38 protein-coding genes, 1 tRNA gene and 1 pseudogene (2 of these 40 running past the window's edge) are annotated in these 57,671 nt (G+C 46.1%); 27 read left to right on the forward strand and 13 right to left on the reverse strand.

Features of this window, described 5'->3' with window-relative positions:
• Window positions 1-1,074: the 3' portion of a SusE domain-containing protein gene (locus BHV73_RS02925; RefSeq protein WP_286736340.1), read on the forward strand. 567 nt of this gene lie to the left of the window's left edge; only the last 1,074 of its 1,641 coding nucleotides appear in the window; its start codon lies off the left edge, out of view; the stop codon is at window positions 1,072-1,074.
• A gap of 92 nt (window positions 1,075-1,166) precedes the next feature.
• On the opposite strand, the gene BHV73_RS02930 is transcribed toward BHV73_RS02925, so the two are convergent.
• Window positions 1,167-2,150 carry a GNAT family N-acetyltransferase gene (locus BHV73_RS02930; RefSeq protein WP_022219186.1) on the reverse strand — a complete coding sequence of 328 codons (984 nt, stop codon included), beginning with the start codon at window positions 2,148-2,150 and terminating at the stop codon, window positions 1,167-1,169.
• A 79-nt stretch (window positions 2,151-2,229) separates the two neighbouring features.
• Here BHV73_RS02930 and BHV73_RS02935 point away from each other — a divergent pair, with 79 nt between their 5' ends.
• From BHV73_RS02935 to BHV73_RS03000, 14 genes are all read left to right on the forward strand, one after another.
• On the forward strand, window positions 2,230-2,766 hold the full coding sequence (locus tag BHV73_RS02935; protein WP_009122413.1) for a nitroreductase family protein: 537 nt from the start codon (window positions 2,230-2,232) through the stop codon (window positions 2,764-2,766).
• Window positions 2,767-2,768: 2 nt separating this feature from the next.
• Complete coding sequence (locus BHV73_RS02940; protein WP_022218893.1) at window positions 2,769-3,104, forward strand: hypothetical protein; 336 nt, start codon at window positions 2,769-2,771, stop codon at window positions 3,102-3,104.
• Between the two features lies 1 nt (window position 3,105).
• On the forward strand, window positions 3,106-3,897 hold the full coding sequence (locus BHV73_RS02945) for a Rossmann-like and DUF2520 domain-containing protein (protein WP_196052564.1): 792 nt from the start codon (window positions 3,106-3,108) through the stop codon (window positions 3,895-3,897).
• A 22-nt stretch (window positions 3,898-3,919) separates the two neighbouring features.
• The gene (locus BHV73_RS02950) at window positions 3,920-4,450 is read left to right on the forward strand and encodes a KdsC family phosphatase (protein WP_009122410.1); all 531 of its coding nucleotides are present in this window, start codon (window positions 3,920-3,922) and stop codon (window positions 4,448-4,450) included.
• Between the two features lie 43 nt (window positions 4,451-4,493).
• Window positions 4,494-5,075 (forward strand): Maf-like protein, encoded by a 582-nt coding sequence (locus BHV73_RS02955; protein WP_118466797.1) that lies wholly within the window; start codon window positions 4,494-4,496, stop codon window positions 5,073-5,075.
• 352 nt (window positions 5,076-5,427) lie between these two features.
• Window positions 5,428-6,288, forward strand: a complete 861-nt coding sequence (locus BHV73_RS02960) for a hypothetical protein (RefSeq protein ID WP_286736353.1) — start codon at window positions 5,428-5,430, stop codon at window positions 6,286-6,288.
• An 18-nt stretch (window positions 6,289-6,306) separates the two neighbouring features.
• Entirely contained in the window at window positions 6,307-8,118 is a 1,812-nt protein-coding gene (locus BHV73_RS02965) for a DUF5123 domain-containing protein (RefSeq protein ID WP_286736355.1), read from the forward strand.
• 30 nt (window positions 8,119-8,148) lie between these two features.
• The gene (locus BHV73_RS02970) at window positions 8,149-10,599 is read left to right on the forward strand and encodes a BACON domain-containing protein (protein WP_286736356.1); all 2,451 of its coding nucleotides are present in this window, start codon (window positions 8,149-8,151) and stop codon (window positions 10,597-10,599) included.
• Window positions 10,600-10,631: 32 nt separating this feature from the next.
• Complete coding sequence (locus BHV73_RS02975; RefSeq protein ID WP_009122405.1) at window positions 10,632-13,847, forward strand: SusC/RagA family TonB-linked outer membrane protein; 3,216 nt, start codon at window positions 10,632-10,634, stop codon at window positions 13,845-13,847.
• 23 nt (window positions 13,848-13,870) lie between these two features.
• On the forward strand, window positions 13,871-15,772 hold the full coding sequence (locus tag BHV73_RS02980; RefSeq protein ID WP_022218886.1) for a RagB/SusD family nutrient uptake outer membrane protein: 1,902 nt from the start codon (window positions 13,871-13,873) through the stop codon (window positions 15,770-15,772).
• Between the two features lie 22 nt (window positions 15,773-15,794).
• Window positions 15,795-17,438: a DUF5123 domain-containing protein gene (locus BHV73_RS02985; protein WP_087412761.1), complete on the forward strand. Its 1,644-nt coding sequence runs from the start codon at window positions 15,795-15,797 to the stop codon at window positions 17,436-17,438.
• 71 nt (window positions 17,439-17,509) lie between these two features.
• Entirely contained in the window at window positions 17,510-19,357 is a 1,848-nt protein-coding gene (locus BHV73_RS02990) for a fimbrillin family protein (RefSeq protein WP_087412760.1), read from the forward strand.
• Window positions 19,358-19,397: 40 nt separating this feature from the next.
• Window positions 19,398-21,803: a pectinesterase family protein gene (locus tag BHV73_RS02995; protein WP_286736363.1), complete on the forward strand. Its 2,406-nt coding sequence runs from the start codon at window positions 19,398-19,400 to the stop codon at window positions 21,801-21,803.
• Between the two features lie 41 nt (window positions 21,804-21,844).
• Complete coding sequence (locus BHV73_RS03000) at window positions 21,845-23,413, forward strand: glycoside hydrolase family 28 protein (RefSeq protein ID WP_087412758.1); 1,569 nt, start codon at window positions 21,845-21,847, stop codon at window positions 23,411-23,413.
• Between the two features lie 443 nt (window positions 23,414-23,856).
• Here BHV73_RS03000 and xyl3A read toward each other — a convergent pair whose 3' ends face one another.
• The 9 genes from xyl3A to pheS all read right to left on the reverse strand — a co-directional run bounded on the left by xyl3A (window position 23,857) and on the right by pheS (window position 40,607).
• Window positions 23,857-26,451 carry a xylan 1,4-beta-xylosidase gene (gene xyl3A / locus BHV73_RS03005; RefSeq protein ID WP_087412757.1) on the reverse strand — a complete coding sequence of 865 codons (2,595 nt, stop codon included), beginning with the start codon at window positions 26,449-26,451 and terminating at the stop codon, window positions 23,857-23,859.
• Window positions 26,452-26,502: 51 nt separating this feature from the next.
• Window positions 26,503-28,137 carry a glycoside hydrolase family 43 protein gene (locus tag BHV73_RS03010; protein ID WP_087412852.1) on the reverse strand — a complete coding sequence of 545 codons (1,635 nt, stop codon included), beginning with the start codon at window positions 28,135-28,137 and terminating at the stop codon, window positions 26,503-26,505.
• A gap of 134 nt (window positions 28,138-28,271) precedes the next feature.
• Window positions 28,272-32,612 (reverse strand): hybrid sensor histidine kinase/response regulator transcription factor, encoded by a 4,341-nt coding sequence (locus BHV73_RS03015; RefSeq protein ID WP_286736368.1) that lies wholly within the window; start codon window positions 32,610-32,612, stop codon window positions 28,272-28,274.
• 175 nt (window positions 32,613-32,787) lie between these two features.
• Window positions 32,788-34,983, reverse strand: coding sequence for a tetratricopeptide repeat protein (locus tag BHV73_RS03020; RefSeq protein WP_286736370.1), 2,196 nt, complete (start codon window positions 34,981-34,983; stop codon window positions 32,788-32,790).
• 77 nt (window positions 34,984-35,060) lie between these two features.
• Window positions 35,061-36,086, reverse strand: a complete 1,026-nt coding sequence (locus BHV73_RS03025; protein WP_009122393.1) for a porin — start codon at window positions 36,084-36,086, stop codon at window positions 35,061-35,063.
• A gap of 73 nt (window positions 36,087-36,159) precedes the next feature.
• A complete protein-coding gene (locus BHV73_RS03030) occupies window positions 36,160-37,419 on the reverse strand; it encodes a phosphoglycerate kinase (RefSeq protein ID WP_087412755.1) in 1,260 nt (419 codons plus the stop codon).
• Window positions 37,420-37,507: 88 nt separating this feature from the next.
• Entirely contained in the window at window positions 37,508-38,182 is a 675-nt protein-coding gene (gene nth, locus BHV73_RS03035; RefSeq protein ID WP_022218873.1) for an endonuclease III, read from the reverse strand.
• Window positions 38,179-39,375, reverse strand: coding sequence for an MFS transporter (locus BHV73_RS03040; protein WP_009122390.1), 1,197 nt, complete (start codon window positions 39,373-39,375; stop codon window positions 38,179-38,181). The genes nth and BHV73_RS03040 overlap by 4 nt, the downstream gene beginning before the upstream one ends.
• 197 nt (window positions 39,376-39,572) lie before the next feature.
• Window positions 39,573-40,607 (reverse strand): phenylalanine--tRNA ligase subunit alpha, encoded by a 1,035-nt coding sequence (gene pheS, locus BHV73_RS03045; RefSeq protein ID WP_009122388.1) that lies wholly within the window; start codon window positions 40,605-40,607, stop codon window positions 39,573-39,575.
• A gap of 160 nt (window positions 40,608-40,767) precedes the next feature.
• On the opposite strand from pheS, the gene BHV73_RS03050 reads away from it, so the two are divergent.
• A complete protein-coding gene (locus tag BHV73_RS03050) occupies window positions 40,768-41,964 on the forward strand; it encodes an MFS transporter (RefSeq protein WP_022218871.1) in 1,197 nt (398 codons plus the stop codon).
• A gap of 20 nt (window positions 41,965-41,984) precedes the next feature.
• Here the strand turns inward: BHV73_RS03050 and BHV73_RS03055 are convergent.
• Window positions 41,985-42,058 (reverse strand) — tRNA-Ala (locus BHV73_RS03055).
• Between the two features lie 103 nt (window positions 42,059-42,161).
• Here BHV73_RS03055 and BHV73_RS03060 point away from each other — a divergent pair.
• The 8 genes from BHV73_RS03060 (at window position 42,162) to BHV73_RS03095 (ending at window position 51,689) form a co-directional block, all read left to right on the forward strand.
• Window positions 42,162-42,467 carry a DUF4286 family protein gene (locus BHV73_RS03060; protein ID WP_022218870.1) on the forward strand — a complete coding sequence of 102 codons (306 nt, stop codon included), beginning with the start codon at window positions 42,162-42,164 and terminating at the stop codon, window positions 42,465-42,467.
• Entirely contained in the window at window positions 42,464-43,033 is a 570-nt protein-coding gene (gene ruvC, locus BHV73_RS03065) for a crossover junction endodeoxyribonuclease RuvC (RefSeq protein WP_087412754.1), read from the forward strand. The genes BHV73_RS03060 and ruvC overlap by 4 nt, the downstream gene beginning before the upstream one ends.
• Before the next feature lie 62 nt (window positions 43,034-43,095).
• Window positions 43,096-45,093 carry a type I pullulanase gene (pulA, locus tag BHV73_RS03070; RefSeq protein ID WP_087412753.1) on the forward strand — a complete coding sequence of 666 codons (1,998 nt, stop codon included), beginning with the start codon at window positions 43,096-43,098 and terminating at the stop codon, window positions 45,091-45,093.
• A gap of 430 nt (window positions 45,094-45,523) precedes the next feature.
• The gene (locus tag BHV73_RS03075) at window positions 45,524-46,999 is read left to right on the forward strand and encodes an ATP-binding cassette domain-containing protein (protein ID WP_087412752.1); all 1,476 of its coding nucleotides are present in this window, start codon (window positions 45,524-45,526) and stop codon (window positions 46,997-46,999) included.
• Between the two features lie 76 nt (window positions 47,000-47,075).
• Entirely contained in the window at window positions 47,076-47,732 is a 657-nt protein-coding gene (gene fsa / locus BHV73_RS03080) for a fructose-6-phosphate aldolase (protein WP_009122380.1), read from the forward strand.
• Between the two features lie 112 nt (window positions 47,733-47,844).
• Window positions 47,845-49,746, forward strand: coding sequence for an LTA synthase family protein (locus BHV73_RS03085; protein ID WP_087412751.1), 1,902 nt, complete (start codon window positions 47,845-47,847; stop codon window positions 49,744-49,746).
• Window position 49,747: 1 nt separating this feature from the next.
• Window positions 49,748-50,422 carry a phosphatase PAP2 family protein gene (locus BHV73_RS03090; protein WP_009122378.1) on the forward strand — a complete coding sequence of 225 codons (675 nt, stop codon included), beginning with the start codon at window positions 49,748-49,750 and terminating at the stop codon, window positions 50,420-50,422.
• A gap of 97 nt (window positions 50,423-50,519) precedes the next feature.
• Window positions 50,520-51,689 carry a mechanosensitive ion channel family protein gene (locus tag BHV73_RS03095; protein ID WP_009122377.1) on the forward strand — a complete coding sequence of 390 codons (1,170 nt, stop codon included), beginning with the start codon at window positions 50,520-50,522 and terminating at the stop codon, window positions 51,687-51,689.
• Here the strand turns inward: BHV73_RS03095 and BHV73_RS03100 are convergent.
• Complete coding sequence (locus tag BHV73_RS03100; RefSeq protein ID WP_373129865.1) at window positions 51,686-52,765, reverse strand: endonuclease/exonuclease/phosphatase family protein; 1,080 nt, start codon at window positions 52,763-52,765, stop codon at window positions 51,686-51,688. The genes BHV73_RS03095 and BHV73_RS03100 overlap by 4 nt on opposite strands.
• A gap of 32 nt (window positions 52,766-52,797) precedes the next feature.
• Window positions 52,798-54,258 carry an aminoacyl-histidine dipeptidase gene (locus BHV73_RS03105; protein ID WP_087412748.1) on the reverse strand — a complete coding sequence of 487 codons (1,461 nt, stop codon included), beginning with the start codon at window positions 54,256-54,258 and terminating at the stop codon, window positions 52,798-52,800.
• 278 nt (window positions 54,259-54,536) lie between these two features.
• Between BHV73_RS03105 and BHV73_RS03110 the strand changes: the two genes are divergently transcribed.
• From BHV73_RS03110 to BHV73_RS03120, 3 genes and pseudogenes are all read left to right on the forward strand, one after another.
• Window positions 54,537-54,770, forward strand: a complete 234-nt coding sequence (locus tag BHV73_RS03110; protein ID WP_022218861.1) for a hypothetical protein — start codon at window positions 54,537-54,539, stop codon at window positions 54,768-54,770.
• A gap of 29 nt (window positions 54,771-54,799) precedes the next feature.
• The gene (locus tag BHV73_RS03115; protein WP_009122373.1) at window positions 54,800-55,402 is read left to right on the forward strand and encodes an OmpH/Skp family outer membrane protein; all 603 of its coding nucleotides are present in this window, start codon (window positions 54,800-54,802) and stop codon (window positions 55,400-55,402) included.
• Window positions 55,403-55,724: 322 nt separating this feature from the next.
• Window positions 55,725-57,671: pseudogene (locus BHV73_RS03120) on the forward strand (glycosyl hydrolase family 28-related protein) (its annotated part continues 210 nt past the right edge of the window); the annotation flags it as partial.

A 57,671-nucleotide genomic window follows, 5' to 3' on the forward strand; every position in this document is an offset into this window, starting at 1 on the left:
GATGGTAAATATGAAGGTTGGGTTAATTTTGAAGAGGATAACTTGATATATAAAGTATTAGACGGAAAAACATATGAAGTTTTGGGTGAAGGTCAGACTGTTGCCAAGAAAGGATTTTATCAAATCAGTGTAGTGGAAGGCGAAGTAACTCAGTCTGCAAACCCTGTTCTGTGGGGAGTAGCCGGAGATGCCACTCCTAAAGGTTGGGGGGAAATGACCAAATTGGATTATAATTCGGAGACCCGTTTGTGGTCGAAGGTCATTAAGTTACTGGCTGGAAAGGAATTTAAATTTAGAGCAGATCCCGAACAATGGTATGGAATAGCTACTACTAACACCAATAATGATGGTGGTGTGCTTGGCGGTGAGGAAAATATAAAGGTGATAGCGGAAGAGGATCAGACTTATTTGGTTACTTTGAACTTAACGGAAGTTGGTAAATACTCGTATACTTTGGAAGCTGTTGACTTTGTTCCTTCTACAGAATTTATTTATCTGCCAGGAGATTATCAGAAAGATGGAACGGCGGATGCTTCTGCAGATGATTGCTTGAAGATTCAATCACCGGGTTTGGATTATATCTATACTGGAACATTTGTTCTTTATAAAGATAAATCATTTAATTTTTATGAAGATACAGATGTGTATTATGGTATAAATGGTGAAATCAAGTGGGAAGAAGATGGTTCCAAAGGAACATTCAACATACAGAAGAATGCCGGCGATAAAATTAAAATGGATAGAAGTGGTAATTTCCGTATGGATTTGGATACAAAGAATTTGACCGGTACTATAACTAAGGCAGGTTGGGAAGTGATTGGTGATGCTACCCCTGGTGAATGGAGTGCAGGAACAGTAATGGATTATGATCCGGAAACAAAACTGTGGTCTATCACCGTTACTTTAAAAGATGGTGGAATGAAATTCCGTAAAGATGGAGATTGGAGTAAAGGCGACTTAGGTGGTGATTTAAGTGCTTTAACTGATGGTGGTGGAAATATAACAGTTACTGCCGGAACTTACGAAATAGTACTGAACGTAGAAGCCAAAACTGCAACAATGACTAAGAAGTAAACTCTTTATTGAGTTATATAGAATAAGCGGATATGTTTTTATATCCGCTTATTTTTTATACGTGATAATTTAGAAATAAAGTCTGTTATTATTTATTCATACATCTTTATCAGCACCCTGTTCAGCCATTCCCACCGAAAACGGAACCAACGACGGGTGCTGATTTGTTTCCCGCCGAAGCGAAGTACAAACTCCCGATAGCCATGTCTGCGGAAAGGCAGTCCTACATCCATAAATTCAAGATGGCGGTAGCCGCGCTCTTTCGCATCGCGTAATGCCTGCCACACGGCAAGAATTCCGGGATATTGCAAAGCGTATGTCTTGCGCATGCCGCCGGAGAACCATAGGTATGCGCTGTCATCGGAATAGATGCAGGCGCTTCCACCGATAATCTTGTCTTTATAGGTTACAATAAAAATACGGCTTTGCCGGCTCTGTGTCATTTGTTTTTCCAACTGCTGAAAAAAGTCCATGCTGGGGAAATGTCGCCGTATCTTGGCGGAGTAGTTGTGATGCAGCATTTTGGCAAAAGCGTGGATTTCTTCCGGAGTATGCGCTTCCTTTACCTTTGCCCCGTTTTTCAGTCCTTTTTTGATTTGGCGGATACGCGAGGGGCTGAAACGGACTTCCGCTTGCTCCACGTTATGCAGTGAGTTGCGTACGCGTAGCCAATTAACGGCAAAGTATCGGTTCTTACGGAATACTTTATAACCGGATAGCGAATTATCCAGATTACGGAACTCGATAAGAAAGGCTTCCCGCAGAGCTTCGTCTGTGAGGCGTTGCAGCATATCACTAAAAACAGCTTCCCTGTCGATGGTTTCATCAAAATATTCTCCTGTGCCGTATACTTCACATCGCTTGATAATAGAGGGTGGGAACAGACGTACGCTTTTTCGTATGGCGGCAAGTAGTTTGGCTACGGGCACTCCGCCTTCCGATGCTACAATAAGCAAAGGAGTATATCCCGGAGTTGCTTCGTAGATGCGAAACAGCTCCGTGGAATGGAATGTATTGGTGCCCGGCAGTTCGGGCACCCGGCTCCCCTGGTAATATGTAGTCAGTTTCAAGGGCATTGCTGCAAATTTAAAAAAATAATCTTGTATCTTTGCATTGCTTAACAACAAAGTATTCATTTCTAAACGATATACATATATGGAAAGTTTTAGTGAATTGATAAAAAAACGCCGTAGCATGCGGAAGTTTACGGAAGAGGAATTGACACAAGAACAGGTGGTTACACTGATGAAAGCCGCGCTGATGGCGCCTACTTCCAAACGCAGTAATGCATGGCAGTTTATCGTGGTGGATGATAAGGAAACATTGAAAAAACTATCTTTCTGTAAAGAGCAAGCTTCACAATTCATTGCGGATGCGGCATTGGCGGTGGTTGTAACTGCCGATCCGCTGGCAAGTGACGTTTGGATAGAAGATGCTTCTATCGCTTCCATTTATCTGCAGCTTCAGGCGGAAGATATGGGGTTGGGAAGTTGCTGGGTACAGCTTCGCGAACGTTTTACCGCATCCGGAATGTCTTCCAATGAATATGTACATGACGTACTTGATATACCCTTGCAATTGCAAGCCCTCAGTATAATAGCGATCGGTCATAAAGGAATGGAGCGCAAACCTTTCAATGAAGACAATCTGCAATGGGAAAAGATTCACCTTAATAAATATGGAGGGAAATAAAGGTGAGCGCGGCAAAAGCAAACAATAACAAAGACACATATAAGGCTACGGCTATCACGTTGATTGTGTTCGGTGTGCTTTATCTGGCAGACAAGTTGCTGCATTTTTCTACATTGGGTTTGTCGTGGGTGATGAACAGGGATAACTTTCTGCTTTATACGGCAATAATCTTCTTATTATTCAAGCATGATAAGTCAGTGGGATTGGTGCTGATAGGTTTGTGGTTGATATTGAATTTCGGATTGATAACGGCTCTGCTTGGTACTATGTCAGCTTATTTGTTGCCGGTGGCGTTATTGGTTGTAGGCGGTATTTTATATTTGGTATCTACAAGATAAAATGAAGAGAAGCATAGAAGATACATCTATCGTATTTATCGGAGCCGGTAATCTGGCGACGAATTTGGCAAAGACGCTTTATTATAAAGGATTCCGTATCGTGCAGATATACAGCCGTACGGAAGAGTCGGCACGAACATTGGCACAGGTTGTGGAGGCCGCTTATACTACCGATTTGTCGTCTGTGGCAACAGATGCCCAACTTTATATTGTTTCTCTGAAAGATGCGGCGTTTGTACAGTTGTTGCCGGAGATAGTTGCCGGCAAGGAAGATGCCTTATGGGTACACACTGCCGGTAGTATTCCGATGGACGTTTGGGCGGGTAAGGTAAACCGATATGGTGTGTTCTATCCTATGCAGACATTCAGCAAACAACGTACTGTCGATTTCCGGCAGATACCGGTTTTTGTGGAAAGCAATTCTGCGACAGATACTCAGACCTTGAAAGATATTGCTTCCGTACTTTCCGAGAAAGTCTATGAGGCTACTTCCGAACAGCGTAAGAGTTTGCATTTGGCGGCGGTATTCACTTGTAATTTTACAAATCATATGTACGCCCTTGCTGCCGAACTGTTGAAGAAATATCAACTTCCCTTTGAAGTGATGTTACCCTTGATAGACGAGACTGCCCGCAAAGTACACGAACTCGAACCGCGTCTTGCGCAGACGGGGCCTGCCATACGGTATGACGAGAATGTCATCAACAATCACTTGCAGATGCTTTCCGATGAACCGGGAATGCAAGAACTGTATAGGCTGATTAGCGAAAGTATACATCAACAAAACAGCTGACTTCTGAGTAAAGAATAACGGTATGAGTACAATCAACTATGATTTGAATAAGATAAAAGCGCTCGCTTTTGATGTGGACGGGGTATTGAGCGCTAACGTTATCCCGATGAGTACGGAAGGTGAGCCGATGCGCACGGTAAATATAAAGGACGGTTATGCATTGCATCTGGCTGCCAAATACGGAATTCCACTGGCCATTATAACCGGTGGGCGTACGGAAGCGGTGCGCAAGCGTTTTCTTGCTTTAGGAATATTGGCAGAGAATATCTATATGGGGTCTTCCGTCAAAATACATGATTATCATGATTTTCGTGACCGTTATGGTTTGCGGGATGAAGAAATATTGTATGTAGGTGATGATATTCCTGACATTGAGGTGATGAGTACTTGTGGCTTGCCTTGTTGTCCGAAAGATGCCGCTCCCGAAGTAAAATCCGTTGCCCGCTACATTTCCCACAAAGAGGGTGGATATGGCTGCGGACGGGATATTGTAGAGCAGTTCTTAAAAGTAAAAGGTCTTTGGATGGCAGACGAGAAAGCCTTCGGTTGGTAATTTCTGTCAGTTGATAACTCGCAATTCATAATTTATTAGAGTCATGTTGGATAATCTCAAAAAATATAAAGTCATACTTGCTTCCAATTCTCCCCGCCGGAAAGAATTGTTGACAGGACTTGGCGTGGACTACGAAGTGCGTACCTTGCCGGATGTAGACGAATCGTATCCTGATACATTGCAAGGAGCGGATATACCTCTTTATATAGCGAAAGAAAAAGCGGATGCCTATCGGGATATGTTACAGCCGGGTGAATTGATGATAACGGCTGATACCATTGTCTGGTTAGATGGGAAAGTACTTGGAAAACCTAAGGATAGGGAAGATGCTTTATGTATGCTTCGCGCTATGTCAGGTCGTACTCACGAAGTATTTACCGGTGTTTGTATTACTACAACGGAATGGCAGCGAAGTTTTGCCGCCCAGACGGAGGTTCGTTTTTCCAAACTGAGCGAAGAGGAAATCGCTTATTATATAGATAAGTTCCAACCGATGGATAAAGCCGGCGCCTATGGAGTGCAAGAGTGGATTGGCTTTATCGGAGTGGAGAATATTTCGGGAAGTTATTATAATATTATGGGGTTGCCGGTACAACGACTTTATAAGGAACTTATCAGGATATAAGTATTTTTTATATTCGGGCATTTACCGGATGATTTTTAAACAGGCACGGATTATATGGAAGTTCACGGTTTTATAGACAGGATAGTCGTGAAGTTCCATATAATTCGTGCCTGTCAGCATTATAAAACGAGTACTTGCTTACTTCATAAATAATATTGACTGATATTTTGTGAAATACTTAAAATCGCTCGTAGAGATGTCTCTGAGCGGGTAATTAATTTGTGCCAGACCGGATTTTACCCTTTTTGTACTAAATCTTACTCACATAGTTTCTTCCATTTACGGATATTTGCACAGGCATTAGAACTGCTATTTGTGAACTTTGAATATTAACTATAAAACACTAATACTTATGAAGCGTTTAATGAAATTATTATTTATTCCGCTTTTAGCTTTTTTTTCCTGTACCTCGCAAGTTGACGAGATTTGGGATAATGGTAAGCTTCCTCAAGACGAAGGTAACACTTCTCGGAAAGATGAACTGCATCCCGTTGGTGTCCGTTTCAGCCAATCGAGTATTAAGACATTTGCCGCAGAGGGTATCTCCGAAATCGGAATTTATGTGTATATGTCCGATTCTCTTATTTATGGAGAAACGCAATCTTTGGTACATGGGGCTGTTGAGGTTCCTTTGCCTTTGGGAGAGAATTTGCAGACGTTTGTTGTAGCGAATGCTGATGAAGTGTCCGGTGCCGATAAGCTCTCTACTACCGTTATCCGTCAGAAAGACAATATGCAGAAACCTGTCTACATTTCCGGGATAATGGGATTTACTTCGGACAATTCTGTAAAATCACTCGATATTGAGTTGAAGCGATTGATGGGACAAGCAGTGTTCAGTCCCAAAGAAACAGCGGAGGAATTGGACGGTATTACCCATTTTGACGCATTGGATATAACATTTACCAATGTAGGCGTGGCTTACAATGTGAAGGATGAAAAAGCAGTCCTTGAAGATGTAACCGTACGTACAGACCGTACCGCCGGTTTCGAGGCTTTTGTCTATTCCTTCCCCACGGAGAATAACGGTTCGCGTACGTCGGTTGATGTTACTTACTTAAAAGAAGGAGTGGAAGTGAACCGTACGAATGGTGCGCTTGATACGGGTATTGCTTTTAAGTCGTCCAAGCGTTCGGTCGTTCACATGGAAATACTGAATGAAGATTGGGTAGAAACGGGATGGGAAGATATAACAGAAGAAACAGAACTTTAAACTCCTGCAAAATCTAATATGAGAAAAAGTATATCATCTGCTGTGGCGGGACTGATGCTCCTGCTCGGCATAGCTGCTTGTTCCGAAGACAGTAAATACAACTCTTCGGTAGTGAAGGATATTCAAATGTATTTGGATGATGAGGCTTATTCGCTGAATACAGGCTCATCCAACAAACCGCTGTTTATTTATGCTGCCGATGGCAGCTATGTGGCGAACTATTCTACTTTATACCGTTTCCAATTGCCTGACGGTACATATCGTATTGTTGCTACTACGGAAGCTGATTCGTTGCCGCATCCGGGCAATTTGAATGATATAGTGCTTAATCAAGACCCCAAAGCAGAGAAAGTCTATGCTTTGTCTGCTCCGGTGGAGTACGCTTCTCCTTTTGATGAGCCTTTGGAGATTCGTATGTATAACCGTACCGGTACGCTCCGTTTGCGGGCAACCGACCGTAAGGCGGACAAACGTTATTCTACGATACGCGCCATCGTTTCTACGCCTATATCCGGCTATAAGATTTCGGATGCCACGTTTGTGAAGTCGCCTATCGAGGTGGTACGCAATACAGCGACCTCTACGGGTGGTGTGAACTATACCGACGACTTGGTATTGTTCGAGACCGATACGGATAACGAAGCGGTAACAGTCCGTTTTGAATATTTGGACGCAAATCAGCAAGTAATACAGACCAAAGAGATAGAAGGAACTTTCCCTATTCTGCCAAAGAACCTTACAACGGTTTCTTTCGAATTGAACAATGCGGATGAACCGACTATTCAGGATTATACGGTAACTATCGCTCCGGAAGAATGGGAAGAAGAAGATATTAATCCGGATGCTCCTATTCGCGTGCCGGAGGGATATACATACGTTAGCCCGGGAGAGAATATCAATAACGTCTTCAATAGATTGAAGAACGATGAAACTGCAACAGACATCAAACTTTTCCTGAAAGCGGGGACAACTTATCAGTTTGTTGCCAAAACGTTGGATGATATGCCTAAGGGGCTTTCTATTATGGGGCAGGAACCTAAAGAGGGTGAAAACTTGGCTGTATTGGAATTGAAATCAAGCCTGAGCGTATCGAGTGCGGATGATATTGAAGCGTTCCGCTTCGAGAACTTGGTGATAAAGGTGGATGCGCAGGATTTCTTTAAATTTAAGAACCAGGAATTCCATATCGGGACTATCTCATGGAAGAACTGCGAAATTAACGATTTGCAACGTACCATGTGGTATCAGGAAACTAATGCAGACCGCCAGCAGACAGTGGATAAGGTGCTTATAGAAAACTGCCGTTTTTTCGGATTGAATTCCGGCAAAAGTGGTTTCTTCGGACTTTCTACCAAACAAGACGCTCCGATACATAGATTTGAATTTAGGAATTCGACTTTCCATGCCAATGATATGACTAAAGCATTGATCACAGGGGTGAGTAAAATGAAAGGTAATCTGGATGTAGTGGTAGAGAATTGTACATTTATCGCTATGAAAGCAGGTATGACTTTCTTTGATTTGAAGCCGTCTAATGCTGATAATTTCAATGTTACCGTAAAAAATAATCTGTTCAGCGGAGTTTCTGATGGCGCAAGTGGCACGTGGATTAATCTTGGAAATGTAACTACTCGTACAATCAACAATAACTATATCACCAACGGTTTTACATTGAATAACTGGGGTGTGGAAGAAAATGAAAAACCGATGGAAACTACTCTTCCAATGGACGGACTTTTCCAAGATGTAAATGGTAGGGATTTCACTATTACTGATAATAACTCTGAGATTTATACGAATAACATCGGCGACCCGCATTGGATTAAATAATCGAATACTAACGAAAAACAAATAAAAGCTATGAGATATTTTCTATTCATACTGTTAGCAGGCTTGTTAGGAGCATGCAGTGACGAGGGCGAATTGAATGGCGCCGTAGGAACCGATAGCTTGGAACTATCGAAAAAGGAACTGAAACTGTCCAATGTGGCTACTTCTTCCACTGTGGATATAACCGCCACCGGTGAATGGTTGGCAGCCGTAGTAGAACCGGCCACCAATGATGCGGAGCAGGCTTGGCTTACGTTGTCGAAAAGCAATGGTACGGGAAATGATGAACTTCGCCTGTTTGTAGCGGAAAATACAGACGGAGCCAAACGTACGGGTAAGGTTAAGGTTACCATGGCAGGTGCAGGCTCTACCTTGGAGCAAGAGATTGCCATAGAGCAATTAGGTTCCGACCCGGATATTCTGTTTGAATTTACTTCCGAACCTATTTCTTTCCGTGGTGCGGAAGTAGAGCTCAAAGTTGTAGCCAATATGGAATGGAAGATGGATATTGATGAACAGTGCGACTGGATTGAAGTTGTGGAAGAAACTCCGGTAACCCGTAACTTCTCCGAACAGATTCTGAAACTGAAAGTCGCGTTGAATACCGGTAATGCACGTACAACGGAACTTGTATTCAGTACGGTAGGTGAGTATAAACTACAACGTGTGTTGAAAGTGATGCAAGAAGCGGTAAACGGTGTGGCTGCTATTGAGCAGGATGAATATACTATTCCTTATAAATGCCGGACTTTGGTAATTCCTTTCACACAGGAAGGAGATGAACCGGTAGATAATTTCGATGCTATTCCTTCCGAGGCTTGGATTACTCATAACAAAAGAGAGTCTACGAGCAACGAAATAGTTTTGACGATTGCTGATAATGAAGATTTTCTGCCGCGTACCTCTACCGTGCGTATTTTGGATAAGACCATAACTATCTTTCAGTATGGTAAGCCTGATACCGGTATTGGTGATGACAAGAGTGTTGAAGCCCTTGCCTTCCCCGGTGCAGAAGGCGGTGGGCGTTTCACTACAGGCGGACGTGGCGGAGTACTTTACAAAGTGACGAATCTGGATGATTACGGTCTGGGCGAAACTCCGATAGAAGGTAGCTTACGTTATGGTATCGAGCAGATTCAAGGTCCTCGTACTATTGTTTTTGATGTAGACGGTACGATTGAACTGAAGCGGGGGATTTATCTGGTGGATTATCCCGATTTAAGCATTATCGGGCAGACTGCTCCCGGTGAAGGTATCACGTTGAAGAATTACAATTTTTCATTCAATCTTTCTAAAGATCCGGAAAAGGGTGCGGGAAACAGTATTAATGCCATTGTCCGTTTCTTACGTATTCGTCCGGGTGATGCTTGCTCCGATTATGCGGAAGATGCTATCGGTGGCCGCTATTTCAAGAACGGTATCATAGACCATGTAACAGCCGGTTGGAGTGTGGATGAAACGTTGACTTTCTATGGAGTTCAGAACTTTACGGCGCAATGGTGTATCGCCAGTGAGAGTCTGAACTTATCGAACCATGCCAAGGGTGCTCACGGTTATGGCGCTATGTTCAGCGGTGACAATACTACTTTCCACCATATTTTGCTGGCGCATCACGGTAGCCGCTGCCCACGTATCTCCGATCTCTCGGAACCGGGTACTCAAGGCTCTTATGACTACTGCGGATATTTCGATGTACGTAATAATGTTTATTACAATTGGAGTGAGAGTGGTTTTGGAAGTTATGGTGGCAAATATGCTACATTCAACCTGACGAACTGTTACTACAAACCGGGACCGGCCACAGGTACGGGCTATAAGTCGTATCGTGTCCTTTCTACCAATCCTACGGCCAGAGCCTATATTAGCGACAATTATATAGAGGGTAATTCAAAAGTTAGTTCCGATAATTGGACGGACGGTGTTTGGGCGCAATTTGATAAGAGCCTTGTAGAACAGGGTGTATCGGATGAAGAAAAGCAGGCTATGAAGATGGCGGACTACCAACCTTTCAGTAAAGTGACCAGCCATACGGCGCAGGTTGCCTATGAAAGAGTATTGGACTATGCAGGCGCTTCTTTGCGTCGAGATGAAATAGACCGGCGGATTATAGGTGAAGTCAGAGCGGGAAGCGCTCCCTACAAAGGTTCTAAAATGTCTTATTGGGATGAGAAAGGAAATTTGGTAACTCTGAAGGACTCTGATAAGAAGCCGGGTATCATCGATACTCCAAGCGATGCCGCGGGCGGTTATGTAGAGATGAAAAAGGGATATCTCTGGCCGGATAGCGATAATGATGGTATACCCGATATTTGGGAACTCGCCTATGGCTTGAATCCTGAAGATCCGAGTGATGCAAATATAATCAGTAGCAGTGTAGACCCTAACGGTCGCTACTCCAATTTGGAAGTTTACTTCCATAATCTGGTGCAACACATTGTCTATTATCAAAACCAAGGCGGGCAGCCCATGGAAAGAAAGTAAAGAATAACAGACATATATAATACTTTAGAAGAATGAATAAGTTAATCATAAGCATATTTACCCTGTTGATGGTAGCAGTCGGTGCTGTGGCGCAGACTGCCACTGTGACCGGTACGGTGACAGATGATTACGGACCTGTGATTGGCGCCACCGTAATAGTACAAGGTACAACAATTGGTTGTACTACGGATTTGGATGGAAAGTTTTCGTTGGCAAACGTTCCTAATGTAGATAAAGCTGTTCTGAAAATCAGCTTTGTGGGTATGGAAGAAGTAAAAGAACCTTTGAAAGGACGTACTTCGGGCATCAATATACACATGACAGAGTCTGCCAGTATGCTGGAAGATGTGGTGGTTATCGGTTACGGAACTCAGAAAAGAGGTAACCTTACAGGTTCTATTTCCAGTGTATCGGGAAAGATATTGGAGAAAGTACAGACTACTTCTGCGGCTGAGGCTATCGTAGGTAAACTGCCGGGCGTACAGGTAACGACAGTAGATGGTTCACCGGATGCGGAAGTTAAGATTTTGGTGCGTGGCGGTGGTTCTATTACGCAGGACAACAGTCCGTTGATTATTCTTGACGGGTTCGAAGTAAGTAGCTTGAATGATGTTCCGCCTACGGATATAGAGTCTATCGAGGTATTGAAGGATGCTGCTTCTACCGCTATTTACGGCGCTCGCGGTGCTAATGGCGTTATTTTGGTATCGACCAAGAATCCGACAGAGGGACGTGTGTCTATCAGCTTGAATACATATATACAAACTAAAACACTCTCCAATAAACTGGACGTGATGGACCCTTATGAATTTGTACTGATGCAATATGAAAATGCCCGTCAGAAAAGTTCCAATCCGACTGACTTCAACAATAAATATGGTCATGCCTACGAGCATTATATTTATCAGGGAGATCCCGGTACGGACTGGCAGGATGAAGTGTTCGGAACCCATCCCGTGGCTTCTTATCTTGATTTGAGCGTAAACGGAGGTACTGAAAAAGCAAAGTATAAACTGGCGTTTATTCATCAAGACCAACCCAGTGTAATGGTAGGTAATGGATTGAAGCAAAATAACCTGAATGCTTCCTTTAATTTCAAGCCTTTCAAGTTTCTTACGATGGAATACCGTACGCGCCTGTTGCACAAAGAAGTGGACGGTTCGGGTACGGAAGGTGTCAGTTTGCTGGATGCTCTGCGTCAGGCTCCTACCGAAGGGCTGGACGAATATATGACTTTACCCGAAGACGATACTTATTTCGATCCCGACCAATTGGAAGAAATCGTACGTTTCAATCCGAAGGAGGAATCCGAGAAGAACTATAAGAAGCGAATCAATAAATCGCTTAATACTATGGGAGCCTTGACATGGGATATTGCGAAAGGGTTGACTTTGCGTAACGAATTTGGTTTTGAAAATAATACGGAAGAACAGCGTAAGTTCTGGGGGATGGGAACCAAAAATGCCAAGAACAACAACAACCAACCCATGGCGGAATGGATGATGAAGCAAGGAACCAAATGGCAGTTGACCAACGTCTTGAACTATAATTTTACTTTAGATGATGATGCGCATGATATCCGCCTGATGTTAGGACAGGAAATCAAGAACCAGCAAACAACTACGAAAACGTATTCCACACGTTATTTCCCGGAGAATACAACCGCGGAGAAGGCGTTTGATAATTTGTCGCTCGGTACGCCTTATGAGAATTCCTCAAAGGCGGATTCTCCTTCACGTATTTCCTCTTTCTTCGGTCGTATCAACTACGGATATAAGGATAAGTATCTGGCTACATTTACACTCCGTGCCGACGGTTCGTCTAAGTTCGCAGCCAATAATCGCTGGGGATTTTTCCCCGCAGGAGCATTGGCATGGCGTCTTTCTAACGAGGACTTTATGCAGGATGTTACATGGATATCCAATTTGAAGTTACGTTTGAGTTACGGTACGTCCGGTAATGACCGCATTGATGCCGATTTATATCAAAAGCTTTACGGAGTAAGCAGCAAGACACCTGCCGGCTGGGGAGAGATGAGCCACTATTATTATCAGTTCTACAATACCAAGTACGTCTACAATCCTAATGTGAAATGGGAAACGACCGTTACCCGTAACTTGGGTTTCGATTTCGGTTTCTTCAAAGAACGTCTTAGCGGTACGGTAGATATCTATTGGAATACGGTGAAAGACCTGTTGGTTCCTTCGGACATCCCCGGCTATACGGGCTACACCAAGCTGATGACAAATGTGGGACAAACATCCAACAAAGGTATTGAGCTTCAATTGAATGCTTACATCGTCGAGACAAAAGATTTCTCGTTGAACGCGACTTTCAACATCGGTCATAATAAAAATAAGATTGATAAACTGGCGAGCGGAGAGAAAGAGTGGATACTTACTTCCGGTTGGAATAAGAGTGTGATGAACGCTGACGATTACCGCGCTTATGTAGGCGGAACCAGCGGTTTGATTTACGGATATGTCAATGACGGTTTTTATAAAGTGGAAGACTTTGAATATTTCGATTCCAAATCGCGCACATGGAAGCTGAAAGAAGGTGTGGTAGATTCAAGCCCGCTTTCAGACACTCCGCGTCCCGGTAATGCCAAGTTCAAGAAGTTGACTCCCGTAGACCCGAACAGTTCCAATCCTTATCAACTGACAGAAGCGGATCGTACGGTTATCGGTAATACTACTCCGAAGTTCTCGGGTGGTTTTGGCCTGAACGCCACATATAAAGGATTTGACCTCAGTATGTTCTTCAACTTCATGTATGACTTTGATGTATTCAATGCCAATAAAGTGATGCTTACTACATGGGCCGACAACCACGAGAACAATTTCGGTATGGAGGTAGCTTCGGACAAGCGTTGGCGTAACTTCGATGATATGGGTAATGAAATTCGTTACAGTCCGGAACTTCTTGCCGAGTTCAATAAGAATGCTACGATGTGGAATCCTACCTCTATCGGTAAGCCTATCAGCATGTCCTATGCGGTAGAAGACGGTTCGTTCTTACGTCTCAACTCTGCTACGCTTGGTTATACTTTACCTCAGGAGTGGACAAAGAAAGCCGGTCTGAATAAAGTTCGTTTCTATGTGGCAGGCAGTAATCTGTTCACTATCACCGGTTATAGCGGTTACGATCCGGAAGTGGACATCGCTACCGGACTTACGCCGAATATCGATAACAACCGTTATCCGCGTAGCCGTACATATACTTTTGGTGCGCAGTTAACCTTTTAATTGAATCTAAAAAAGAAGGAACAATGAATAAGAAAATATTATACGCATTCATCGCAGGTTCTATGCTTTCCTTGTCATCCTGCAATGATTTTCTGGATGTGACTCCTGCATCAGGCTTTACTCCGGAATATGTGTTCTCCTCTGAGGAAGAAATGAAATCGCTGATGACCCGCATTTACTCCTCCATGACGGAAGACGGGCTTTACGGCAGTAACCTTGCAAGCGGTCTTAATACGAATACCGATGTGGAGATGTCATCCTTTAAGAACAGCACAGTCAATTCTGCCGGTTCGGATATCGGTTGTTTCGATTCGCGCCCCACTTGGGGAACGCTGAACAGTACTTGGAACAATTTGTACTATGTAATCAACTATGCCAATGACTTCCTGCAATCTGTCGAGGAGTCTCCCCTTTGGTCGGAAGAGGTGTCAAAAGACGGACCTACCGAAACGCAGCAAATGTATGGTGAAGTGAAAACGCTTCGTGCCATGTTCTACCTCGATTTGATCCGTACATGGGGAGATGTGGTGTTTGTTACAGAGGCTACGCGGTCTACCGATGATTTCTTTAGCCGCGGTACAACCAATCGTGATAAGATATTGGAATTTCTTATCGATGACCTTATTGCCGCAGAGCCTATGATGAAGTACGCGGCCGATTTGGATTATGGCGTAGAGCGCGCTTCACGCGAATATTGCCAGGCACTTATAGGGCAGCTTGCTCTTTATCGCGGTGGCTGGGCGTTGCGTGCCGATAAGGATAATCCGGCTAATGTGGGTTATATGGAACGTGGAGACAATTTTGAACACTATTATCAAATCGCCATAACCTACTTAGGCAAGGTTATCAAAGAGGGGAAACACGATTTGAACCAGAGCTTTAAAGATTTGTGGGTGAATGAATGTAACTGGAAAACAGCTAATAACGATGATGTAATCTTTGCCGTACCTATGTTGAAAAGCATAAGCAGTCGTTTTGGCTATAACATTGGCGTAACGATTGCCGAAGGCAGCCATGAGTATGGAAGCGCCCGTAATTATGTAACCTTTTGTGGTACGTACGTATTTTCATTCGATAAAGACGATTTGCGCCGTGACATGACTTGCGTTCCTTACAAATACGACAAAAATCTCAATCAGGAATATGATATGGGAATTGCAGGGATGGGCGCCGCCAAATGGTCCAAACTCTATATGCAGGCTCCTTTGGGTGCTACCAGCGGTTCCAATACGGGAATTAACAATGTACGTATGCGCTTTGCAGATGTACTGCTGATGTATGCCGAAGCCGTAAACGAACTTTATGGTCCGCGTGATGATGCTCAGGAAGCTTTGAAACGTGTGCGGCGCCGTGCGTTCGACTCTTCTCTTCATGCAGAAAAGGTAGATGCTTATGTAGCCGCGCTCACCAATGAACAGGACTTTTTTCAAGCCATAATGGACGAACGCAAGTGGGAGTTTGGCGGTGAAGGAATCCGTAAGTACGACCTTGCCCGTTGGAATAAATACGGTGAGGTTATTTACAATCTTTACAACCAGATGATTGATTGGGGGTTGGTTGCCAATGGTACTGCCGTTCCGGGTGTGGATAAAGTGCCTGAACGTATCTACTATCAGAGTGTGGAAGATTCTGAACATCCCGAACGCAAGGTTCTTGATATTGTAGGTATTGATGAATACGGTCCGGAAGTAGGGCGTCCTGCCGGTTACGAGATGAAAGAGTATGCCATTGCATGGCGGGTACTTAATCAGGAGACGCAACAGTATGAGGCCGCGAGCGAAATCTATTGGAGTTTCCGAGGCTTCATCAATCAAAACAACGAGCAGACGGTAAAGCCTACCGATCCTCTGCGTTACCTCTGTCCCTATCCTTCTAAAGTCATTACCGACCACCGGGGACTGATTCAAAACTATTACGGATATTAATAACAGCAAAAAGAAGAAAGTTATGATAAAATTATTCCATAAACTGATAATGGCCGCATCGCCCGTATTGCTGTGTGGGGCGCTGCTTACCGGCTGTACGGATGATAAATACAATAAGATAGACGACCTCTTTCAGCCCCGTTTCGTGTTGGACGAGCCTGAAGTGACAGGAAACTCTATCAGCCTTGTGTGGTACGAGGTGAATGATGCGGTTTCTTATACCGTAGAGTACTACCTGGACCAGTATCACAACAATCTGTTCATGGCGCAAGAGACTACAGTGCCTCAGTTGTTTGTAGATGATATTCCTTATGGAACCACCTACTATATCCGTGTACGCAGCAATGCTGCCGATGCGGTCAACAATTCACAGTGGAGCTATGCTACGGCATCTACCGAGAAACGTCCGGAATTCACGCGTTTGCTCGAAGATGTTTCCAAGACGGAAATTACCGAAACGTCGGCTGTCATCCGCTGGAAGAAAAACTATCAACAAGACCCGGTGGACAGTATCAGTGTTATGCCGATGATGGATACAACGCTGCCGGGTGTCAGCCGTTATCTTACTATTGATGAAATGTTGCAGGGCTATGCCGAGATTGAGGGGTTGACAAAGAATACGCTTTATACCGTCAATGTGTATGATACCAACAAACCTCGTAAGTATGATAAACCTTACAACTCGGTGACGCTTCGTACCGCAGGGCCGTCGGCTTCTTCCATACCTGTGGGGCCGTCGGATGACTTGTCTGCCATGTTGCAGGAAAACGACCTCAACCCTGAAGTTCCCGAAGGAACGGAATATTATCTGCCTGCCGGTTCTTCTTATCGCGTCACTCCGTTCGAGCTTGCCAAAGGTTTCCGTTTGGTGGGCAGCAGTGATGGAGTCAAGCCGAAAGTGATTCTGGATGATTGGTGGAAGATTGCGGAGGGTTCGTATATTACATCATTGGAATTTGAGAATATTGAGTTCCAGCATGCTTCCAACAATAAATACTTTATGAATGCCGATAAATCGTTTACTCTTGAGAGCGTCAGCTTTGTCAACTGTGACTTCATCGGGTTGACCCGTGGATTCTGGCGTCATCAGCAAGCAACCGGTAAGCATATTATGAACTTTGAAGTAGAAGGTTGCCGTTTTGATAAATGCGGATGGCAGACGGGTAGTTACGGTTTGGTAGACTTACGTTCGTTCAACGACCCGACATCGTACGACCAGATAGATAAGGCGGTGTTCCGTAACTGTACTTTCAGTCGTGATAATGACGGAACGGCAGGATTCGGTTGGGGCAATCTTTTCTATGCGCCTTATGTGGATAAGCCTATACAGTTGGAATTCAAGAATATTACAATCTATAACTATAGTCTCAACAAGCGATTGATTAACATCAGCTCTGCAGTTGGTTCCGAACTTACCATTGAAGGTATGGTGCTTGCGTCACCTTCGGGAGATTTATATGTGGCGGGTGCTAATACTACCACTCATTTCTCCAATAACTATACGACAAAGGACTATGCATTGGGTGGTGCCAAGATGAATGCAACGGATTTGGATATCACGGCAGCGGAACTTTTTGTTGATCCGGACAATGGAGACCTTACCATCAAGGACAGTTCTTCACCTATTGTAATTAACCGTGCAGGCGATACGCGCTGGTTACCTTGATAAAAAATGAGATAAGTAATAGAAATTAATGGAAGAAACAATAGAAATTACAAACTTAATAATTTAATAGTATGAAACTTAGATACTTATTCTTTGCAGCGGCCGCTTCCACATTGGCGGCTGCATGCAGCGAGGTGGACGAATTGGCTTCCAATGCTTTGGGTGAAAAAAAGTTGGAAACCATACAATCCGGTACCGATCGTTTTGCTACACGTGTCAGTTTGGATAGTAAGTGGGAGCAAGGGGATGCCATCGGAGTGTATATGTTGGATGCGGAAACTGATAATATTCGAAACTCTGCCATGAATATACAATATAACGCAGATTTACAAGAAACATCAGCTACCACAAATTTTGTGGCTGCTGACGGTGGTATCGGTATTTACGATCAACCTTGTTACTTTATGGCGTATTATCCGTACTCTTCTGCTGATGCGGGTAAAGTTGATGCGGGTGCAGGCATTTATAATGTAGATATTGCAGACCAGTCGGCAGGTATTTCCGCACATGATTTGATGTGGGCGTCAACCGGTGACATGAGTACGGGTGATTTGTTGAGTAAAGGACTGTCATTGACCTTTCATCACCAGTTGGCTTTGTTGTATGTCAATATAAACAATGATGATGTTAAAGTAGAGAGTGTCAAAGTCAACGGATTGAATTCTACTGCGAGATTCGACCTTCTTAAAGGTGAGTTAGCCATAGAGGATATGCCGCAAGCGATAACATTACATAAATTGTCGGATAAGTCTTTCGTAGGTGTAATGCTGCCTGCCGGAAGTTTGGCGCAAGTAATGTCGGTTACTATTGATGCTAATGGTGAAAGATTCCAGTATATGGTGCCGTCAACCAGTAAAGTGACAAAGTTTGATCCGGGTTATGAGTATACATTTAATATTAATCTGAAAGATATGTCTGGTAACTTGGTTTCGGGGGGTAATGGAAGTACGGAAGGTTGGAAACCGGGCGAGGGAGAAGATGGTGATGCTACCGAAACCAATCCGGCAATACCAAGCGGATATGCGACGGTTCCGGTGAATGAGGCTACGGATTTGACTGCTGTATTGAATAATGCTTCGGGTAAGATTGCTTTGCTGTTTGCGGCTGACGCGTCTTATAGTTTTAGCGAGAACCTTGTCGTACCGGCCGAAGTAACGGAACTGATGTTGTTGGGCGACGGAGAAGAACAGGTGAAAGTTGCGATGAAAAGTATTATAAATACAGGTCTTCAAAGATTGGCTCTGAATAATCTGAAAATAACGGGTGATAAGAATACTTCTCTATTGAGCAATGCCGCAGATGGTAATCTTGCCAACCAGTTTGCGGCAGATGCAGTCATTGAAGTTAAGAAATGCGAGCTTAGCGGAATGAAGCATCTCTGTAATTGGAATGGCAATAAGGAACATGATACTGACAGAAACGCTTTGGCCTCTTTTATCGTAGACGATTGCTATATGCACGATATGATGGCTGTCTTTGAAGAATATCGCTCGAAAGAATTAGTATTGACCAATTCGACTTTCTATAAAATGTCAGGACAGGCTATTCATCCGCATACTAATGGAACAGCTCCCAATCCGACCATTATTGTACAGCACTGTACTTTGGTAAGTTTGGATAAGACACCTATTCAGGGAACGAATAATGGCTGTGTTATAACCTACGAAAACAATGTGTCTGCTTTGATAGACCCTTCACACGATAATCTTTCTTATAATACCACCGCATCCACAGGGGAAGGCAACTATGCAGCAAAGAATGATGGTACGGATGTAGTTGCTACGGGAGGATTTAAAAATGTTAAATTCAATACGGATTATCAGATGTCCGAACTGATGCAGGATGCAGCCAACGGAGATTTTACGCTTTTGATTGATGCCAAAGTCGGCGACCCGCGTTGGTACAAGTCAGTAGAATAACATTTGCTTCTATCGTAATATTATTTAGAATATAAAAACTATGAGACTATTTCATACCTTATTATATCCCCTTTTAGGCCTACTATGCCTCTCCTGCTCGGATGACGAGCAGGAGACGGGTAGCAATCCTGCCCTTAATTCCGGAGCGATTACGTTCGGTGTAGATTTGACAGGATTTACAACTCGCATTACACAGGACGGAACGTCCTGGACAAACGGGGATAAGATTGGAACCTACGTATTGAATGCGGAAACTTCCGAACTTGTATCGGAAGCCGTCAATACGCCTTATGTCTGCACAGAGGCCGGACAATCGGTGGCTTTTACTTCGGAAACGCCGCTTACGGTGCAGGATGACGGTACTCCGGTGAAGTTCGTAGCCTATTATCCGTACAATGCGGATATACAGGACTTCAATTATCCCGTGGCAATAGCAGACCAAAGCAATGGAAGTACAGCCTGCGATTTGCTTTACGGTACTACGGCCGAACCGTATGTTTATGATAAAGAGAGTGATACCGATATCGCATTGAAGTTTACTCACCGCCTTTCCAAAGTGGTACTGAAGTTCATGGATATGGAGAAAAGGCCTTTGACAGTAAGTGATGTAAAGATACAGGGAATGCCTGTTTCGGCTTCATTCAACGTGCAGACAGGAGTATTGACTACGGACGAGGCTGCCGTTGCGGATATCGCTCCCTATGTGAATACTGCCACGGACTATCGGGAAGCTATTATTCTGCCTACTGCATTAAGTAATGCCTATAAAGTATCTTTTGTGCTGGATGGTAGAACACGTGAATGGGTATTTGCCGACCTCGACATCAGTTTGCCCAAGTTCAATCCGGGTTCTCAATATACATTTGGGATATACATTGATCCTACTGCCGATATTATTGTAGGACGGTTGGAAGATGTAGATGCCGGTAATAGCTCCGCTCCTTGGGATGATGGAAGCAAAGAAGAAGGTACGGCTGACGGACATAAGCCTGCCGGATATAATCTTTTCCCTGCCAATGAAGCGACCGATGCATTTGCCGATACCGAATTGAAGATTTCTTTCGAAGGTGTGGCACCTGAATTGGGAGAGAGCGGGTATATCCGTATTTACCGTAAGAGCGACCATAAGATGGTGGATGAGATTAATATGGGAGAACGGAGAGATCCGTTTCCCACAGATAAGGAAGATCAGCGTCCGCGCTATTTGAATACTTGGATGGATGCCGTTGGGGTAACTCCGACAGGCTCTTCCGCTAATTGTAGAGTGGTAAACTATTATGCGGCACGTGTAGAAGGAAAGGATTTTATTATCAAGCCTCACCAGCAACGTTTGGACTTTGATACAGAATATTATGTGGTTATTGATCGGGATGCTGTCATTCAAGAAGATTTTGCAGGTATCTATGGCCGTGCATGGAGTTTCAAGACAAAGGCTGCTCCTACATTTGCCGGAGGAGAATATAATGTGAAGATCAGTCATACTGATGTGAATGCTGACTTTTATACATTGCAGGGAGCTATTGACTTTTGTGCTACTCATGTTGATTTAGATGCACGGAAAGTGTTTCAAATGGATAACGGTATCTATCAGGAAATAATTTACTTGCGCGACCAAAGTAATATTACCATTAAAGGTAACTCGGGAGATAATATGGCGGTGAGTATTCAGTATGATAATGATAATAGCTATAACGGTGGCACTGGTAAGGGGACAAGTTTTGACCAGTTTGCACCGATCGGTACCCCGGTTACTTCCGGCGGACGTTCGGTAATGACTATTTGTGGTAAATCAGAGCATATCCGTTTTGAGAACGTTACGATAGAGAATACAAATTGTAGATACCGGGGGTTTGGTGAAGCGCTTTATATTGATAATGAGTCTGCTGCTTTTGTCAATTGCCGGTTGATTGGTTATCAGGATACCTTACTTCCAGGCGGTGGATACAATTGGTTCTACCAATGTTATATTGAAGGCGCTACGGACTTCATTTGGGGATCGGGTAAAGTCGTATTATTTGAAGATTGTGAACTGCATGCACCTACCGGTACCCGTGCTGTGATGCAGGCTCGTGTTACGAAAGATTATCTGGGTTATGTATTCGACCGTTGCAGATTTACAGTAGGGGCAGGTTATCAATCTACACTAATCTATCAGTATGAACCTGATAATCTTACCTTCTTGAATTGTACGTTTGCCGATACGTACGGACAGAATTTTGTTGAAAAAAATAAACCGCTGGTTCCCAATCAACCTACTGTTACCGAAGGTTGTAAGATGTATGGTTGTACGAATGAATCGGGTGCCGAATTCTATAATCTTATTCCTGAGGCGGTGAGAGCCACTGTACGTAATCTCAATGAATCGGAGTTTAATGCAAATTTCGGTAGCCGGGAAAAAATAATGAGTTGGGACAGTAATGCAGACGCTTCATGGTTTCAAGAATAAAGTAACCATACGGCATACTAATTAAAAGCTTTATAACAAATATGAACAACTTACTGAAAATGACGGGCTTCGTGCCCGTCATCTTAGGGATGCTTTGCGTTTGCCAAAGTACCTCGACAGAACAACACAACGATACATATATTGAAGACCTCTACGAAGCTCTTCCCTTTGATATGCCCGTTGTACAACGTCCGTCCTTTCCCGACTATCAAGTGGATATTCGTGATTTCGGTGCAAAAGCGGACGGTGAGACACTGAACACCGAAGCCATCAACAATGCCATTAAGGCGGTAAGCGAGAAAGGCGGGGGAAAGGTGGTTATTCCCGAAGGCCTGTGGCTCACAGGCCCTGTCGTACTGCAGAACAATGTCAACCTGCATGTCGAAAAGAACGCCCTTGTGCTTTTCAGCGGTGATGCCGATTTATATCCGTTGGTGCGTACCTCGTTCGAGGGTTTGGATATGCTTCGTTGCCAGTCGCCTATTTCGGCGATGAATGCGGAGAACATAGCCATTACAGGCTATGGAGTACTCGACGGTTCGGGCGATAGCTGGCGACCGGTGAAACGTAATAAAATGACCGACGGTCAGTGGAAATCCTTGCTCAAGTCGGGTGGAGTGGTAGATGAGTCCGGTAAGGTATGGTATCCTAATGAAGGGGCTCTGAAAGCTTCTATACTGACCGGAAGCAAAGAAAAAAGAGAAATATCGAATAGTGAGTGGGAAGGTATGAAGCGTTGGTTGCGCCCTGTACTGCTTAGTATTGTCAGAAGCAAACGAGTGTTGCTGGAAGGCGTTACGTTCCGCAATTCACCGAGCTGGTGCTTGCATCCGCTCTCTTGCGAAGACCTGACTTTGAACGGTGTCAAAGTATTCAATCCCTGGTACTCGCAGAATGGTGATGCGCTCGATGTGGAGTCATGTAAGAATGTAGTGGTGACAAACAGCCTGTTCGACGCAGGTGACGATGCTATCTGTATAAAGTCGGGTAAGGATGCCGACGGCCGTCGCCGCGGAGAACCTTGCGAGAATGTGCTGGTAAAGAACAACACAGTGCTGCATGGACACGGCGGGTTCGTAGTAGGCAGTGAAATGTCCGGCGGTGTCAGGAATGTATATGTGGCAGACTGTACATTCATCGGTACGGACGTGGGATTGCGCTTTAAGAGTACGCGCGGCCGTGGCGGAGTAGTGGAAAACGTCTATGTGGATAATATCAATATGATAAACATTCCGGGCGATGCCCTGATAGCCGACCTGTACTATGCCGTGAAAGATGCTCCCGGCGCTCCTGTGCCCGCAGTAACCGAGGAAACTCCTTCTTTCAAGAATATCCATATCTCCAATATTTCCTGCAAAGGCGCAGGACGTGCCATGTTCCTGAACGGACTGCCGGAAATGCCTATCGAGAACTTTTCCGTCAGAAACATGCGGATAACCGACGCGCAGAAAGGAGCTTTCATCAATAAGGTGGCCGGCGTCACTTTGGAAAATATCGAGATAGAAACCGCCGACAATACTTATCTGCAAGTGGAAAACACCACGAATATTACCATCGACGGTAAAGAGTATGATAAGATATCGGAAAAGAGATTGTTGACACAGAATTAAACTTGTCCGTATTTCTTTGATTGATTAATATTTCTACGCAGTAAGGGGATAAACCGAACTTCAGCGTTCCGCGGTTGGTTTATCCCCTATTTATTTAGGCTTTCCTGTACATTCCCTGATACATTCCGTCCTTGCATACGGTACTGATAAGTTTTCTCCCTGATATTACCGGAAATACCAACGGTTGAAACTTCAAGTACCAACCGTTGGTATTCGAAGTACCTGCCTTTGGTAGCAGGTGTACCAACCGTTGGTATCTGAAGTTTCAACCGTTGGTACCAAGTGTACCATGTGCCGGTACTTTCTGTACCACGTGCCGGCACTTTCGTTGCTACATGGAGAAGCCGGGAGTCTCTTTGGATAAGACTTCCGGCTTCTTATATGGGAACCACCGATGGCAGGCGGTATGGCTGTATTGATTTATAAGCCTTACGGCCGTCCTTTTATAGCAGTTTCAGCGTTTTCTTCTGTAAATCGCAGTCTTTGGAACTTCCACCTACCATCACATCGAATGTATTGGGCATGGTACGCATCGTATTGGTGGCGCTGTCCCACCATTCCAATTGTTTGGGCGTTAACTCCAATTCGACTTTCACGGTCTTTCCTGCGGGGATATACACGCGTTTAAAGGCGCGTAAAGTCTTGACAGGCCCGTCTGCTTCGCCTTGCTTTTTGAGGTACACCTGCACTACTTCTTCGCCGTTGCGGCTGCCTGTGTTGGTCACCGGTACGGTGATTTTTACGGTTTCACCTGTTTGGGCGGATGATTTCAGTTGTATTTTGCCGTATTTGAACGTCGTATAACTCAAACCGTAGCCGAAGGGGAAGAGCGGTTCGCCGTTAAAGAAACGATAGGTGTGTCCTGCCATATTATAATCCTCGAAGTCCGGTAACTGGGCAAGATTGCGGTAGAATGTTGCCGGCAGCCGTCCTGCGGGGTTGTAATCGCCGAACAGCACTTCAGCAACGGCTTTACCGCCCGATTGTCCCGGATACCATGCTTGCAGTATGGCCTGGCAGTATTCCGTTTCCGGCTCCATGGCAATGGGCGAGCCCGAACAGTTGACGAAAATCACTTTCTTTCCCGCGTCATGAAGCGCCTTAATCATTTCCCGCTGAACGGCAGGCAGCTCGATGTCCGTACGGTCGCCACCTCTGAAGCCGGGCAGCTTCACACCCATTTCCTCGCCTTCCAGTTGAGGGGAGATGCCGCCTGCAAAGATTACGACGTCGGCGTCTTTCACCTTTGCTACCGAACGCTGTATGTCCGCTTCTTCTTTAAAGCCCAAATCGAAGTTGAGCTGGGCATCGCTGGAGAAGTATTGGAATTTGATTTCGATATCATACGATTTTCCGGCATCCACGTGCATTCCGTAGGCGCGCGGACGGCTGCCGTGTTTGTTTGTGAAGCTGCCTATCTCTTTGCCGTCCACCAGCAGTTTGACGGAACCGTAGCAATAGAAGTCGAAGACTACTTCTCCCGTCTCCTGAGGGGTGAATACGCTTTGATACGTGGCGGAGAAGTCGGTCAGGTTTACGCCCGGAGCGAAAACAGTGGCTCCGGAAGTACAGAGACGGAACGGGGTAGTCAGTCGGGAAGTGGCTGCGGGTGCGCCTTTAAACTCTGTGTTGTTCCAGTAGCGGGCGCTGAAACCGGCGCCTTCCTTGGATTTACATTGGTTGAATACGCTGCGTATCAGTGTGCGTTCCACCCATGAACATCCTTGTTCGTAGATGAGTTTGTCATCCTTGCCCATGGCCGAGCGGATACCGTCCAAAATGGTTATGGTACGTTTGGGGAGACCGTTGTAATTGCCCCACTGCATTACCGAGTCATTGGCATTAGGCCCCATTACCGCGATAGTCGTTCCGCCTCGTTCGAGGGGCAGTGTATTGTTCTTGTTCAGGAGCAGTGTCATGGATTTGCGTGCCATGTCCAGCGATAACGAGTCGTGCTTGTCGGAACAAACGACCGAGTAGGGTATCTGCGCCCATTTCACCTGGTCCGGCTCGTCCATCTCGCCTAATTCAAAACGTGCTTGCAGAAGTCGCTTTACGGAACGGTCGATATCCGCTTCATCGATGAAGCCTTTCTTTACTCCTTCCGTCAGCGAACGGTAATTGGAACCGCACTCCAGGTCTGTTCCGCTCAAGACGGCGGCGGAAGAGGCGGATGCTGCATCGGCATGGGTCTTGTGTCCTTTGTCGTTGTGGAAGTCGCTGATGGCGCTGCAATCCGATACGACGATGCCGTCGTAACCCCATTCCCGGCGGAGTATATGGTTCAGCAGCCGGTTACTGCCGCAACACGGTTCACCCTCAAAGCGGTTGTAGGCACACATCACTTCTTTTACTTTTCCTTCTTTTACCAAGGCTTCAAAAGGCGGGAGATAGGTTTCATACAGGTCGCGCGGACTGATGTTCTCCGCATTGAAACTGTGGCGGTTCCATTCGGGGCCGGAATGTACGGCAAAATGCTTGGCGCAAGCGTGTACTTTGTCATACTTCTCGTTTTCGTCCAGGCATTGCAGGCCTTTCACGACGCTGACACCCATTACGCTTGCCAGATACGGGTCTTCTCCATAGGTTTCTATGCCGCGTCCCCAGCGAGGGTCACGATAGATATTGACGGTGGGAGTCCAGATTGTCAATCCCTGATAGCGCTTGTAGCTTCCTTCCGCGGAATATGCGGCATTCTTGGCGCGGGCTTCATCGGATACGGCGACGAAAGCGGTGTGCAGGGCTTCGGGAGAGAATGAAGCCGCCATGCCGATGGGTTGCGGAAATACGGTTGCCCAACCGCTGCGGGCCACTCCGTGCAAGGCCTCGTTCCACCAGTTGTACGGCTTGATGCCCAGCCGCTCTACCGGCTTGGAATTATCCATCATTAAGGCGACTTTTTCTTCCAATGTAAGTTGCTTTACCAAATCTTCCGCACGCTCTGCCGGGCTGTAACTGTTGTCCTTGTAGATAGATTGTGCAAGGCTGCCGCTCGAAACGACGAGACAGGCGAGTAAGTATGTGATTCTGTTTCTCATAAGTTATAATAGGGATATTTGTTTCTTAAAATGATATTTTGATTAAGGTGACTATTTCTTTGTGATGCGGAACCAGTCGACATCAGCCCAGCCGCCGTCATTGGCGCGAATGGCGGGACGCGTGCAGAACATGCCTACTTTGGCGCCTATCCATTTACCCTCTCTGGCTTGAAACGTCTCTCCGAGCGGTCGGAACTTCTTGCCGTCGAGGCTGTAACTGAATTGGCAGAGTACAAGCAGGTCGTCTGTCTTTTTCACTTTCTCACCGTCGGCGCTGAACTTGACACGCAGATATACGGTGGGATTGTTCAGGGAAATACTGCCGTTTGCTTTTTCGGCTGTTCCTTTATCCGCTTTCCGGCAAGTGACTTGCGAAAGCATAAGGCCTTGCTCCGTATTTTCCATGATTAGTCCGGCATAGTCCATACCCATGACAACCAGCCCGGTACGCTCTCCCTTGTATTTGGGATTGGGGCTGAATGTCAGTTTCATGGTTGCCGTAAAATTGTCCGCCGGGGTTTTCTGCAACAGCAGATTGGGTACATCCCATAGGTTTTTGTAATCTTCCGTCACGGGATGCGAGTAAAGGCGTACCATGCTCCGGTCGCCGGCATAATAGGCCCATTTGTCGTTGATGTTGGCATGCCATTGCCATTGGGGGGAGAGGGTATATCCGTCGAACTCGTCGCTTTCCTGAGGAGTACAGGTCGGATATGTTCCGCCTACATCGGGCTTGCGGTAAGTCAGCACGGGTTCGCCGCATCCGTCATTGTCTCTATCCGTGCCTATTACGGGCCATCCGTCTATCCACTTCATAGGCTGCAAATGTACCACCCGTCCGTAGGCGCCTACATCCTGAAAGTGCATGAACCAGTCCTCACCGGTAGGAGTATCCACCCATCCGCCCTGGTGAGGCCCGTTGACAGGGGTGTTGCCTTGTGCAAGCACGGTGCGGCTTTCGTAAGGGCCGTAAATGTTCTTGGAGCGAAGCACCACCTGCCAGCCGGTTGCTACTCCTCCGGCAGGGAGGAATATGTAGTAATAGCCGTCTTTCTTGTAGAGTTTCGGACCTTCGCATGTCTGGTGGGCTTCGTGGCCGTCGAAAATGATACGTGACGGGCCGATTGCTTTCGTTGCGCCGGCATTCAGTTCGCATACGGAGATTACGCTTTTCAGCCCGGCGCGGCTGCCGGCGTATGCATGCGCCAGATATACTTTGCCGTCCTCATCCCAAAGCGGACACGTGTCGATAATGCCTTTAATCTCTTTCACCAGTACAGGTTCGCTCCACGGGCCTTCCGCTTTAGCGGATTTCACCATGAATATTCCTTGATCGGGATCTCCCCAGAATATGTAGAACTCACCGTTGTGATGCCGGATGCTGGGAGCCCATACGCGGTTACCGTGTTCCGGACGTTCGGGTGTTGTAACGGGAGGCAGCGCGGTAGGCACGGCGGCGCTGATGATAGACCAGTTTACGAGGTCTTTGGAGTGAAGAATCTGTAATCCCGGCAGACAGCCGAAGCTGGATGAAGTCAGGTAGAAGTCGTCGCCTGCACGACATACATCCGGATCGGAGTAGTCTGCAAAGAGAACGGGATTCTTGTAAGTTCCGTTTCCTTGGTCGGCAACCCATACCTCGGAGACATAGTTTGATTGTTGCGCCTGCACGCTTGCCGTTAACATACCGGAAAGGCAGACGATAATCCATTGCTTTTTCATCTTGACAGTTTTTTATGGTATTCTATATTAACGACTGCAATAGTAGGCACTTTCTTGTATTTTGACGGGTAATATCCGGTCGAAACGGAGTGATATTTTTATTTCTCTTTGTATTCCGTGGGCGTTACTCCCATTACTTTCTTAAAGCATTTGCTGAAATACTTCGGATCGCTGAATCCGGTCATGTAGGCTATTTGCGAGAAGTTGTATTCTCCGCTGTCTATTAACTGGACGGCACGCTTAATGCGGATTTCACGTATGAAATCCACGGGGGTAAGACCGATTATGGATTTCAGTTTCCGGTAGAATATGGTACGGCTCAGCATTAAATGCTCGGCAAAGGCGTCGATGGTCAGTTCGCTGTTGTCCATTTGCGTTTCCATGAACTCCATTACTTTCTGCATGAACTTCTCGTCGTACGGAGTAATCTGAGGTTGCGACGGGGTGAGACCGGAAGATATGCAGGCGTTTTTGCTGTCGGTTAATTGTGCCATATACATTTCCTGTAATGATTTGCGTTGGCGAAGCAATGTTATGATACGGGTTTTCAGATAGGTGGCGCTGAAAGGCTTGGTGATGTAATCGTCTATACCCTGCTCCAATCCGGCGATGCGATCGTCGAGTGAGGCTTTTGCTGATAATATGATGATGGGAATATGGCAGATGGCGCTGTTCTCCTTGATTTGTTTAACCATTTCCAGGCCGTCCATTACGGGCATCATGACATCGCTGATGATTAGGTCGGGGAGGTCGTCAATGGCATGTTGCAAACCTTCTTTTCCGTTGGCTGCGGTGATGACGGTGTAGTGTTCGGACAAGCTGTTCTTTAAGAATGTTCTCAATTCTTTGTTGTCTTCCACCACCAGTATGGAATGACATTCGGAAAGATTGCTGTCGAATTCTTCCTTGGTTTCCGTATCTTCCTGCCTTTTGGTTTCTTCATCTGTCGGGGCGGATGCGGTCTGGATGTCGTTCAATATGAATTCTACTTGCGCGTCTTCCTCAAAGACTTGCTTTCGTAACGGTAAAGTCACGGTGAAACGACTACCTATGCCGGGCTGACTGTCTACTTGAATCGTTCCGTGATGTATCTCTACCATCTCTTTCACTAAGGATAGGCCGATACCGGAAGACGGTTGAAGGATATTCTGCTTTACGAGCGTTTCAAAGCGTTGGAAAAGGGTACGCTGCATTTCGGCGGCGATTCCGATACCCTCGTCCGCCACCTCAATATCAATGGTTTCATTGTGGGGGAGCACTTTTATTGTAATGGCTTTGCCTTCCGGCGTATATTTGAATGCGTTGGAAAGCAGGTTGAAGAATATCTTCTCGAATTTGTCCCGGTCTACCCAACCGTAGACGGACTCGATTGGTGACTTCATTTGATAGTCTATGTTCTTTTCTTTGGCGATAAGACGGAAACTATCCATCACTTTTTGCAAGAGAGAAATCAAATCGGTCTCTTCTACCAATAGTTTCATCTTTTGATTCTGAATCTTGCGGAAGTCGAGTATCTGGTTCATAAGGCGGAGCATTCGTTCCGTGTTCCGGCGTACCAGGGTAAGGTGCTCGCGGGCAGTCGGAGAGAGGGGTTCATTCTCCAGAACTTCAGCTACCGGACTGCCTATCAGGGTCAGCGGGGTACGCAGTTCGTGAGATATATCGGTGAAAAAGCGCAGTTTGATATTGGCGAGTTGTTGTTCCATATCTACACGATGACGCAGGCGATAAATATAGAACAGCACGTATACAATAGTTGCGGTGAACAGGATGAACAGCAGACAATAGAGCAGCCATGCCCAGTATGTTTCCCAGAATGTGGGGAGTACATGGATGGAGAGTGTGCGGATATTATCTGTCCATACACCGTCACTGTTGGTCGACTTTATTTGTAAGCGGTATTTCCCTGCGGGCAGGTTGATGTAACTTGCGGAGCGGTTGTTATCCGCTTCGTTCCATTCATCCTCCAGTCCCTGCAAGCGGTAAGCGTAAAGTATGTTGTCGGGATTTACGTAGTCGAGCGCTGCAAACTGGAAAGTGACATTCCGTTGCGATGCCTTTAGCTCCAATTCTTTCAGGTTATTGATGGAATGGGAGGCCGGGTGTCCTTGTATTTTGAAACCGGTGAATACAATGGGAGGAACATAAGCGCTTTTCCGCATCTTTCCGGGAGTGATTTCCAGAAAGCCTTTGTCGGTTCCCAGCACGACTTGTTGCCGGGCGTTGATTACCGGAAGGGCTTCCGAGAAGTTAAACTGTTGCTGATAGGTGGAACCGAGCGTATAGTTCTCAAAGGTTTCTTTGGCGGTATCGAATTTGGACAAAGCTATCTCGGAAACAATCCATAATTGGGAGTATGTGTCTTCTATCATCGAAAGTGTCAGGTCGGAAGCCAGCCCGTTGCTTTTATCGTAGTTTTTGAAACGTATCTCTTCACTAAGCAGCCGGGTTGAAATAATTTTGCTGATGCCGCCTGTAAAGCTAACCACATACGTCGCTTTTTGCTTGTCTGTATAGATTTGCATAATGTCATTGGTGATGAGGCTGTTCTTGTCGCCCGGTTTGTGGCAGTTTCTATAAAATTTCACTTCTTCCGGCAATTCGAACTTATTGGAAAAGGTGAGCAGTCCGTCCGTGGTACCTACTAAGATTACTCCGCCGGATACTTCTGTGATGTTGCGTACTTTCATGCCATAATCCGTAGGGTAATTCTTCAGCTCATTATTACTGTGGATAAATATGGGGGAACCGTTGCTTCCGGGGGTGAACAGATTCAATCCGCCACCATAGCAACCTATCCAGATGCGGTTGCGGCTGTCTTGGAAAATCGAGTATATGCTGTTGTCGCTTATACTGTAAGGGTCCTCGGAACGATGCTTGAAGTGCGTAATGGAATATTGATTCAAGCTTTTTGGGGTGAGCAAGAAAAGGCCGGCTCCTTTGGTGCCCAGCCAGATATTCTTTTCCTTGTCTTCCATAATGGCGTATACTCCATTATGGAAGATTTGTTTTTCCTTGACAATGGTACCTTGGTTGGAAAGGTAACCTTCCAAGCTGCCATCGGGAGCATATATTTGAATATAACTCGCTTTGGATGCACTCCACAGACGATTGTGGCTGTCTCGCAGAAAAGCACGCGTCTCCGCTTCATAGTCGGTTTGATTAAATTGATAACTCTGCGGGAAAAAGCTTATCCGGTCTATCCCACGTGCTGTGGCCAGCCAGCAATTGCCCTGCGTATCGAGAGTATAAAAACGGACTAACGGGCTGAATATGGATTTCGGATTGTCGATATCTGTAAGCAAGGGCTTGAGCTTCTTTTCTTTTCGATCGTAGTAGGAGAGATTACCGCCGGTAGGCAATACCCATAAAATACCGGTTTTGTCCTCAAATATCAGTTTACGGCTGTTACGTCCGTGTTTGATAACCTCATTTTGAGGGGTGAACAGGTGTTCTTTTTCATTGCTGTCGAGGTGGAGACGGACAATACCCGGATTGCGGGGAAATACCCAAACGTCTTTTTGCCGGTCTTGATATATCTGCTCCACATAGTTGGAGGGTTGGGTGGAAGTACGGATATCAATTTGTCGGAACATATTGTCATGGGCGGAAAACAGTATCAAACCATTATCCGTACCTAATGCCAGCGTATCTGTTCCCAATGCGGCGATAGTGTTGATTCTGTTATGCGGACAAGGAATGTTTATAAACTTAAGTTTCTTTGTACGAAAGTTGTATTGAGCCAATTTGCCTTTATCGGCTACAAGGTAGATGTTTTCCTTGATTTGCGTGATATATTGGAATGGGAAGTCTGTATCTACGGCTTTACTTCCCACGATGGTAACGCCTTTGTTTGTTAATATCCATTCGTCTTCATCGGAGTCCTGGTAAACGGTGAATATATGTTCTCCTTTCAAATTCTGAGTGAATGTCGAATACAGGGTAATGCCTTCTCCTTTTTTACATAGCTGTTCGTCTGCTCTGTATGTATATCCGTTTTCACAAATAATCCAGGCTACTCCTTTTTTGAGCGATTGGATACGGACGACATGGTTGGAGTGTTTGGTGGCGTATTCAAGCGGCTGCAAGATATCGATGAACTTTTCCGTCTCTACATCAAACAGGCAGGCTTGCCCGTCGTATGTGGGACACCAGATGTCTCCGTACTTGCTTTCCATGATAGTACCCATACGGTTACTGCCGAATGCGTACCGGTCTTCTTGGGAAGTCTTATAAGTTTTAAATGTATAACCGTCATACTTGCTCAGCCCATTCCATGTACTGAACCAGATAAGTCCGTTTCGGTCTTGCAACATACCCATAACATTACCTTGGGCAAGACCGTCATTAACGGAAAAGTGTTTCACCTGACACACCGGTTGTGCAATGACGGAAACAGTCACAAGTAGTGAAAGGAGTAGGATGTAGAGTCGTTTCATGGTATTTACTTTAAAGCTAAAGCAAAAATAAGCAAATACCTTCAATTGAAAAATAAGAAGAAGTAATATGAATAGAAAATCCACCCTTTTGCCTATTTTTTACTCCGATAGGCGAGCTATGTACCTTCAATAATGAGTTTTAGTGAAGGTACATAGAGGATGCCATGTGTATTGGTCAAACCAAATCTCTTATTAGCGGTATGTCGTTCTCGTCGATACCCAGTTTGATAAGGGTTTCTTTATCTTTGTCGAACATATCAAGGAAAGTCTCCCGATTTCCGCTTTCCGAGGCGGCTTTCCCATATAATTCGGCGGCCTTTTCCATATTACCCAGTCGCAGCGCTACATGCCCCGCATTAAGATAATCTGTGGCAATAGGTTTTAAGGCGAGTACCTTTTCATAATATCTCATGGCCTGCTCGGATTTTCCGCTGACAAATGAGCACCAGCCTATGGCACGCCATGCTTTGATGCAATCGTTCTCCATGAGATCCAGCTTGAAGAAACATTGCAAGGCTTCTTCGTAACGCTCCTGTTCGGCGAGACAACTGCTGATGAAGAATGTAACGTTTCTGTTTTCGGGCTGCATTGCCTCTACCTTTCTGTAATATTCCAGCGCCGATGCAAAATCGCGTAATTGGCGATAACAAGTGGCAAGGTGGCGGATGGTCCATATATGATCGGGCTTCAGCACATCCGCTTTTCGGTAAGCGCTGATGGCCTCTTTGTAGCGTTTCTCCTTTTGCAGGCAATAACCGGTCTTTTGGAAAATATCTGCATCGGCATAATTCATATCTATTACTTCCTGATAGATGCCTAAAGCTTCTGCCGGATGCTCTTTGCGGAAATGAAAATCGGCTATGGTAACCAATAATTCCGGTTTGCGTAAAATATCTTTCAATGCAGGGATACGGTGCAACGCTATTTCCTCTTTGAAAATATCGCGGAATTCATGACGGCGCTGGCTGAGCTTGAAGAAACGGTATAAGTCATGAATATACTGGTTGCTGATAACATCCGGACGCTGTGCGTATTGTCTCAGGCCGGACGACTTGCTTTCGTCCATTAATTCGTTCAAGTCTTGCGATGTCATTTGGCTCAGCATCATATTACGTTGCGCCTGCGGGATATGCGCCATGGTGAAGCACAATGAGTACTTATCGCTATTGCAGAAAAAGCCTGATTGCAATATAAGCGATAGGATGGCATTGTCTCCTGTCGGTTTCAGCCCGAATTCCCGTATAATACCGGAGTGCTGCATATCGAACGGATAGAACCAGTTGTGCGGGTTTTGGAAGAACGGATAGCTCTTGAGCTGGGCGAATGTGCTCATATATACATCGGCGCCTTCCAGCTGCAGTTCGTTCATTTCACGTATCTTGTCACCCAAGCCGGATTCTTCGAATGCTTTTTCCCAATCCGGGTTACGGTCGTCTTCATCCATGTTTTCTTCGAAGCCGTACTTCATGTTACGCATGATACTTACGTTCTTCATCATCTCCGGGATGATTTCTTCACGCATCTTCTTGTCTATCTTCTCCGTCTCCTGACTGCGGAGCAGTTGGATGTAAACCCGGTTCAGTTGTTTGCCGAAGCTACCGTCTTCATTGAGAAGCGATAATCTGGCTTCCAGCTCGGGGTATAACCACAGGCGGTTGGGGTGTATGTGCAGTACAATGGCAATAATCACCAAAGCACGCTGGCTGACTTGTGTGTCGGCGTGTGTCGCAGCATCCAGCAGCCATGAGAACTTACGCGGGTCGAAACATTCCATTAAGCTGAGTAGGACAGCTCCCGTAAATAAGCACAAATCATTTACCGGCAGTAACTCGGATTCCAGATACATTCTGGCTTCCTGTTCCTCTTCCGCCGTCCAGCCGCTGTTTCCCCACGTAGTGAGAAACAGATATTGGGCAGTTTCTTCATGCCGTTGCAAAGCGCTGTCCAGACTTTGTTTATTGTCCGGCATAAGTTGGCAAACCGCCATATCGTCAGGAAAAGATTCCAGCACTTTAAGCCAGGAAGACATACCGTAGCCGGCTGCCATATTCCTTTTGTTCTTGTGCAGGGCATGGTAATAATGCGTAGAGACTTCATCGAGTAAGCTGATACGCGCTTGTTCGGCAAGTTCCCGGGTTTCTGCCAAAAGCTGCCGGTATAGTTTCTGCCGTTCCGGATCGTTTACGCCCTGGCGCATATACTGTAACATGTATTGGTAGGACACTTTGGCCTGTTCCAGACGGTTGCGAAGAGTCCAATCGTTACAGTTCCATAAAAAGGCCTCCAGTTGTATCTGCGCCTCTTTCAGACGTTTCTGTTCCAGTAAGCTGACTATATGTTGGTATTGCTCTTGTATGGCTTGCTCGTTCATAAGATTGTATTCATTAAGTGATTATACTCTACAAATGTACAAAAAGAATGCCAAAATGTTTGGTGAGGGTTAAAGAATCAGAAACGAACCTGCAACTGTGCTTGCAGCAGGTTGGAGCTTTCTCCCTTGTGAGGGTCGCAATAAGTATATTGCGCCTGCAAGCGGCATTTGGGATAGAACCACCATTGCACACCGGCTACATAGTTACTTTGTTTGTAATCCTGCGCTTTGTCTTTGTTGAAGTAGTCGTAAGATGCTATAACGTCGAACTTGGGAAACACGTGTACGGATGCGGTGGCATAGTATCCGTCGCTTTTTATATGCCCGTCCTTGCCGGCAAGATATTCGGTACGCAGGCTGACGGGTTTTGTCTGGATGGTAGCTCCTGCCGACCAACGGTTACGTACATAACTGTCGCCTGCAGCAATGTCCGGATTGACGGAAGATGCGGCTACTGCGCATCCCTTGCCCTTGATGAACGAACCGCCTACCGACAGCCAGTCGAGCGGGTGAACCATCAGGCTGCCTACTATGTCTTTGTGATTATTCTTGTCTTTCAGATTGATGCCTTGTCCGTTCATGACGGCAAGGTTATAACTAACCTTTTTCTTGAAAAGGTCACCGTAAATAAGGAGTCCCATATCACGGCCGCTATTCGAACCGTACAGGGGATCGCTGCCGTTGATACCTGCCAGATAGTTGACTGCCTGCGAATAACAGTTTATCAGTTCGACAAAACAGGGCGACATGGGATTCTCAATGGTGTACATCGTCTTGAATTGCCCGATACGGGCTGTGAGTTGGGGCAGAAACTGATATTCCGTATAGGCTTCCAGAATCTTTCCGGTGTTGGCGAAGCTGTACATGAAGTAGCACGACCATTTGTCGGTAATCTTACCGCGTGCCATGAATATAACCCGTTTGAGGTCGAAAGTATTGCTGGCTTTTTCGCCGGCATCATCATAGGTATATCCCACTTGGGCATAGCCTGCCAGACTGATACGTTCTTTTAGTGTATTCACTACATCATTCAGGCACGCATCCTGGGCTCTTAGTGTATATACGGAGAGAAGAAGAAAGCAGGATAGTAGAATTCGTTTCATGTGTCGGATATATAATTAAAAAAAAAGCAACCCTTTTTTCAAAGAGCTGCCTTTTGTATTAATGAGATTCTTTTTATTCGTTGATAGCAGCGATACCCGGAAGAACTTTTCCTTCGATTGCCTCGAGCAATGCACCGCCACCGGTAGAAACGTAAGAAACACCGTTTGCCAAACCGAACTTGTTAACGCAAGCTACGGAGTCGCCACCGCCTACGAGTGAGAATGCGCCGTTCTTGGTTGCTTCTACGATAGCTTCACCTACCGAACGTGAACCGTGAGTGAAGTTCTCAAATTCGAATACGCCTGTGGGACCGTTCCAAAGGATAGTCTTGGAGTTCTTGATAACTTCAGCGAAAATCTTTTCAGTTTCAGGACCTATATCCAGACCTTCCCAACCGTCAGGTATTTCGTTTACTTTGCAGAACTGAGTATTGGCGTCATTGGAGAATGAGTCGGCTATTTTGGCGTCTACAGCTAGTACGAGGTTCACACCTTTCTCTTTTGCCTTCTTCAACAACTCGAGAGCCAAATCCAGCTTATCGTCTTCACAGATGGAAAGACCGATTTTACCGCCTTGGGCTTTGGTGAAAGTATAAGTCATACCGCCGGTGATAATCAGGTTGTCTACCTTATTCAGCAGGTTTTCGATGATTTCGATTTTGGAAGATACTTTAGAACCACCCATGATAGCAGTAAACGGACGTTTGATGTCATTCAACACCTTGTCCACAGCTTTCACTTCTTTTTCCATCAGGTAGCCGAACATCTTGTTGTCTTTGTCGAAGTATTTAGCGATCAATGCCGTAGAAGCGTGTGCGCGGTGTGCGGTACCGAACGCGTCGTTTACATAGCAGTCGGCGTAAGAAGCCAATTTCTTGGTAAATTCTTTCTGGCTCTCCTTAACGGCAGCTTTGGCGGCTTTCTTTTCTTCGTCTGTCGCATCTTCAGCCAAACCGCGCGGTTTGCCTTCTTCTTCAGCATAGAAACGGAGGTTTTCGAGCAACAGCACTTCACCCGGTTGCAGAGCGGCAGCCTTAACAGCGGCTTCTTCGCCCATGCAGTCGTTAGCAAACTGTACTTCAACACCCAGCAGGTCTGACAAATGTTTCAGAATATGCTTCAAAGAGAACTTGTCAGTCGCGCCTTTCGGACGGCCGAGGTGAGAACCGATGATAATACTGCCGCCGTCAGCCAAAATCTTCTTCAATGTAGGAAGAGCGGCACGCATACGGGTATCGTCTGTAATGTTGAAGTTTTCGTCCAAGGGCACATTGAAGTCCACGCGAACGAATGCCTTTTTTCCGGCAAAGTTAAATTGGTCAATTGTCATAATACTCTATTTTTATTTAAAAGTGTTACTATTTTCTTTTTGTGACGGCAAAGTTAGTATTTATTTCTTTTTTGCGCTATGAAATCATTATTTATTCTTCCCCTTCATTGCTCTCTTTGCTAACTTTATACTTCCGGCAGTAATATTTGCACATCAATTGCAAACCGCAGTTGTCACATTGAGGGGTACGCGCCTGACATACATACCGTCCATGCAGGATGAGCCAATGGTGGGCAATGGGAATCTCCGCTTCCGGAATATGCTTGACCAGCTCTTTCTCTACGCTGAACGGGGTGGTACATTTGTCGGACACTAATCCTAAACGGTGGCTGACACGGAATACATGGGTGTCTACCGCCATGGCGGCTTTGTTGAACACAACCGACTGGATTACATTGGCCGTTTTACGTCCCACGCCGGGCAGCTTTACGAGCTCTTCCAGCGTATCGGGTACTTGGCTGTCAAAGTCTTTCACCAGCATCTTGGCCATGCCCACAAGATGCTTGGCCTTATTGTTGGGATAAGATACGCTGCGTATGTATTCGTATACCACTTCCGGGGTGGTGGCGGCAAGAGCTTCGGGAGTAGGAAAGTCCCGGTATAGTGGGGGAGTTATCATGTTTACCCGTTTGTCCGTGCATTGGGCGGAAAGGATTACCGCAATCAATAGCTCATACGGATTGTCGTAATGCAACTCGGTTTCCGCTACGGGGCGGTTTTCCCTGAACCAGGCGAGTATTTTTTCGTAACGTTCTTTTTTTCTCATCGTAATTTGTTTTTATGATAATGAGGGGTAACCTTGCCATTGAAGTAAAGCATGGAGATTATCGTCAGGCAGGCTCCGAAAAGATAAGCCTTGTCGAAAGTGCTGACCTCGGCGATATATCCGCCTGTCAGCATACCGATACCTATTCCTACATCCCATGAGGTCAGGTAGGTGGAAGTTGCCGTACCTCGCTGGTTGTTGGGGGCCAGATTCACGAACAGCGTATTGTAAGCCGGAAACATGATGCCGAAACCAACTCCGAGCAGTAATGCTACGGCAAAGAAGATGATGCCGCATGCCATGCTGTTCCAATTGATAATGTAGACGCAAGCCGAGAGCAGGAAGAAACTGAACACTACAATGTATAGTCCTGCCGAGATTACTTGCGTTATCTTTCCCTTGTCCACAATCTTACCGGAAAAGATGCGGGAGATGGCCATGCCCACCGCCATGAAAGTAAAGAAAAAGCCGGTGGTTGCATTAATGCCGATTTCTTTGGCATACATGGCCACGTAGTTGGTGGTCATCCCGTAAGGAATGGATAATAGAAGCAGGCTGATACCCGCCGGAATGCCTTTCAGCAGGATAAAACGGTCGAGCGAAATCGGCTCGCGCTTGACAGGCGGTTTGTATGGTGTCTTCACCAATGAGGCGCAGATAAATCCGGCAATGCAGGAACCCAGCGAGCAACAGAAAATGGTAGTATAGCTCATGCCCGCATCGTGCAGAAACAAGCCGGACATCGGCCCCACCGCCATGGCTATATTGTTGGAAAGCCCGTAATATCCGAGCCCTTCTCCGCGCCTTGATGAGGGCATGATATCGATGACTACCGTATTTCCGCCTACAGTCACCATACCGAATGATACGCCGTGTATGATACGGAACAGAATGAACAGTACCAGTGAACCGGCTATGATATATCCGGCAAACATTGTCATAAAGATGAAGTAAGCCAACAGATACAGCGGTTTACGGGCAAAGCTGTCCAAAAAATAGCCGGAGAACGGACGGATGCACAAAGCGGCTACCGTATAGCAGGAGAGGATGATACCGATGGTAGAGTTTCCCGCATTGAATATCTCGGATAGATAGAATGGCAATACGGGTATCAATAGCCAAAAGCCGAAGTACAGCAGAAAGTTGGCTGCGAGAATAAAGCAATAGCCGGGAGTTACGAGCCTATCTTTCATTGGGTGGAGATTTAATAAGATTGATAATAGGGCTATCCTTTTAGGCACGGATTACACGGCTTTCACGGTTTCCTTTGATTAAATCCGTGTTTTCCGTGTAATCCGTGCCTGATATTAAAGAAATCAATAAGTAAGCGAGTTCAGTTCGGACACATCCCAACCTTATGCTTAATATAGAAATATAAGAGTGTTCTATATTAATAAGCCGCTTCGAATTCTTTCAGGAAGCGGGTATCGTTTTCAGAGAACAGGCGCAAGTCGTTTACGCGGTATTTCAGGTTGGCGATGCGTTCTATACCCATACCTAAAGCGTAACCGCTGTACACTTTGCTGTCAATGCCGTTTAACTCCAACACATTGGGGTCGACCATACCGCAACCCAAGATTTCAACCCAGCCTGTTCCTTTACAGAAAGGACATCCCTTGCCGCCGCAGATGTTACAGCTAATGTCCATTTCGGCGCTTGGCTCCGTAAACGGGAAGTACGAAGGACGGAGACGAATCTTAGTGTCTTTGCCGAACATTTCCTGGGCGAAGAGCAACAGGGCTTGTTTCAAGTCGGTGAACGATACGTTACGGTCTATAAACAAGGCTTCTACTTGGTGGAAGAATGCGTGCGCGCGATAGCTGATAGCCTCGTTGCGGTATACGCGTCCCGGACAAAGCACCCGGATAGGCGGTTGGGTCGTTTCCATTACACGGCTTTGTACGCTGGATGTATGTGTACGCAGGATGATGTTGTGCGATACATTTTCAGTATTGTTTTCGATGAAGAAAGTATCCTGCATATCGCGTGCCGGATGATCTTCGGCAAAGTTCATGGAAGAGAATACGTGCCAGTCGTCTTCCACTTCCGGACCGTCGGCGATGTTGAATCCCATACGGGCGAATATGTCGATGATTTCATTCTTGACGATGCTGAGCGGGTGACGTGTTCCCAATTTTACGGGATAGGCCGAACGGGTAAGGTCGAGGTCGTCGCAACCGTTGTCCTGACTTTCGAATTGTTCTTTGAGAGCGCTTATCTTTTCCTGCGCTTTGTTCTTAAGTTCGTTCAGACGCATGCCGACTTCTTTTTTGAGTTCGGCGGGTACGTTGCGGAAGTCCGCCATCAGTTCGTTAATGGCTCCCTTCTTGCTGAGGTACTTGATGCGCAGTGCTTCCAGTTCCTCGGCGTTAGCGGCTTTCAGTGCTTCTACTTCTTGCAGAAGCTCGTTGATTTTAGCTATCATATCGTTGTTATTATTTATTCCTTACTATATAAAACGGTGCAAAGATACAATTTTATCATTGTTTTGCCCTCAATCGTTGCATATTATTTTTTATTAACCCGGGCTGTCCTTTGAATACTTTACGTACCTTTGCGCCCGATTTCAATAAATGACAATTAGGATGACATCAACTCAAAGACCGCCGGTTCGTAGAATCGCTTTCCCCATATTGATTGCGCTGAGCGCTTCGCATTGCCTGAATGATTTGCTTCAATCCGTTATTACGGCGGTGTACCCTCTGTTCAAGCAGGATTTGTCATTGAGTTTTGCACAGATTGGTCTGATAACGTTGGTGTATCAGATGTCGGCTTCCGTGTTTCAGCCGATAATGGGGCTGATTTTCGATAAGCGTCCCATTGCCTGGTCGTTGCCGTTGGGAATGTGTTTTACGCTGGCGGGTATTCTGAATTTGTCGTTCGCCACTAATCTGTATTGGCTCTTGGCTTCTGTTTTTGTGGTGGGCATCGGTTCCTCCGTATTGCATCCCGAAGCGTCGCGCATTACTTTTTTGGCTTCCGGAGGCAAGCGCGGGTTGGCGCAGTCGCTCTTTCAGGTGGGCGGTAATCTGGGAGGCTCGTTAGGGCCGTTGCTGGTGGCGCTGCTGGTTGCTCCGTATGGCAGACACCACATTGCGCTGTTCATGATTTTTGCGGTGGCGGCTATTTTGGTGATGCTGCCCATTTCCCGCTGGTACCGTTCTTATCTCAATCATATCAAGCGGCGTCCGTTGCTTACGCAGAAGGCGGTGGAACGTCCGTTGTCTTCCCGAATGACGGTTTTCGCCATTGGGGTTCTATTGGTTCTTATCTTTTCCAAATATATTTATATGGCGAGCCTGACGAGTTACTATACATTCTATCTCATTCATAAGTTCGGTGTAAGTATCCGGGATTCGCAGTTATTCTTGTTTGTCTTTTTGGTAGCCACTGCCGCAGGTACTTTGGTAGGCGGACCGGTAGGCGACAGGGTGGGACGCAAGTATGTTATCTGGGCTTCCATTCTCGGGACGGCGCCGTTTAGTTTGCTGATGCCGCATGTGGGACTTGCGGGGACGGTTATTCTTAGCTTCTGTGTGGGGTTTATGCTGTCTTCCGCTTTCCCCGCCATCTTATTGTATGCGCAGGAATTGTTGCCCAATAAGCTGGGACTGATTTCCGGTTTGTTCTTCGGGTTTGCGTTCGGCATTGCGGGTATCGCTTCGGCTGTACTTGGCGGTATGGCGGACGCATACGGTATCGAGGCGGTTTATAATGTATGCGGATTTATGCCTTTGCTGGGATTGGTGGCTTGCTTCCTGCCTAATTTGAAAAAAGGTTGACTGTAAAAAGTCAACCTTTGTGGAGCGTATGAGACTCGAACTCATCACCTCGACACTGCCAGTGTCGCGCTCTAGCCAGATGAGCTAACGCCCCGTTGCTAACGTTTGCAGAGCTATCTGCTTTTTTGATGGCGCAAATATAATGCATTATTCTGAAATAATTGCTATGTTTGCGAAATAAAATGAAAAAAGAAATTATGCTGATATATAATACGACCTATCACGTGGAAGAAGGGCAGGAGAAATTCTTCCTTGCCTGGATGAATGAATTCTACCTTCCCGAAGTAGAGAAGCACGGTACATTGCATGCCCCGCGCATAGCACGGATACTGAGCCATATTGAAGAGGGAAGTGTCTGTTACTCTGTGCAATTCGAGGTGGAAGACTCTGCCATACTGCATCGCTGGCATCAGGAACAAGGTGTGAAGCTGAATGAAGAATTGCAGAAAATCTTTAAAGACAAAGTAATCGGTTTTCCTACATTAATGGAGGTGATAGTGTGATACAACCGGTAAAGGAAAAAATTATTTTGGGCATTGACCCCGGTACTACCATTATGGGGTACGGGGTGCTGAGGGTAGCGGGAGTAAAGCCCGAAATGATTGCCATGGGTATCATAGACCTTCGTAAGTTTGGCGACCATTATCTGAAACTTCGCCACATCCATGAGCGGGTGCTGGGCATCATCGAGAGTTATCTGCCGGACGAACTTGCTATTGAAGCGCCTTTCTTTGGAAAAAACGTACAATCCATGCTGAAGCTGGGACGTGCGCAGGGAGTAGCCATGGCCGCCGCTCTGAGCCGTGACATTCCTATTACCGAATACGCTCCTTTGAAGATAAAAATGGCGATAACGGGCAACGGCCAGGCATCCAAAGAGCAAGTGGCGGATATGCTGCAACGCATGCTTCATTTTCCGAAAGAAGACATGCCCGTATTCATGGACGCCACCGACGGCCTTGCCGCCGCTTACTGCCACTTCCTGCAAATGGGGCGCCCTGTTGTCGGGAAAGGCTATCACGGCTGGAAAGACTTTATAGCCAAGAATCCCGACAAAGTAAAACGATAATCCGATCCCATGCTTTAAGACTTACTACTTTATACTTCATACCTAATTTAAAAATACCAACCATGAAACTAAACGATCTTGTCATTATCGGAGTAGCGGCGACAACAGTTGTCAGTTGTGCCCCCTCAAAAAAAGAATATGCTTCATACGAACTTTATCCTGTCCGTACGGGCAGTCTGACAGAAATGGAATACGCTCCGGATGCTACGCGGTTTACGCTCTGGTCGCCTACGGCGGACGAAGTGCGCTTGATGCTGTATGATGCGGGAGACGGCGGGCACGCTTACGAGACGGTTGCCATGTCACCTGCCGAAAACGGTACGTGGACGGCTAAGGTAGAGCAGGATTTGAAAGGCAAGTTCTACACTTTCAATGTAAAAATCGACGGTAAATGGTTGGGTGATACCCCGGGTATCAATGCGCAGGCAGTGGGTGTAAACGGTAAGCGCGCGGCCGTTATCGATATGCGGGAAACCGACCCGGAAGGCTGGGCGGAGGATAAACGTCCGCCGTTGGCATCTCCTGCCGATGTGATTATTTACGAAGTGCACCATCGCGACTTCTCCATAGACCCGTCTTCGGGTATCCGCCACAAAGGCAAGTTCCTTGCGATGACGGAAACGGGAACGGTCAACCCCGATAAACTGGCAACCGGCATCGACCACTTGAAAGAGCTGGGAGTGACGCACGTACATATCCTGCCTTCCTATGATTATGCTTCCGTGGACGAGTCCAAACTGGATGAGAATAAATACAACTGGGGTTACGATCCGCAGAATTACAACGTGCCCGACGGTTCGTACTCCACCGACCCTTACAAACCGGATGTACGTATCCGCGAGTTCAAGCAGATGGTGCAGGCCTTGCATAAGTCAGGTATCCGTGTAGTGCTGGATGTGGTGTACAACCACACTTTCAACACGGCCGAGAGTAATTTCGAGCGTACCGTTCCCGGATATTTCTATCGCCAGACACCGGACGGCGGTTTTGCGGACGCTTCCGCATGTGGCAACGAAACGGCGAGTAACCGCGCCATGATGCGCAAATATATGGTAGAGTCCGTATTGCACTGGATAAACGAGTATCATATCGACGGCTTCCGCTTCGACCTGATGGGAATCCATGATATTGAAACCATGAACGAAATACGCAAGGCGGCGACAGCGGCAGACCCTACCATCTTTATCTATGGTGAGGGCTGGGCTGCGTCGGCTCCCCAATTGCCTCAGGACTCATTGGCGATGAAAGCCAACACATATAAGATGCCGGGCATCGCCGCTTTCTCCGATGAGATGCGTGATGCGCTGCGCGGCCCGTTCAACGATAATCATCAGGGCGCTTTCCTTGCCGGACTGCCGGGGGGAGAGGAGAGTATCAAGTTTGGTATTGCAGGCGCTGTCAAGCATCCGCAAGTCAACAATGAAGGGGTGAATTACAGTAAAGCTCCGTGGGCGGAACAACCTACGCAGATGATAAGTTATGTATCTTGCCACGATGATATGTGCTTGGTGGACAGGCTGAAGGCCAGCGTCCCCGGTATTACGCCCGAAGAACTGACCCGATTGGACAAACTGGCGCAAACGGCGGTATTTACCTCACAGGGTGTACCCTTTATCTATGCAGGCGAGGAAGTGATGCGCGATAAGAAAGGGGTGCATAACAGTTATCAAAGTCCGGACTCAGTCAACGCCATCGACTGGAAACGTAAGACGGAGCATGCCGATGTATTCGCCTATTATAAGGGATTGATTCAGTTGCGTAAGAACCATCCGGCTTTCCGTCTGGGAGATGCCGGTTTGGTGCGCGAGCACCTGGAGTTCTTATCGGTTGAAGGCAGCAATGTGGTAGCTTATAGGCTGAAGGGACATGCCGGCGGCGATACGTGGGGAAACATCTATGTAGTGTTGAATGCACGCAAGGAAACGGCTAAGGTATCAGTGCCCGAAGGCAAATATACGGTGGTTTGCAAAGACGGATTTATCAGTGAGCAAGGTTTGGGCACGATGTACGGACCGGAGATTTCGGTTCCGGCGCAGTCGGCGATGATTTTCTATCAATGATGATATCCGGTTTCCAATCGTATCAAACGAAATTATCTCCATAGGATAAAAAGATTATCAACCGTAGCGAATCATATTGGCGGGCGCGCGTACGGAATCATCCCGTGAGATGAAAATATTCATCCTGTGAGACGGATTTATCCGGCTTACGGGATGATTTTTTTTGTCTCGCGGGATGGATATTTTTGTCCTGCGGGACGGATTTGCCTGTATGGTAATGTCCGGATACGTAGTTGCGGTTTCTTCAGGTGTTGTGATGCGAAAAAACAGGCTTCACCCGCTATTTCCCATAAACAGGGGCGTGGAAGGTGAAGGCCGATATTGATGAATTGAAAATATGGAAACTTTGCGCTACTTTGGAACCCGAATTCTTCCCACAGAACCAAAATCTTGGTACCTTTGCGGCGTCAACTAAACAAAACCATTTAAAATGACGCAGCAACATACCTTATATATAGAGGGAGGCGTAGCGCGCAATCCGCTTATCCGTTTATCCCAACCCGTCACTCTCGATTTTCTCGACGGAGAACATATCGCTGTCGTAGGCCCTAACGGTGCCGGAAAAAGCCTGTTGGTGGATTTGCTTACGGGTAAATACCCTTTGCGCGACGGTACTCTGACATATGATTTCCGTCCCTCCGTCACGCAAACCGCTTACGACAATATCAAGTACATCGCTTTCCGCGATACCTACGGCTCCGCCGATGCCAATTACTACTATCAGCAGCGCTGGAATGCCCACGACCAGGAAGATGCCCCAATGGTGCGCGAACTGTTGGGCGAGGTAAAGGACGAGGCTCTCAAACAACAGCTATTCGACCTTTTCCGTATCGAACCGATGCTCGATAAGAAAATCATTCTCCTCTCCAGTGGCGAACTCCGTAAGTTTCAGTTGACCAAAACATTGCTCACGGCTCCCCGCATCCTCATCATGGACAATCCTTTCATCGGGCTGGACGCCGCCACACGCGACCTGTTGTTTACGGTTCTGGAGAAGCTGGCGCAACTCGCCTCCCTGCAAATCGTGCTGGTGCTCTCCATGCTGGATGATATACCGTCTTTCATCACCCACGTAGTCCCCGTGGATAATAAAGCGGTGGGGAAGAAAATGGAGCGTGCCGCTTATATGCAGGCTTTTCGTGAGCAAGACGCCATTCGTGCCGAGGCCGATGCCGTTTCTTTCAGCGAATTGCAGCAACGCGTTATCGACCTTCCTTACGAAAACACGAACTTTACTTCGGACGAAGTTGTCCGGCTGAATAAAGTCAGCATCCGCTACGACGACCGTACGATTCTGAAAGAGCTTGACTGGACGGTGCTGCGCGGGCAGAAGTGGGCGTTGAGCGGAGAGAACGGAGCGGGCAAATCTACTTTGCTCAGTCTGGTATGCGCGGACAATCCTCAATCTTATGCCTGCGACATCAGTCTGTTCGGCCGTAAACGGGGAACGGGCGAGAGCATTTGGGAAATAAAGAAGCATATAGGCTACGTCAGTCCGGAGATGCATCGCGCTTACCTGAAAAACTTGCCGGCCATTGAAATCGTAGCTTCCGGGCTGCACGACAGTATCGGCCTGTACAAACGTCCGCATGCCGACCAAATGGCTGTGTGCGAGTGGTGGATGGATATTTTCGGCGTGGCCGATTTGAAGGACAAACCCTTCCTGCAACTCTCCAGCGGCGAGCAACGCCTTGCCCTGCTGGCGCGAGCCTTTGTGAAAGATCCCGAACTGCTGATTCTCGACGAACCTCTGCATGGGCTGGATACGTATAACCGCCGTCGCGTCAAGAAAATCATAGAAGCCTTTTGCCGTCGCCGGGATAAGACAATGATAATGGTGACCCACTACGAGAGCGAGCTGCCGGCCACCATAACCGACCGTCTGTACCTGAAACGCAACCGCTGAAATATCCCGCCGATAAAGAACAAACCATGCCGTAAATCGTTATATTTGTGAAATCAATCCTTAAACAATTTATATCATGAAATTCTTTATCGACACTGCAAATTTAGACCAGATTCGGGAAGCCTACGATATGGGCGTACTCGACGGAGTGACTACCAACCCTTCGCTCATGGCGAAAGAAGGTATCAAAGGGGTGGAAAACCAGCGCAAACATTACGTGGATATCTGCAATATCGTGCAGGGCGACGTCAGCGCGGAGGTTATTGCCACCGATTATGAAGGTATGATTAAGGAAGGTGAAGAGCTCGCCGCGCTCAATCCGCATATTGTGGTGAAAGTGCCCTGTATCGCGGACGGCATAAAAGCCATTAAGTACTTCTCGGGAAAAGGCATTCGTACCAACTGCACGCTGGTGTTTTCCGTAGGACAGGCATTGCTGGCGGCAAAAGCCGGGGCTACTTACGTGTCGCCGTTTGTAGGCCGTCTCGATGACATCTGTGAGGACGGTGTTGCTTTGGTGGGTAAGATTGCGGAGATGTACCGCTATTATGGCTATACCACTCAGGTACTTGCGGCATCCATCCGTCATACGGCGCATATTATTCAGTGCATAGAGGTGGGGGCGGATGTAGCTACGTGCCCGCTTTCCGCCATAAAAGGGTTGCTGAACCATCCGCTGACGGATGCCGGATTAAAGAAGTTTCTGGAAGACTATAAACGTGTAAACGGATAACTCTTAAAATCTTATAAGCCTATCTTTCACGTATTTCTTAACCAATATTGGCGAGAAATAGAATAAAAAACTTTATTTTTGCCGAATATATTCAGTTTAAGAAAAAGCACCGATGAAAGAAAGGCTTATAGGATTCCTCAAGACATATTTCTTGTTTGTTTGCATATTCGCATTACAAAAACCGTTTTTCATGCTCTTTTACCGGCCGTTGTACGAAGGTGTTTCGTGGACGGAATGGCTGGGTGTGATGTGGCACGGACTGCCGCTGGACTTGTCGCTTGCAGGCTATCTGACGGCTATTCCGGGATTGCTTTTTATCTGTTCCGCTTGGGCTGTGCCTAATCTTCTCCGCCGTATATGGTGCGGTTACTTTATTTTCGTTTCCGTTTTACTCTCTATTATATTTACCGTCGATTTGGGCTTGTACGAATACTGGGGATTCCGGTTGGACGCCACTCCTTTGTTTTATTTCTTTTCTTCGCCCAAAGATGCGGTGGCAAGCGTCAGTGTCTGGATGGTAATCGGGGGAATTATTGCCATGGCTGTTTATGCGGCGGTATTATATGGGATATTCTATATCGCGCTGTTGCGGAAAGGCGCGTTCAGACGCATGAAGATACCTTACCGGCGTTTGAGGGTGTCGGGCGCGCTGTTGCTGCTGACCGGGTTATTGTTTATTCCGATTCGCGGCGGCTTCACTGTTTCCACCATGAATACGGGAAAGGTATACTTCAGCATTAACCAACGCTTGAACCATGCTGCCATTAATCCGGCTTTCAGTTTGATGGAATCCCTTTCCAAACAAAAGGACTTCGGCAGTCAATACCGTTTTATGGAAGCGGATGCGGCCGACCGTATTTTCTCCGGTTTGGCAGACCCTGCTGTCTTGAAGAAAGACAGCGCGGCGGCGGATGCGCTCCGGCAGGCTCCGGACTCTTTGCGTTCATTGTTCACGGTAAAGCATCCCGATGTGCTGTTTGTTATCATGGAGAGCTTCTCTTCACGGCTTATGACAACGCTTGGGGGCGAACCGGATGTTGCGGTACAGCTGGATAGTCTGGCGCAAGAGGGTGTGCTCTTTACGAATTTCTATGCAAACAGTTTCCGTACCGACCGCGGATTGGTTGCCGTCTTGAGTGGCTATCCGGCGCAACCCACTACCAGCATAATGAAATATCCCCGTAAAACGCAGTCTATCCCTGCCATTGCAGGCAGTTTGAAGAATGCGGGGTATAAAACGAAATACTACTATGGCGGTGATGCCGACTTTACCAATATGCGTTCTTATCTGATGTCGTCCGGCTTTGAGGATATTGTTGCCGATCAGGATTTTCCGGTGTCGGAGCGTTTGAGCAAGTGGGGGGTGCACGACCATCTCGTATTCCGCCGTTTGCTGGACGATTTGAAAATGGAAGCCGCCGATAACGGTTTGGCAAGGAAAGATGCACCGCATTTCCGTGTGCTGCAAACTTCCAGCAGTCACGAGCCGTTTGAAGTTCCTTACAGCCGTTTGGAGAACGAACGCTTGAATGCTTTTGCATATACGGATAGCTGTATCGGTGACTTTGTGAAGCAATTCCGTGAGTTGCCGCAATGGAAGAATACGGTAATCGTACTTGTGCCCGACCATTTGGGAGCCTATCCCGAACATATCGGCAATCTTGAAATAGACAGGTATCAGATTCCTTTGTTAATGGTGGGCGGTGCGGTACGCGGACCGAGGCGTATCGATGTTTACGGTTCCCAGCAGGATATTGCCGCTACCTTATTGGCGCAGTTGTCGGTGCCGCATGGCGAGTTTACGTTCAGTAAAGACATGCTCAATCCGGCTTCTCCTCATTTCGCGTTCTTCACCGTGCCGGACGCTTTCGGTTTTGTGACTCCGGACAATCAATTGATATTTAATAATGAAGCGGATGCAATAGCCGTGGATGAAGGCTCGAAGAAAGGACAGAACCTTTCTTTGGGACAGGCTTATCTGCAGAAGTTGTATGACGATATAGCCAAAAGATAGAATGATATTAGCGGATGTTTTGTCGGGGTTGGTGGAAATAGATACCGACCTGTTGCTCGCTATCAACGGATGGCGTGCCGAATGGGCGGACTTTTTCATGTATGCCTTTAGCGGGAAGTGGATTTGGGTACCCTTGTATGTAGCTCTTTTCTATGTGATAGTACGTAACTTGCATTGGAAGGTGGCCATAGGCTGCGCAGTGGCCATTGCGCTGACGATAACTTTTGCCGACCAGATGGGAGCGACTGTTATCCGTCCGTTGGTATGCAGACCCCGTCCGGCGAACCTGGAGAATCCTATCTCGGAGTTCGTACAGATAGTAAACGGTTATAGGGGCGGACGATACGGTTTTCCATCCTGCCATGCCGCCAATACGTTCGGGCTGGCTTTCTTCTTGTTCTATCTGTTTCGTAACCGCTCCTTGAACTGGTTCATTATGTTATGGGCGTTGTTGACATGCTATTCCCGTTCTTATCTGGGAGTGCATTATCCGGGTGATTTATTTGTAGGCGCTTTTGTCGGCTTTGTAGGCGCTTCTCTCTGTTACTGGCTTTTCAGCCGGTTGTGCCGATATAAGCGGCAAGAGCATTATAAGCATATCCTTGTTCCAATCTGGGTAGGGGGGATTACCACGCTCGGCATTCTGGTTTACGCATTGATGCGAACCTTGTTGTAGCGTCTCTTTTATGCCAGCTTCTTCCGGGCAAAGAGTAAATAAACATCTTTCCTTTTGATTTGTTATCTTTATCGATAGACTAATAAAACAGATACTTATGATGAGTTTAGGAAGCTGGATGAATAAAATCCTCATCGATTGGGGAGTAGACCCGAAACTTGCGAACATGTTTGATGAAACGATAATTGCCGTATTGATGATAGGCGTGTCAATAGGGCTGGATTATCTGTGTCAGGCCATATTCGTAGGAGGGATGAGGCATTATACGAAGCGCGCGCCCCACCAGTGGAATACACTGCTGATGAAGCGCAGGGTAGTGCATCATCTTATTCATATCCTGCCCGGTATATTGGTGTATTTTTTATTACCTCTGGCCTTTGTGCGGGGGAAGGAAATCCTGGAGTTCTCACAGAAAATATGTGCGGTGTATATCATCGCCGCAATACTGTTTACTATCAATGGTTTGCTGCTGGTGATGCTGGATGTGTACAATGCAAGGGACAAACAGAAGAATCGTCCAATGAAAGGCTTTGTGCAGGTTCTGCAGGTATTATTGTTCTTTATCGGCGGTATTATTATCATTGCGGTGCTGGTGAATAAATCCCCGATGACTTTGTTTGCGGGTTTGGGGGCGTCGGCGGCTGTGTTGATGCTGGTATTCAAAGACAGTATTCTCGGATTTGTGGCGGGGGTGCAGCTCTCCGCCAATGATATGCTGCGCATCGGCGACTGGATAGCCTTGCCCAATAATACCGCCAACGGTACTGTGGAAGAAATTACTTTGAACACGGTGAAAATACGGAATTGGGATAATACGATTTCTACCGTACCGCCTTATACATTGGTGAATAACTCTTTCCAAAACTGGCGCGGAATGCAGGAGAGTGGCGGGCGTCGTGTGAATAAGAATATTTATCTGGATATGACTACCTTGAAATTCTGTACTCCGGATATGCTGGACACCATTCGTAAGGATGTTCCTTTAATGGCGGATTATCAGCCGGCCGAAGGGGAAGTGCCTACCAATGCACAGCTTTATCGTATCTATATTGAAAGGTATCTATGCAGTCTCCCGGTTGTAAATCAGGATTTGGATTTAATTATCAGCCAAAAGGAACCTACTACCTATGGAGTTCCCATTCAGGTCTATTTCTTTTCGCGTAATAAGGTGTGGAAGGAATACGAACGTATTCAGTCCGATATTTTCGACCACTTGCTGGTGATGGTGGGTAAGTTTGATTTGAAGCTCTATCAGTATTCCGATTAATATCGTAATGTAAACTCCGCCCATACGGGAAGGTGGTCGCTGTATCCCGCTTGATATTTCATACCGTAGTAGGTGCGGAAAGGCTGGCTGTCTCCGTACTTCTTATCTTCAGTCAGAAGAAAAGGAGCACTGAATATGCCGGCTTTAGCTTCTGCGGTAGATAACGGAGAATCTGTTATTAGCAGGTTGCCGGAAAGAATGATATGGTCGAGCAGTCCCCATTCTCCTTGATATTTATAACTGCCGAAGTGTTTGTCCGCAATGTTTTTTCTTGCTAAAAGATGGTAGAGAGCGCGGGTGTCTGAAGAATCCGCTTCTATCGGCGGAACTCCTGCTCTCAGTATTTTTTGTACGGACTTATTGCAGGGATAATCATTGAAGTCTCCCATAACGATTATTTGAGGGTGAGTGCGGACACGGAACAGGCTGTCTGTTACTTCCTTCAATCTTTGTGCGGCTGACAGACGGTAGGGCTCGGACGCCTTAGCCCCGCCGGAGCGGGACGGAAAGTGAACGACAAATACATCCAGCGTGTCTTTATTTAAAAGTAAGCCGCTGACATGAAGGATATCTCGTGTGGGGCGGTTGCTTTTATGGGCTTTCGTTACCGAATAGCTTTGGCCGGACAGTAATTTAAAAAGTCCCCTTTGATAAAGCAGCGCTACATTGATGCCCCGTTCGTCGGGAGAGTGTGTAATGACATAACGGTAATCGGCTTCACGCAGGACAGAGTAATGGGTAAGGTCACGCAAGACACTGTCATTCTCTACTTCACAGAGGGCTACTAATGCAGGCGGAGACCATTCGCCTACGGCAATAATGACACGTGCAACGGCGTCTAACTTCTTTTTGTATTTAGAGTAGTTCCAGTGCCGGACGGCATCGGGTAGGAATTCATAATCGTTTTTCAGGGTGTCATGACGGCAATCAAACAGGTTCTCTACGTTATAACCCATGACGCGAAAGGTAAGGGTGTCTTTCTTTGTCTGTCCGTATAAAGAAGATGCGAAAGTAAGAAGCGTTAAAGCGGATAGAGAGATAAAAAGAAGCGGAGCACTTCTTTTTTTGCTCCGCATCTTTTCTTTGTATCTCCGTATTGGTATGTCCATTAATTCTTGGCGGGGATATGTTTCAATATATCCAGCAAATGATCCCAGAATTTCTGTACGGTGGGAATAAACATCCGTTCGTCGGGCGAATGTACTCCTTGCAGGGTAGGACCGAAGGAAATCATATCCAAAGAGGGATACTTGTCGAGGAATAATCCGCATTCCAGTCCGGCATGGATGGCCTTTATCTGAGCGTCTACACCGAACAGCCGTTTATATGATTCGGCTGCGACTTCCAGAATTTCCGAGTGCGGGTTGGGTTTCCAGCCCGGATAGCCGTCGCCGAAGGAAACGTTTGCTCCTGCCATCTCGAATACGGTGCGTACCATATTGGCGATGTCCTGTTTGGAAGACTCGGTAGAACTGCGCTGGCTGGTTTCGATACGGATGATATTGTCCGGTTTCATTTTTACGGATGCCAGGTTGGTGGAAGTTTCTACCAGGCCCGGAATATCCTGACTCATGGCATATACTCCGTGCGGAGCTGCATAAAGGGCTTGTAACAGACACTTAGTCGTATCTTTATCGATAGCCTTGGTACGGGGATTTTCCGATTCGAGGGTAAACTGTAAATCTGGGTCTGCTACCGCATATTCTGCTTCCGCTTGGGCGGCGAATACGTTTAAGTCGGTGCGTAACGCGTGTTTGTCTGCTTCGGGGATGGCGATGACTGCATGCGCTTCGCGTGCGATGGCATTACGCAGGTTACCGCCGTCTATTTCGCAGAGATACATATCGTACTTTTTGAAAGCCTGGCTCAGGAAACGGTTCAGTAATTTGTTGGCGTTACCGCGTCCTAAATGGATGTCGCCACCAGAATGTCCGCCTTTCAGTCCTTTTACCTGTACTTTACAGGAGAAATATCCGGAAGGCACGTCTACTTCTTTATAAGTAAACTCGGCAACGGAGTCTATACCGCCTGCGCAGCCGATGAATAGTTCTCCCTCATCTTCGGAATCGAGGTTCAAGAGAATGTCACCGCTCATGAAACCTTCTTGCAAGGCAAAGGCGCCGGTCAGTCCTGTTTCCTCATCTACGGTGAACAGGCATTCGACAGGGCCGTGTTCAATGCTGTTGTCAGCGAGAATAGCCAGCTCGGTTGCTACACCGATACCGTTATCCGCTCCCAGCGTCGTACCTTTGGCTTTTAACCATTCTCCGTCTATTTCTGTTTCGATAGGGTCGGTGAGGAAATCATGTTTCACATCGTTATTCTTTTCGCATACCATGTCCACGTGAGACTGGAGTACGACAGTTTTACGGTTTTCCATGCCCGGAGTGGCAGGCTTCTTAATCAGTACGTTTCCGGCTTCATCAACCTTTGTCTCCAACTTATGTTTTTCTCCGAATGCTTTTAGAAAAGCAATAATCTTTTCTTCCTTCTTGGAAGGACGCGGCACTTGGCAGATTTCCTCAAAATAGTGGAACACGCCGGCCGGTTTCAAATCTTTTTTTTCCATATCTTATTGTTTATAGCAGACAGGACACACTTGATGTGTATTCTAATCTTCTGTTTTTGAAATTCAATTCTTGTACGAATTAACCTCTCATTGCTAAAGTTGGTTAAATTGATTGGCTATTTTATTTCCCTTTCTCTTTTTTTAGAGTAAAAAAGGATGCTTAGTCCAACCAAAGCCCTATATTTGCACCCACAAAACAGTGCAATCTAAAAGTAAAAACAAAATTCAAATGCGTTTTGCCGAATGATATTCTGTTTTGTGCAACAAAATTAATGGAAATGCTTGGTACATTATTGATAACTTTGTTAATAGTTGCTATTTGCATTGTTTTATTGGGCGTAAAGGTCTTTTTTGTGAAAGGCGGCAGATTTCCTAACGGACACGTTAGCGGCAATAAAGCGATGCGGGATAGAGGAATCGGGTGCGTGCAGTCGCAAGACAGAGATGCACAAAAGAAGAGCCGTTTCTCTATTGATGAACTGGAGAAAACCTTAAACGATAGTATGAACTAAATAAACTAAAATCAATATTTTTACAAATTATGAAGAGATTAAACTACCTCGTAAACGGTTTGGCAGCTCTTGCACTAATCGTTTTATTTTCTCAATGCGCTGGTAAAGCGGATAATCAGACGACAAACGCATCAGCACAAGCAGCCGGACTATCCGGAATGAAAATTGCTTATGTAGAAATAGATACGCTTTTGGCAAAATATAACTACTGCGTCGATTTAAATGAAGCAATGGTAAAGAAGAGCGAAAATGTACGTTTGACTTTGAACCAGAAAGCTAAGGACCTTGACCGTCAGAAACAAGAATTCCAAACTAAAGTCCAGAATAATGCTTATCTGACACAGGAGCGCGCTCAACAGGAATATAACCGTATCGCTAAATTGGAACAGGACTTGCAGAACTTGGGTAATAAATTGCAGTCTGAACTGATGAGCGAGAACGAAAAGAACAGTTTGCAGTTGCGTGACTCTATCAACGCTTTTTTGAAGGAATATAACAAGACCAAGGGTTACAGTATGATTATCAGCAATACCGGCTTTGACAATCTGTTGTATGCCGACAGTATTTATAACATTACCCGTGAAATCTTGGACGGTTTGAATGCAAGATACTCTTCTCCCGCAAAGAAATAAGCTGGAAAATAGTTTGCGGAATATTCTGTTAACTTGCTTAGACGTGAGAAGTTAAGAGATACATCGCAAAAAGTTAATATCATAAAGAAAGGAAGTTAATATCATGCTTGGCATGAAGTTAACTTCCTTTTTTATATCCAGTGGCGACTGTTTTTATATTCTTTGAATGACCGTTATTGTTTTCCTTAGGTGGGAATCGCTTTTTATAAAAATGTACCATTCTTTTGTACTTTCTTCTCAAAGTATCCTTTACAGAGAACTTCTTGTTTTTATTTGATTTTTAATCTTTTATATTTGCTCTGCAATTTGAATATTTTAAATTATGAAAAACATGGCAAAAGGATTGTGTACTTTCCTATCAAAAACATTTTGGTTGTCCTTACTTTTAGGGACTGTAAGTATCAATAGTCATGCGGAGGAATTATATCCTTGGCAATTGGCGGGAGATTCTTTATTATTGTTCAAAGGGACTACGTATCGTTATACAGTAGATACTCCTGAAAATCAAGGATTGGTTTCTACATTACCGACTGTAACGGAGTTGAAAAAACAATTAGCCGATTCCGGTGTAGGCACTTTTCGCTTATTGACAGCCAATGGACAAGAAAAGACAGAAGGCGTACCCGAAGGGGGGGATTATTTACTTGCTGCATCGTCTCGCAAACGTATGCCGATAGGTATCCGTAAGGGAGCGTTACCCCCTGTGTTAAAGTTAGATCGTACAGAAGCCACTATACGAACGGCAGGAAAAATATCTTTGGATTTTTATGCGGGACAACGTACTCCGATGTCTACAGTGACTATTTATATTCCGGCAGAAATTGATGTAACTTTGGATAATACTACGGTCAATGTAATAGGACGTGGTGAAGTTCTGTTACGTGACTTGCCCAAGCAATCTATAGGGCGTACTGGTACCAATTATTCTTATAATAAAGTTGGTGAGGTTGAAATTAGGAAAGATGGCAAGAACGGTACTCGATTAATCTTCAAGAAGTTGGATTTTCGTCCATCCAATGGACCGGATATCAGGCTTTGTATGAGCGGTGTAGCTTTACCATCAAAGGGCGTTTACACATTTGGCGCAGAATATACCACTTCAGAGCCTGAAGCCTTAAACAGCCCGGTCGCTACGGCAACTTTAAAAGGAGTAACTACAGTAGCTGATTTTACTCGAACTATATTGAGTGCTTTTACTTATAAAAAGGACTGGGATTTATCGTTTACCACATTCTATTGGACTGCTCCTAAAGATGCCCTGTCTGTAACGTTGCTGAAGTCGGAAGATATGGGAAAAAGCTGGGAACCTGTTAATGTTTCGATACTTCCGGATGATGATTTTACCACTGCTTCTCGTTTGAAACCTAATCAACTGTATGCTTTTAAACTGAGAGTAAAAGGTGGTGATAATCACGGAGATTCTAATATCGCATGGTTTTATTCAGGCTTGTGGGATGTAAAGACATTAGGAGTGAAGGGCGATGCGGTAGCGGATGATACGGACGCTTTGAATCGCGCTATTAAAAAAGTGAATGGTTTGGGCGGAGGTATTCTGTATTTTCCGGCTGGAACATATAATGTTCGTACCGTACATTTGTTGAGTAATGTGTGGCTGAATCTGAGTAGTAACGCTACTATTCAGGCTATGCTTGGGGGAGATGCCCCGGAGACGACTTGGTTCAGTGACCGTGCTTACCGTTCGGGATTATCTCCAACAGACCCTCGCCCGTATGCCGACCCTGAAAACTATTTGACGAAGCAAGATGTAGGGCATACTTTCTTTCGTAATGCCATGTTTTTTGGTGAACGTATAGACAATGTTAAGATTGTAGGTACAGGGCGTATCACAGGTAATGGTAATCTTGTTACTACCGACCGCGTAATGAATAATGTACCGGAAAAACGTTGTGATAAAATGTTCTCTTTGAAACTTTGTACCAATATTGAAATAGGCGGTTGGAATATAGATAAAGATATGTGGTACGATCCGCAGAAAGACGAACCTTATTATATTGAGAAGAACGGACAGAGAAACTATGATATCAGTAATATGTTGCACATAGATCAGGGAGGGCATTTTGTTTTATTGGCAACAGGCACTGATGGTATCCATGTACATGATACTTATTTTGCGAAACATCATCCGAAAAATGCTCGTGATATATATGATTTTATGGCGTGTAATGATGTGACGGCAACAAATATATATTCGCGCGTGAGTTCGGATGATATTATAAAACCCGGTTCGGATTGTTCGTTAGGCTTTACC

Source organism: Bacteroides sp. 44_46, assembly GCF_001915465.1.
Taxonomy (GTDB): Bacteria; Bacteroidota; Bacteroidia; order Bacteroidales; family Bacteroidaceae; genus Bacteroides; species Bacteroides clarus.

What these genes read in the sequence shown, in the direction of transcription:
- BHV73_RS02930 (WP_022219186.1), bottom strand. Translation starts at nt 2,150, where the DNA reads ATGCCCTTGAAACTGACTACATATTACCAGGGGAGCCGGGTGCCCGAA.
- BHV73_RS02935 (WP_009122413.1), top strand. Translation starts at nt 2,230, where the DNA reads ATGGAAAGTTTTAGTGAATTGATAAAAAAACGCCGTAGCATGCGGAAG.
- BHV73_RS02945 (WP_196052564.1), top strand. Translation starts at nt 3,106, where the DNA reads ATGAAGAGAAGCATAGAAGATACATCTATCGTATTTATCGGAGCCGGT.
- BHV73_RS02950 (WP_009122410.1), top strand. Translation starts at nt 3,920, where the DNA reads ATGAGTACAATCAACTATGATTTGAATAAGATAAAAGCGCTCGCTTTT.
- BHV73_RS02955 (WP_118466797.1), top strand. Translation starts at nt 4,494, where the DNA reads ATGTTGGATAATCTCAAAAAATATAAAGTCATACTTGCTTCCAATTCT.
- BHV73_RS02960 (WP_286736353.1), top strand. Translation starts at nt 5,428, where the DNA reads ATGAAGCGTTTAATGAAATTATTATTTATTCCGCTTTTAGCTTTTTTT.
- BHV73_RS02965 (WP_286736355.1), top strand. Translation starts at nt 6,307, where the DNA reads ATGAGAAAAAGTATATCATCTGCTGTGGCGGGACTGATGCTCCTGCTC.
- BHV73_RS02970 (WP_286736356.1), top strand. Translation starts at nt 8,149, where the DNA reads ATGAGATATTTTCTATTCATACTGTTAGCAGGCTTGTTAGGAGCATGC.
- BHV73_RS02975 (WP_009122405.1), top strand. Translation starts at nt 10,632, where the DNA reads ATGAATAAGTTAATCATAAGCATATTTACCCTGTTGATGGTAGCAGTC.
- BHV73_RS02980 (WP_022218886.1), top strand. Translation starts at nt 13,871, where the DNA reads ATGAATAAGAAAATATTATACGCATTCATCGCAGGTTCTATGCTTTCC.
- BHV73_RS02985 (WP_087412761.1), top strand. Translation starts at nt 15,795, where the DNA reads ATGATAAAATTATTCCATAAACTGATAATGGCCGCATCGCCCGTATTG.
- BHV73_RS02990 (WP_087412760.1), top strand. Translation starts at nt 17,510, where the DNA reads ATGAAACTTAGATACTTATTCTTTGCAGCGGCCGCTTCCACATTGGCG.
- BHV73_RS02995 (WP_286736363.1), top strand. Translation starts at nt 19,398, where the DNA reads ATGAGACTATTTCATACCTTATTATATCCCCTTTTAGGCCTACTATGC.
- BHV73_RS03000 (WP_087412758.1), top strand. Translation starts at nt 21,845, where the DNA reads ATGAACAACTTACTGAAAATGACGGGCTTCGTGCCCGTCATCTTAGGG.
- xyl3A (WP_087412757.1), bottom strand. Translation starts at nt 26,451, where the DNA reads ATGAGAAACAGAATCACATACTTACTCGCCTGTCTCGTCGTTTCGAGC.
- BHV73_RS03010 (WP_087412852.1), bottom strand. Translation starts at nt 28,137, where the DNA reads ATGTTAACGGCAAGCGTGCAGGCGCAACAATCAAACTATGTCTCCGAG.
- BHV73_RS03015 (WP_286736368.1), bottom strand. Translation starts at nt 32,612, where the DNA reads ATGAAACGACTCTACATCCTACTCCTTTCACTACTTGTGACTGTTTCC.
- BHV73_RS03020 (WP_286736370.1), bottom strand. Translation starts at nt 34,983, where the DNA reads ATGAACGAGCAAGCCATACAAGAGCAATACCAACATATAGTCAGCTTA.
- BHV73_RS03025 (WP_009122393.1), bottom strand. Translation starts at nt 36,086, where the DNA reads ATGAAACGAATTCTACTATCCTGCTTTCTTCTTCTCTCCGTATATACA.
- nth (WP_022218873.1), bottom strand. Translation starts at nt 38,182, where the DNA reads ATGAGAAAAAAAGAACGTTACGAAAAAATACTCGCCTGGTTCAGGGAA.
- BHV73_RS03040 (WP_009122390.1), bottom strand. Translation starts at nt 39,375, where the DNA reads ATGAAAGATAGGCTCGTAACTCCCGGCTATTGCTTTATTCTCGCAGCC.
- pheS (WP_009122388.1), bottom strand. Translation starts at nt 40,607, where the DNA reads ATGATAGCTAAAATCAACGAGCTTCTGCAAGAAGTAGAAGCACTGAAA.
- BHV73_RS03050 (WP_022218871.1), top strand. Translation starts at nt 40,768, where the DNA reads ATGACATCAACTCAAAGACCGCCGGTTCGTAGAATCGCTTTCCCCATA.
- BHV73_RS03060 (WP_022218870.1), top strand. Translation starts at nt 42,162, where the DNA reads ATGCTGATATATAATACGACCTATCACGTGGAAGAAGGGCAGGAGAAA.
- pulA (WP_087412753.1), top strand. Translation starts at nt 43,096, where the DNA reads ATGAAACTAAACGATCTTGTCATTATCGGAGTAGCGGCGACAACAGTT.
- BHV73_RS03075 (WP_087412752.1), top strand. Translation starts at nt 45,524, where the DNA reads ATGACGCAGCAACATACCTTATATATAGAGGGAGGCGTAGCGCGCAAT.
- fsa (WP_009122380.1), top strand. Translation starts at nt 47,076, where the DNA reads ATGAAATTCTTTATCGACACTGCAAATTTAGACCAGATTCGGGAAGCC.
- BHV73_RS03085 (WP_087412751.1), top strand. Translation starts at nt 47,845, where the DNA reads ATGAAAGAAAGGCTTATAGGATTCCTCAAGACATATTTCTTGTTTGTT.
- BHV73_RS03090 (WP_009122378.1), top strand. Translation starts at nt 49,748, where the DNA reads ATGATATTAGCGGATGTTTTGTCGGGGTTGGTGGAAATAGATACCGAC.
- BHV73_RS03095 (WP_009122377.1), top strand. Translation starts at nt 50,520, where the DNA reads ATGATGAGTTTAGGAAGCTGGATGAATAAAATCCTCATCGATTGGGGA.
- BHV73_RS03100 (WP_373129865.1), bottom strand. Translation starts at nt 52,765, where the DNA reads ATGCGGAGCAAAAAAAGAAGTGCTCCGCTTCTTTTTATCTCTCTATCC.
- BHV73_RS03105 (WP_087412748.1), bottom strand. Translation starts at nt 54,258, where the DNA reads ATGGAAAAAAAAGATTTGAAACCGGCCGGCGTGTTCCACTATTTTGAG.
- BHV73_RS03110 (WP_022218861.1), top strand. Translation starts at nt 54,537, where the DNA reads ATGCTTGGTACATTATTGATAACTTTGTTAATAGTTGCTATTTGCATT.
- BHV73_RS03115 (WP_009122373.1), top strand. Translation starts at nt 54,800, where the DNA reads ATGAAGAGATTAAACTACCTCGTAAACGGTTTGGCAGCTCTTGCACTA.